We start from the raw sequence: 57,671 nt of genomic DNA, 5'->3' as shown, positions 1-57,671 counted from the left end.
CAGAAATTACAACGACTTTAAGGAGAGCTACAGCTGCACAGACAACAATGGAAGTTCCCATCGAAGTTGATGTTGAACTCTATGATCCTTCAACTGGCGAACCGGTAGACATTGCAACTGATGTTACACTAAGCAGTGTTTATATCGTTGTAACAGCAACACCCGTTGAGTTTGATGGTGGAATAAACATAATATATGCGAAAGCAAACGGCGTGCCAGGAGCTAGTTTCTTTGCAGCCCCAAGGCTTTACATATCAGCTTCAAACGTGTTAGAAGGTAGTTTATCACTTGCTGAATTTGAAGGCGAAATACCTATAGTTGTTGATGTTTACGACCATAACGATAACAAAGTAGAAAAACTTATTTGGATAAACGTGGTTCGCACACCTCAAACAGGCATAACACCTTATATTGTTGAGCGAAATACAACAGCATATTCGACACAATACGACCTTTATGCATACACAAGACGACAAGCTATTGAATTCTATTCAGTGCCAAGGATACCAGAGAATATAAAAGGCGTTGATGCATCTGAAAATATAGTTGAACCAGCAGGTGCACCAAACGATGATTCCAACCTTTGGATTGAAGTAAGGTGGAGAAGATGGTACTCTGCATCAGGAACTACTAAACCGAAAGCTTACAAAGTTTACCGGTCATTTGATGGTGAGAACTGGACAGCCATAGCAACGCTTCCAGAAACTTACTATTACTACAGAGATAGTTCTCCACTTCTTGAAGTTGGAAAGAAGACCTGGTATGCTGTATCCTCAGTTTACGATGGATACGAAGCAACACCAACGGTTATTGGCCATGTGACACCACTTCCATTGCTCAATATAGAAGTTGAAACACCGAAGAATGGCTCAACAAACGTATCAAGAGATACAACATTCAAATGGAAATTTACTGGTGTTGAGGCTTACAAACCAACTGATGAGGAAACTCCAACAACGTCGTTGACTTATGTTTACAGCTTGTGGATATATGACTGGATTCAAAATGACTATACATACTACGGTCTTGGATTCGTAGATTCATCTACCGGTAACGCTTACTACTACAGATTATTATCAGACACAGAAGAAGTAGAAATCAAATTTAGTGATTATTTCATAGGTAATGTTGAGGATCCTGTTTACGGTCCATATTGGGTTGACTTTGGATTGGCAGATGCCTATGCTTACGACAAGCTCCAGGCGAACAAGACATTTAGCTGGACTTTGAGACATGCATGGGCACAGAAAATATACAATGGTTTGAGTTTGGACGATCCAGACAAAAAGTTTAAATCAATTGCTTACTCGCTCCATGCTGATGATACTAATGTTTTCGGTCTTACGCTCAGACCTTCTGTCTACTACACATTCACAACTGGGATTAATTGAGAAGGGGGGGATAGATGATGAGAAAATTCAGCAGTGCATTATTAATCGTTTCGATTGTTGTCGTATTGCTCTTTGTCTTTGCATGTACACCACAGATCAACAATGGGACAAAACCAAACAATAAAGTGGCAAATATTAACCAGCCTACGCTCTTTGGCGAATTGATTCCAGGCGAATATGTTGAAGGTAAGATTCTTGTTGGATACGAATCAAAAGAAAGCGCAATTGAAGTTGCAAGATTGCTCAAAGGTGAGATTGTTGTAGACCTTCCACAGATAAAGATGGTGTCTATAAAATTCAATGGAACGGTTGCTGATGCTTATACAAAGATTAAGGAAGCAAAAGTAAAGGGTATCAGATATGTCGAACCAAGCTACAAGAGAAACTTGATAGAACCACTACCAATAAAAAGTGATGTTGAAAAAGCTTCAAAATTCGAACCAAGGTTGACAAGCACGAGTCCAAGAGGAGACGAAGAATTTAGCTCATTGCTATGGGGTGTTGAAGCAGTCGGCGCAACAGAAGTGTGGCCCGAAGCTTCTGGAACAGGAGTAATCGTTGCAGTGGTTGACTCTGGTGTTGACGGCACCCATCCAGATTTGGAAGGGCAAGTTATTGAAGGATACAGACCATATACAGAAGAAGTCCTTCCAGCAGGAACAGATTCATCCTACGGTGGTTCACACGGAACACACGTTGCTGGAACGATTGCTGCAAAGAAAGATGGAAAAGGTATCGTTGGTGTCGCACCCGGTGCAAAGATAATGCCAATAGTTATATTCGACGATCCAGCACTTGTTGGTGGAAACGGATACGTGGGTGATGACTTTGTGGCTGCAGGTATAATTTGGGCAACAGACCACGGTGCAAAGGTGATGAACCACTCTTGGGGTGGTGCCGGATACAGCCATACGATGAAAGCAGCATTTGATTATGCAATGGACCACGGAGTTGTTATGGTTGTTTCTTCAGGTAACGACTACTATAAATCAGCGTTTAAATATCCGTGCGGTTATCCAGGAGTTATCAGAGTCGCGGCGGTTGAATACAACGGCGGAACGTTCAAGACGACAGGATTTTCTACAAAAGCCGATTCTGTAGTTATTGGAGCACCTGGTGTGAATATATTATCTACAGTTCCACTTCCTGAAAGCCTTGGTTACGAAGGCGAGTCCGTAACCTCTGAACAAAATGGTGGAACATATGATTACTACGATGGTACTTCAATGGCAGCTCCTCATGTGACAGGTGTTGTAGCTTTGTTACTCCAAAAATATCCAAATGCAAAGCCATGGCAGATTAGAAAGCTCATCGAAAATACGGCGATTGATATTGATGCAGTTGGTTGGGACGACCACTCTGGATATGGTTTAATAAATGTTAAGAATGCATTTGAAGGAACACTTCCTGAATCTGGTGGAGCGACACTTGATATAGTTGTTACGGATGCTTACGAAAGTTGGGGAGTCCCATCAGTCTTTGTAACACTTAAGAAAAAAATAGATGATCGATACCATGCTTACTACGCAAAAACAGATGCATTTGGTATTGCCCACTTCCCGGCGATTGACACAGGAGAATACGAAGTAATCGTTGGTGGACCAGACAGCTATGAAAGATGCGAATCACCATACGGATTCATGGCATATTACACAGCATTCAGAATGGCAGAGGAAAGACAAATTAACGATACAATCAACCTCACGGCAGATGCAACAAAGACCTACAAGTTCACATCAACATTTACGATTCAATTTGGCACACCACTTTCAGATGCTTCGATCAAAGTTCAGAATCTACTAACAGGAGATATGTATGAATTACCATACAACACAAATAAGAAAGTTCTTTCGACAGAATCAGGATTACTTATTCTATCTGTAGCATTGAGCACACCAGCTGATACTGATATTACCCTTGAAGGAACTGCTACAATTAATGGTCACGCTCTTCCAATCACAGTAAACATCCCAATGGGAGAAACGGAAGGATTTGTACTCGATGCTATTGGAACTTATTTTGCTAATATGTACTTTGAGTTGCCTTTTGCTTGGTGGACAGTATTTGGACAGAATTAAGTTCGGCAAATAACAAAACAACAAACCGATGGGGTTACATGCCCCATCGGTTTTTATATTTTTCATTCATGCACACCATGGGTTATAGACAGGCAGTGAAAGAGTCGAAAAATCTTGGATTTTTTAAGTGCAAATAACAGGCACAGAATTGGGATGGTTTTTTGTGAATTTTCGAATTAAGTGTGCAGGTGTTAAAATTAGGAAAGGTTACGAAAAGATACGACGGATTAAATGACTAAGAACGGGAGAGAATTTCTATCAATATTTGAATTTTTTTACTTCCTCAATCGTTGGAAATGCCATCGTTGTGCCCTTTCTTGTGCATGTTAGTGCTCCACATCTGTTGGCAAAAGAGAGGATGTTTTCGACCGGAAAATTGTTAAGAATGCCGTAAATACACCCAGCGCTAAAAGCGTCACCCGCACCTGTTGTGTCAACTGCATCTACCATATACGGTTGCCCATATGTGATTTTCTCTTCGCAAGCATGTATACTACCTTTCGCACCAAGCTTAATAAAAATATTCTTTATCCCAAAATCCAACAAAATACTTATCGCTTCAAACGCGTTCTTCGTTTCGGTTATCCTCAGCGCCTCTTCTTCGTTTAGTGAAGCAAAATCTACCCCGTCAAGTATTTTCGGTGCTACATACTCACACAACTCGAGAAAGATGGGTTTGCCTAAGGTCTTTAAGTATGAGAGTATTTCATCAGATTCTCCTGCACCTGTTTGGTAAAAGATTATGTCAGAATTTTTTAGCGTTTTTTCGTGCAACGCAATGTCTTCAACACAAAGCATAGCATTCGCTCCAGGATAATTGAACATAGTGTTTTTTCCATCACTTTCAACAACGATAAATGTGAAGCCCGTGCGTGTGCCGGGCTTCACGTTAATTAGGGGAATTACACCGAATGACTGTATTTGAGAAATTGCTCTTGTGCCAAGCTCATCGTCTCCGATGTTTGCAATGAGTTGTGTCTGGACGCCGAGCTTTCTCAGTGCAACAGCGACATTTGTTGCCTTACCACCAAGAGAAATCTCTACGTTGTTAGATATGTGATTCTTCCCAATTTCAATTTTAGTTGTTGAGTAGTTAAAATCGATGTTTAGCTTCCCTATACAAGTAACAATCATTTGAGCTTTTTCAATTCCTCCTGCGCACTTTTTACAGCATCCTCGTGTGTTTTGATAAGCCATGGGTAAGCTTTGCCTGAGACAACTTTTTCAAACATCTCTTTCGCCTTAGCTTTATCTCCAGTCTTAAGGTAGAGGTATCCAAGCTCCAGATATATGTTCGGATAGTTTGGTGTAAGTTTTAAAGCTGCATTGAGAAGCTCTTCGGATTTTTTGTAGTTGTATAGTGGCCATGGGACATCTCTGTATCTCATGCCGGATGCAATAAGTGCGAAGGTTTTATAAAGTCTTTGTTCTTCGTCGTTTTCGTTCAGCAATTTAATTGCGCTATCGATGTATCTGTCGAAATCACCAAGCATGAATAGACTTTGAATAATCCCTTTGTATTTTGCCAACCTACCAATTGCGGAACCGGCGACATACGAAGCTCTTCCGTTCTTTGGGTCGAGTTTCAATGCCATTTCAGCATATTGGCGTGCTTTTTCGTATGTTTTTTCCTTTTCTTTATCGCTTGTCCCCCATACCCCGTATTCCATATACGCGTCTGCAAGTATAGTTAAGAGTCTTGCGTCTTTGTCGTAACCGGAAATCTCCTCGATAGTCTTAATCACTTTGAGAATCTTTTCTACATCGTAATCTCTTCGTGCTTCGTAGAACATCCTGTTTAGTTCTTCGCTGGTAACGTTACCGAAGGCTGATATAAAAAGAAATACGATGAATAAACTTGTAACAAAAAACAACCGTGAGCTTTTCATACTCCTACCTCCCCTTGAGTTAGTGTGGTATTTTACAAAGATATTATACAATTCAAAGCGTAAATCTTTGCATTGGCTTAGCGACTTCTATTCGAAATTTTTCTTTTTTAAACGCTAAAAGAAATTTATAGCTTCTTTTTTCTCAAAAAATCTTTTGAAAGATAAAACAAAAGCCCCGCCATAATTAGGCGAGGCGTTCTTTCTGTGCTTATATAATGCTTATTTTAGTTTCTTCAGTTCTTCTTGTGCTGTTTTGACAGCTTCTTCGTGAGTTTTTACAAGCCACGGATGTGGACCCATTGAAATAACTTTTTCAAACATCTCCTTCGCTTTAGTTTTATCTCCGGTTTTTAGATACAAATAACCAAGCTCAAGGTATATGTTCGAGTAGTTAGGAGTTAGTTTTGCTGCCGTATTAAGCTGTTCTTCGGATTTTTTATAGTTGTAAAGTGGCCACGGGACATCTCTGTTCCTCATTCCTACTGCGATGTAGGCAAATGTCTTATACAACCTTTGCTCTTCGTCGTTTTCGTCCAGTAGTTTAATTGCAGTTTCTATGTATCTATCAAAATCCCCGAGCATGAATAGACTCTGAATAATGCCTTTGTATTGTGCAAGCCTACCAATTGCAGCACCTGCGATGTAAGACGCTCTTCCGTTCTTTGGGTCAAGTTTCAACGCCATTTCGGCATACTGGCGTGCTTTTTCGTATGTTTTTTCCTTTTCTTTGTCGCTGACTCCCCACAAACCGTATTCCAAATAGGCATCTGCAAGGATTGTTAAGAGTGTTGTATCTTTGTCAAAATTTGCCGTTGACTCTATCGTTTTTATCACGCTCTGTATCTTGTTCACATCTCGGTCTCTTCTTGCTTCGTAAAACATTCTGTTCAAATCTTGAACTTTAGCTTCAGCAAAAGTAAATGTGCTCAGTAAGAGTGCAACTAAAGACATCACAAAAATCCACCTGAACCTTCTCATCCTTATCCCTCCCTGTTTTGGCTTTAGTGTGACGCCACTTTTCAAAGTTTTACATTTCTAACATTGTAAATTATATCAAAACTTTTAGAGATTTTTGCAACAGATTTCGAAATTGGCTTTTGTGGTATAATTAAAATGCGATGGATATTAGGCTGAAAGCAAATTTGATGTGTAAAAGGAAGCGGAGGTTGTATAGATGAACAGTGAAAATACGAGAAATGATTTGAGGATTCTTTTTCTTGGCACTCCAGAGTTTGCAGCAAGCTATTTGGGGTTTTTATTGGAGAAAGGATACAACGTCGTGGCTGTTATATCACAGGCGGACAAACCACGTGGCAGAGGTCAGAAGTTATTACCCACCCCTGTGAAGGAAGTGGCTTTGAAGCACGATATCCCCGTTTTCCAACCCAAAAATTTGGTGAGGGAAGGAATGGAGATTATCGAGACATACAAACCTGATATCGGAATAGTTGTCGCCTACGGAAGGCTTTTGAAGAAACCTTTCTTGGATGCTATACCATTCTATAACGTTCATGCTTCGCTTTTGCCAAAATACCGTGGTGCAGCCCCTATGCAAAGATGTCTGGAAGCAGGAGAAAAAATTACAGGGGTTACGATATTTAAAATTTCTGAAGGGATGGACGATGGTGATATAGCTTTGCAAAAAGCGTTTGAAATCAATGAATGTGAAACACTTGGCGAATTGTATGAAAAGATGATTATTCATGGAACAGAATTGCTTGATGAATTTTTGAAAAGATATCCTGTGCCACTGATTCCACAAGACCATTCACAAGCGAGCTATGCTCCTAAGATAGAGAAGAACGATTTGAACGTTGATTTCTCAATACCGGCTGAGATGGTAAGGAACAAAATACGGGCGTATGACCCGGTTCCAGGTGCGAAGGCAAGGTTAAACAATACGGAAGTCAAACTTTTTGGTGCTTGTGACATAGTGCAAAGTGACGACAATAGGGGATATAAACCAGGGACGATAATTTCTATAGACAAATCAAAGGGAGGACTAATTGTTTGTGGAAAAGATGCCCTGTGGATAAAGTATATCCAGTTCCCAGGGAAAAGCAAGATATGGTTTAGTGATGCGAAAAACGGAGGACTTGTGAGAGAAGGGATGTACCTGGAGAAAATTGAGTAACCCCCGTGTTTTAAAGTTTAAAAAGAAGGTGAAAAAACAATCAGGGGGTGAGGTACATGGAAGTTATTAAGGTAAAAGAGTTGATGGAGGTTTTCGATGAGCTTGAGAAACGATACGGACCTAAATGGTATGAGCATGTTCACGTTGACGTTAATACAGATATGGATGGGACTATCCGTGCAGTTGTGACACCGATAATCTTCAAAGTTCCTAAAGTAAAAGGATTAAGTAGCGAATAGCATTCTTCCAAACTTGCATTAGAAAGGAGAGTTGAACATTTACAAAAGACACTACCTACAGTTGAAAATCTTGAGGAGAAGCTTAAAGAATATTAAAATCTAAGGATTCATGTAACGATAAGTGAGGATGAAATGAAAGCATACGTAACCATCATTCCGGGTTTTGAAAGAGAAGTTCCGACAGTTGAAGAACTGATGAAAATCCTGATTGATTCCGGTGTGGTTTATGGAATTAAAAAGGACGTGCTGGAGAAGACTGTTGAAGAGAAGCTGACATACCAGCAAATTGTAGTTGCGGAAGGAGTTGAGCCAACTCCTCCGATAGACGCGATGATAGATTACAAATTCAATACATCAAGAGATTCTACAAGTTTCGACGTATTTCCAAGGTGTGACGAAGGGCAAGTGCTTGCTGAGAAGATACCTCCCAAAGATGGAGAACCAGGCAAGACCGTGACAGGGAAAGAGTTACCCAGCCAGAAAGGCAAGGATTTCGATTTAAGGAAATATGCTGGAGAGAACACAAAGGTGGTTGATGATAAAATAATAGCTACCATCAAAGGTCAGCCATACGTTGATGACGATGGAGTGGTGCATGTAAGGAACGTTCTTGTAATTGGTGAAAGAGATTTGGAAAAAAGCCAGAAAATTGATTTTCCAGGCACGATAATCGTTACATGCAACGTTGATGGGGCATTTAAGATAACTGCGGGTAAGGATTTAAGTGTGAATGGCTTGGTTTCCGGTAGTGTCAGAATAAAAGCAGGTGGGGATGTGTACATAAAAGGTGGTTTTTTTGGCAGAGGTAAAGGTGCCATAGTTGCTGATGGGAGCGTTACTGTGCAGTTCGTTACAGAAGGTTTAGTGATTGCGCAAAAGGATGTGAATGTGCAAGATTACATAATGAACTCTGATGTGATAGCGGGAAGGACTGTTAAGGTCACTGGGGAAGGTTTGATTGTTGGAGGCAATGTGAAAGCAGTTGAGTTGATAGAAGCAAAGAAGATTGGTAACGAATATGGTTTGGCAACAAATGTTGAAGTTGGTATAGATTTTGAATATGAAACTACCAAGGCCGAAATTACTCACAGGCTGAAATTACTCTTAGATGAGTTGAGTGATGTGAGCGGATACATCATTAAACTGCGGGCAGCGTATGAAAAAATATCTGGAGAAACGATTAAGAAGGAACAACTTAAAAGCCTTATTGTTCAATTAGAAACGATTATAAGGGAAATCAACGAGTTAAAGAGAAAGTTAAAAGTTTTGAAACACGTCTCGGTTCAGGAAGCTTTGAAAATGAACCCAAAGATTATAATCAAGGAGACTTGCTTTGCTGGTGTTACGATAAATATCCTTGGCGAGGTTTATAAAACTACGTTTGAGTTAGGTCCTAGGGCGTTGAATTTCCAAGCATTAAAAGAGTTGAAATATCAAAACAGAGGATACTGAGAAAAAATCCCCGTGTGTTGGAGTCCAACACACGGGGCAATGCCTTTTATTGGGGGATGGGGAGAGGGAGAAATTCATTTTTTTGCATTGTTGCTCATTCTAAAATAGTCAAGATTTTCATCGTGTTCAATCTTTTTATACCTATGATTTGCCGCCTCATACATTCTGTTTATAATCGCCCTCAAATCACTTCCTTCTGACAGTTCGTCGACAACCTTTTTAAGCTCATCGACGAATTCGAATTGGAATTCTTTTTCATCAAAGCGAATTTGTTCTTGGAGAGAAGCAGGGATATCTGGGTTAATTTTTCTGAGAAATTTTATGATAAACTCTGCAAAGACATCCCTAACGTCGCTCTTTCTCTTGGCTTCGGCAAGCTTTTCGCGGTATTCTGTCTCAAGTTCGTGTTCATACTTTACATAACTTAACATCTTTTCTTTATTTTCCATACAATCCCCCCTTAACTAAGTTACCACAGTATGAAGAACCCGCCTTTAAATCTACACCTAATGTGAAGAAACTCTTCAAATATTTTTTCCATAAATTTAGACCTTTCATTCCCGAAAAACGTTCAAGAAAATTTTAAAATTGTAAAAAACTTGTGTAGAATAGTTCATTTTTGAGTCTGCGCTTTATTTTGAATATCGTTCTTATTTTTTCCCATTAGGTATGCATACCACGAGGCGCCAAAGGTTATAAGAATTATACTCACTATCTGCGCCGCCCTAAGATGACCTGCCATTAAGCTATCAAGTCTTAAGCCCTCAATCCAAAATCTACCGATAGAGTATAGAACTAAGTAAAGTGCCGTTGTCTCTCCAAACTGCCTTTTTCTTTTTTCCACGATGAAGTATAGTATTACAAAGACAGCCAAATTCCAAAGGCTTTCGTAAAGGAATGTAGGATGAAAATGTGTATTCAAATCAAATCCTGGAACTCTCTTTTCCGGAGGAACGAACATTCCCCACGGTAAGTTAGTAGGTCTTCCATAGGCTTCGTAATTGAAGAAGTTTCCCCATCTTCCAATTGCTTGGGCAACTGGTAGAACGGACGTAAAAAGGTCAGCAGCGTGGACAAAGGTGAATCTCTTTTTCAACTTTGAATAAACGTAAATCGTCAGCAATGCAGCAAAAAAAGCACCATGTATCGCAAGGCCTCCATGCCAAATCTTCCATATCTCAGAAGGATACCTTGAATAATACGACCAGTTGAAAGCAACATAGTATAACCTTGCTCCGAGGATTCCAAATATAACTCCCCAAAATAAACCTTCATCGAGGTCTTCTGGGGTTATAGGGTAGTTCTTTAGTCTTCTTCTAGCAAGGAAATAGGCAGTGAATATGCCGGTAGCTATGCACACACTATACCATCTAAGTTGAAATTTTCCAATTTGGAAGATATAGTCTCTGACAATTAGTCTTCCTGAGAAAACCTCTCTAAGAAAGAAAAACAAAGCAAAAACAACAGCCAGTAAAATAATAAAAATAAGCACAAACTTAAAAAGTTTGCTTTTTTCCACAACTGCTCCCCCTTTTTTAAGTATTCGATTTTTCGAATGATTTCATACCTTTGCCAACTTCATTTATTCTTTTGCCTCTTTCTCAAATCCTTTTCCCAGAGTTGTTGGTAAACATAGCTTACTTTTGATAGCTTTTCTTTTATGGAGTCATCAAAAGGAAGGTAACGCCAAAATATTTCACGGACAGTTTTATCGAGTTTTTGTATACCGTTTGATTCTTTTGAAATCCACAGTATATAATCTTTGATGAAGTATTCAGCTGGTTGCCCTTTTAGTTTGTTTTCTTGAAGGTATTGGTAATATTCTCCTGTCAATCCTTCCTCCATCCATCTGCCGAACGAGAGTTCTTTTTCTAATTTCCATCTGTATTCTCCAAATGCTTGGAAAAAAGGGTCGGTGCCTTTTCTGGAGAAGATAGGAACAACAATTCGACCTCGTCCATAGATATTTAGTCCTTCTATAGGTTCCCAACAAAATCCATTTTCTCCATAGCCTGGGACTAAAATAACGTAAGGTGGCATGAAAACTTCTGTTCCTTTTATCGTTCTTTTCAATGTTGTTGGGTCAAGTAATTTAAATTCCTCGAAAAGTTTTAATGAATGCTTCTTTGAGAATATCAGGTTAACTTCTTTTAGATAGTTTGTAGCAAGTGCTGGATATTGGATGCCCAATTTCCCAACAGCCTTTTTAACCATCTGCCTAATCACTTGTAGTTCGTTGAGAAGAGGAGTGCTTGTATCTTTCGATGTTTGCGGTATTTGTTGAATTGATAAGGCTTGTTCTTTTGCTTTGTCGAGAGTTTCTTTCAAAGTTCTTATATCGTTATCCAGCTTTTTGAGTTTTCCGATGCTTTTAGTTATTTCATCGAATATAGCATACACACCCTTTGTGTATGGTCCTTTGCCTTGAACACCTTTCACAAGGTCTCTTAGTTTTTCTTCCTCTATGCTCCTTTCAAAAAGTTTTCTTTCGTATTCTTTCTCAATCCATGTGTAATCGAATGTGCGCTTTTCTTGTTGCTGTTCCTGAATGACTTCTTCGAAAGTTGATGGTGGTGTTTTTCCGCTTTTCACCGAAATTAGCCATTCATCGACATAGTAAAAGGTATCATCTGGAATTGAAGAGATGCATTCTTTAATTTTTTCTAAGTCTTCTCTGGTTAAATACCTTGGGTCAACTAATCCAAGGCGTATGAAAAGTTTTTGTTCAAGAGGGGAGGTTTCTTCTAATTTTTGAGCAATGGCTTCGTAAACTTTCCAAAATACTTCAGTGAATTGCTCTTTGTATTCCGAGAAATTTTCTTCGTGCAGTCGCTTTATCGATAAAAATTCTTCTTTTATGTCGTCTTGAATACCTGTAAAAAGTTTGTCAAAGTATTCTTTTTCCGCCATCTTGGGTTATCCTTTCCACACAAGTTTTAACTTGTCTTTGGAAAATTCAATTGTATAAACGTTTCTATAACCGTGCTCAAGTAGCTTTTGTGCCATTATTTCACCATTTTTGAACGAAGCAACAAGGTATGCGTCGGCTGAAATCCTTGTTTCAAGAGGGTAAACAGTTATCCCCTCAATCTTGGTGCCAATCTTGTTTTCATCCTCATCCAGGAAGGCAACGATGTTGTGAGATTGCCTTGTTGAAATTAAGTGCACCAACATTTTGCCCACAACACCTGCTCCATAGATGCATAGGTCCCGTTTGCCAGCGATTTTCAGGAAAATGTCTGCAAACTTGAGTTCGATATTCTTATACATCTGTGCAATTTCTGATAGATAGCCCAGCCTCAGATAGTTTAGTCTAATCAGTCCTTTGTTAGTTAATTTGTAGGTTCTATTTACCTTCTCGACTAACCCTTCTTTCTCGAAGTCTTTCAAATATTTATTCACAAGTGAGGGAACAATGCCTGATTTCAAAGCTAACTCGGAATGTTTTGTTATCCCTTCTGCCAAGGCTTGGAGAATGGCCATATGTCTGAAAAGCGGTGAATATTCGAAGAACACATATTCTCCGTGATGCTCAATGCTTTTTTCTTGTTCGTACATTCAATAGCCCCCTAAAATAGATTTTAATTAAATAATAAACCTTTCAAGCTCTGCTTTGAATCTCTCAATTTCATCTTTTATATTGGAGATTGCTTCTTCCAATTGTTCTATTCCAGAATATAACTGTTCAACTGCTTCGTGTGCTGTTCTTGATGCATTAACGATTTTTTCAACGTTTGTTGTGGATGCCTGTGATACCTGCAAAATGGTGTTAAGTGACTCTCTTACAGAAGTTAGTCTCTTAGTAATTTTTTCTGTTATAAGTGTTGTTGATGTGACGATGTTTTCTACGTTTTCAAGTGATTGTTTGCTCTCTTTTGCTAGATTGCGAGCAGAATTGGATAGTTCCATAATCATCTCAGCAATCCTTGAGAGTCCCTCTCTATCGATGTTCTGCTTACTTGTTTCTATCGATACGTTTATCGCTAAAACGGTAATACTATCTGAAATGTCTGTTATCTTATCCGTTAGTTTGCCAAGAGATTCTGTAAGCATAGCGAGTTTTGAGGTGTATTCGGTAATCTGCTCGATGGTGTTGGTGAATTCGTTGAGACCGTTGATTGTCGTCTCGGTTTCCGCACGGCTTTCTTCTAAGTATGCAGCGAATTCTTCAAGAGAACGATCAACTTGTGTAGTTGCTCCTTCTGTGTTTTCAGCCATTGCTTTGATTTCGGAAGCAGATGAGAACGTTTGAATAACATTTTCTGAGATATTTCTCACAAGGTTGTTTGAAACTTGAAGTTGATACCTTGGCCTTTTGAGAAGTAATTCTGCAACAAAAAAGCCAGCTACAAAGGTAAGTACGATTAGTATTGGAACAATGAATTTGAAAAAGCTTGAAAGGAAACTTTCGAGTTCACCATATAGTTCATCATGACGAGCAGCGTGAGCTAAATAGTATTTTCCATCGAAAGCGAACGCAACGTATCGTTTAACACCTTCGTATGGGTATGTATAAACTCCGTTTTTCTTAGCTTGCATGTATTCAAATAAACCCGGAACAACTTTTTTGACGTCTAATCCTATTTTTTCTTTCTCTGTGTGCTCAATAGTTATACCGTTTTCATCGATGAGATAGTAATAACCAAAAGTTGGTTGCTTCTCGAAAACTTTTTGTGACATGCCTGCATTTGTGATTGAGATAACTTCCTGCAAGAAGGATTTTGTGCTCACTTGTTCGACTATTTTGTTGATACGCGGAATAATTATCGTAAGCAATACGCTACTCCATGCTATAACAAACAGTGAAACGGTCAGTGCGTAACTCCAAGAAAGTCGCCATACTTTTTTCATTACCCGTCTCCTCCTGTAGTTTAATTAACTTGGTGATTTTTCAGCCTTCTACACCTTCTCAAGAATTTCGCCGACACTTTCGCCATTCCAAGCAAATTGGTTCGTTTCCATTTCAATTTCTTTTAAGTTTCTGTGTTCCTCAGATTCGTTAAAGATGGTTTGGAATGACTCTAACTGTTTTTGAACCTGTACTACGGTTTTTCCAAATATTACAACTAAGAACTTGCCTAATTCTATTCTCGCGACAGTATCGGAAAGTTGTTCTTCAATGAATTTGACGAAGGTTTTCAGCAGTTGGTTTGTGTATTCTGTGCCTTTCGAAGTGTAGAGTTTTCTTAAGTTTAGCAACTTAATACTGACAAATGAAAGCGGCAGTTGGTTCCGTTTTGAGAAATCAATTAAATTTACCATCTTTGCAGTTATTGCGTGCCTGTTGTAAGCCCCGGTTATCTCTTCTAATTCTTTCTGAGTTCCGAGTAGCATATGATAGTTTAGCAGGTCAAAAATCAGCGAGATACTGTAGTTTGCAAGGGCAAGAATTCTTTCAGCAACCTCTGGAATTTTTGGATTTTCAATGATTATGAAACCGATAGGTTCTTCTTTTCTTGTTATCACTTCTCCTATAGCTGTTTCTATCTTTCGCTCCGTTCCTTCATAGTAAGCATCAATGTATTTAAAGTAACTAAAGAATCTAATTTCTTCCGCTTTCTCAAAAACCGAATCGGGATTTGCGAGCTCTTTGTTTCCAAATGCGTAAACTCGTGCATGGGAGTATGTCGAAACGCAAGCGTAAAAGTTATCGAACTCGAAAAGTTCCGTTAGTAGGTTGTATATCTTTTTCATTACCAGTTTTTCGTCGTAAATGTACTCGGAAAGTTGAAGGATTTCTTTTGTTATAGTTGAATCACGAAGGCTCTCTTCAAGTATATCAACGAGTTCTCCAAATGGTTCAATGTGGAGTGTGTAAAGGTCTCTCGACCATTCCATAGAGAATGGTTGAGATACGAATTCTAAAACCGTTTTTTCTATTTCGTTTTGTGCTGCTGTCTTCTTCAAAAAAGCGTTAGCACCACTTTTCTTTGCCCAGAATGGGTTTATAGTTTCTTCAGCGCCTGTGAGAATCATTATTCCAACATTCTTAAATGTACTAAAGCTTCTGATAAATCGTGTGAAATGGACACCATTTAATTTTGGCATCACGTAATCTACAATAACAATATCAGGGAGGAAAGAAAAAAATCTGTTCAGTCCTTCAAGTCCGTCTTTCGCAATCTCAACGGTGTATCCGTGAATTTCCAGAAGGTTTTGTAAATAAGTTCTCCAAACTGCAGAATCATCAACAACGAGAACCTTTTTCACTATCGTCACCCCTTTATTTTTTAACTGTTCATGTATTGTCGTTTTTTGTTTGTTGTTTTGCCTCAGCGTTAAACATTTTAAGCATTTCCCGCATTCTTTCGATTTCTAACCTTTCGTATCGTTCTCCAAGTTGTTTAGCAATATTCCCAGGAAGGTATGGAAATTTTGGTGCTCTTTCAATCATGAAATAGACTCCTTTCTTTTTTAGTTCACTAACGTGTTCTGCACCATCGCTTCCTAACCCACCAAGGACTATTACTGCGAAATCTTTGTTGGCGAATTTTTTCATTGACCTGAACAGAACAGATATGGAAGGATGAACCGTTTCTTTTGAAGTGGTTTCATCAACAACACTGATGACATTTTCGCTTAGAAAAATCAGGTCTTTTCCGCCTTCTGGGATGTATACTCCAGGTTCTAAGAAAACAGGTTCTCTTACTACTGTGACCTTCTGATTTGTTTCAGAACGTATATGCTGTGCAAAGGTTTCTATTGCACTACTTGTGAAATGAATATTAACTATAACGGGAAAATTCAATTCCTCATCGAGTTTTAGTATCTCAACAGCTTGCGATGGACTTCCCGCTGAACCCACGATAATTACTTTTTTTCCGTTAGCCATATAACATTCTCCCGATTGAATTAATTATTAAGATATTGCAAATATATTTTAATTATTTTAGTCGTTTGCTGAGGAGCTACGATGTTCACGAATTTGCACACGGAAATTTTCCACACTTTCCTTTATTTTGAGTATTGCTTCCTCTAATTGTTCGATACCGGAGTAGAGTTCTTCAACCGATTCATGCGCGAGCCTGGAAGCGTTTACAAGTTTCTCAACGTTCGTCACGGATGCTTCTGAGACCTGTCTGATGTTATCAATAGATTCTCTAACTGATGATATTCTTTTTACGACCTTTTCTGTTATGAGAGTTGTGGATGTGATTATATTTTCTACGTTTTCTAGTGAATGTTTGCTTTCTTTTGCAAGGTTTCGTGCACTGTTAGAAAGTTCCATAATCATTTCTGCTATCCTTGCCAAGCCTTCTTTATCAATATTTTCTTTACTAGTTTCTATAGACACGTTTATCGCTAAAACTGTGATATTATCTGAGATATCGGTTATTTTCTCAGAAAGACTGCTAAGTGTTTCTGTTAGTGTAGCGAGCTTGGAAGTATATTCTGTTATCTGTTCAATTGTGCTTGTGAATTCGGCTAATCCCTTAAGTGTTGCTTCAGTTTCGGCTCGGCTTTCTTCAATGTAGTTAGAGAATTCTTGCAACGCTTTATCTACATCTGTAACTGCAGATTCCGTATTTTCAGCCATGGCTTTTATTTCGGATGCGGATGAAGATGTCTGAATTATGTTTTCGGAAAAGTCCTGTATTAATTTTGCACTGGCATCAGAAAAAGTTATCTGTTCTTTCGTATTTCTGTACAAAATTATAGACATGAAAGCAAGAATTACAGTTACTGCTGAAATACCCACCAGAATAAGTCTTTTGGCATTTACTTGCTGTGCGTAGATATCTTGCAATGGGATTTTGAATAATAGAACAGCAGCAGTTTCACCATCTATGTTTTTGAAATGAGTTGAGAGGTATAAGTAACCATCTCTAAATACGAAATATCTCTCGTCGGACAAAAACTTTTCAAAATCGATTTCGTTCATAATTTCGATAGTGTCATCCGTTTTGATGATAGTAGGTTTTTCGAGCTTACCTAAGTGGTCGTACAAGATAATGAGCTCGCCATAACCACCAAGGGCCTTTTCCAAATCTTCAAGAAGGCTTTTGTCGTATATTATTCCTGCTTCTACTATACCTATAAATTCTCCGTCAACTATCACTGGTGATATTGCGCGTAAAACCAAGCCTATTATACCCGGTTCCGCACCATTTAATTCTTTTTTTGTCTCCTTTACTTTCACAAGCATTTTTCTGAAAGAGAGGTCGTCTCCATACAGTTCTGGTTTGTGAAACCTCAGGAAAGAAGTTAAATCTGCATTTATAAAGTGAAGCTGGCCAATTCCTTTAGATTTAAGATTTTCGTAGAGTGGTAACAGATAGTTATACAATCCCTGTCTGTCTCTTTTCTTGAATAGTTCTATCGCACGTTTATCACTCAGTATGATATCAACAGTTGCTTTTACGAAATGTGTTGATTTCACAAGAGTTTCGATTTGAGCATAAATTAGCTCTCTTGTCTTTTCAAACCATTCATCGTTAACTTTTTCGGTCACATAAAGGACCTCAAAGTAAATCGAAAATAAGCCCAGAACTACTAAAACCAAGAAAACTACAGGTAATAAAACTACAGGTAATAAAGCAGCTCTTCTTGATTTGTTTTTCATGATGGTCCCCCCGAGATTTAAATTTTCCAACAATTTTTCATGGTTTTAAACATTACTGGATAAACTTTTCAATCAAACGTACCAATCTTTCAGGTGGTTCATCTTTTGAAAGGTACGCGTTCGCTCCAACTTCTAATCCTTTAGAGAGTTGTTCGCTTGTAAGAGTGCTAAAGATTATTATCGGCACGTCCTTGTTTAGTTCCCTTATTCTCCTTGTTGTTTCAAAGCCGTCGATACCAGGCATTTCAACATCGCATACAATAACATCTGGATTTTCCTTTTTAACTATTTCAATGCCTTCAATTCCATTTTCCGCTTCGAAAACGGTGTAACCAAAGTTTACTAAGAATTTTCCGAGTATAGTTCTTGTTACCACGGAATCGTCTATAACCAAGACTTTGCGGACTTTTTCCGAAGGTTTCTGGAGTTTAAGGAATTGCTCCGGTGATATTATTGGCAAAGGATAGACAAAGATATTTTTTACAAAACCCTTTATCATCCCATAACTTTCACTAGAAACCTGCCCATCGAAGATGCCTATTAAGTTGCTCACTAAAAGAGCTTTGTTATTCTTCGTAATGACTGCGAACCGTGGTAGTGTACAACTGAAGGTTATATCGTACAATTTGTCTTTGTGCTTGAGCTGTCCATCTTTGATTTCCGCTTTGCTAACGATTTCCAATATATCTTGTAAATCGATGCAGAACCGCAATTCATCAGCTTCTACAACGAGAACTCTCACCAAGAAGGTCTTGATTGGGAAATGGACGATAAATTTTGTTCCTTTGCCTGCTGCTGAAACAACTTCGACATCTCCGCCTCGTGCTGTTGCAAAGTTTTTCACAACATCGAGTCCTATACCTCTGCCTGCTGTTTCATCTGTTTTGTCTTTCGTAGAAAAACCTGGGACAAAAATAACTTCTTCCGGTTTTAGATTACCCAACCCTTTTTCTATAGCTTTTTGCCTGATTTTTTCAAATTCCAATCCTCTTCCGTCATCTTCAATTTCTAAGAACAATTCGTTACCCTGGACATAGCTTCTGATTATTATTCTTCCTACTTCGGGTTTTCCTTTTTTAGTGCGTTCCTCTGGCAATTCTATACCATGCGCAATAGCGTTTCTCACCAAGTGGGTTAGCATGTTCAAAAGCATTTCGGAATCTTTCTTTTCGATTCTTTCTTCGCCTATCTGGAGTTCGAGCTTTACTTTTTTCTTATTCGAAAAGGCTTCTTGCATAACTAAGACTTCGAAGTTCGCAAGGATTTGTCTTAGCTTGACGTAGAAAGTATTTTCAAGTATAGATACGAGCTTTTGTTTTACGAGTCGAATTTCGCGGAGTGCGTTTTGAATATCCTCACGCATGAGACTGTTTTCTGCGCTCAGTGTGTTTGAGAGTAACTCCTGAAGTAGTTCAGCAGGGATGGTTTCGCTTGAAGTTACGTAAGCTTTTGCTTCTGATGGTATTTTTCTACCTTCTATGATATCCAAATAATGCTGTAATTCATCATCTGTGAGGTCAGAATTTTTTTTGAGAACTTCTGGAACCACCATGAGTAACTTCAGCATGAAGTCTTCTGTTATCACATCTTCACCGTTCATTTGTCGCTTGAAGTAATCTTCGATTTTGTGAAATAGTTGTTTAAATTTGTCGAAACCGACAAGGCTTGCAGAACCTTTTATCGTATGAAAAAGGCGATAAATCTCGTGTATCGAATGTGGGTCCTTGTTTTCGATGAATGATTTAATCAAATTTATCGCTTCTTGCCCTTTTTCGTTCAATTCTTGAAGGAATACTTCCAAGAAGTCCATGCCATCATCCCTTTGTAAATTTTTTAATTTTTTATTTTTACTTGCCGACTAAAGGTAGTTAGGACTGCTCAAGGATTTTGTATATACCTTCCGGAGTTTCAAGATACGTTTCATTGGAAGTTTCTTTGGTTAAAATATTACCATCGGAAATGGCTACTTTTGAAGTTCTATATGCAACGTTTTGCGTTATTACAACGAACTTCCCGGCGTCGATATTTTTGACAGGGATAATTTTATTGTAGTCTATAAATCCATCCCATTCTTCCGTTTTAAAAGGTGTAACTACATCGGCAGGTAGGATATTTAATACTTTTGGTAAAGGTATCGCAAACGTGTTACCAACTATTATATATTTGCTTTTCAGTTCTCTAATGTGTTCTTTTTCCTCACTTTTCTTGTCTTGTTTTACCACGCGTGCCGTTTTGGGAAGGGTAACGTAATATGTGTTGTAAACGTAATAGTGTTGTTGTGTGTTGTCTTCAACGGCAACAATAACCCCGCTGTATTCACTCAGCTTTCTGAACTGGTCGTCTTTATTTAACGGAGTATCTGGCGAAAATGGGATAGGAACTGCTTGGGCTTTTTCGATGATTCTTGTGACACCGAATGCGTATTCTTTTAATATCAAATAATATTTGAACACAGGTTCTTCTAAGCCACTGTGTGTTACAACAGGGTAAAGGAAACCATCGTGTAATGCGAAACCGAAGACTTCTATCTCCCTTGGTGCTGGAAATGCAACATCGCTGACGCCAATTACTAAGCTCGAATCTATTGCTAACCGGACAACTCCGTTTTTGTGTTCCACTTCACAAAAATAAAACTCTTGTGACATCGAACCACCTCTTTTGATTGCTTACTTTTTCAACTTTGTTCGAAAGTCTAAAGCATGTTTGAGTTGCCATATCTCATCATCTGCACTGTTTAAAAAAAGAGCACGTTGCAACGATTGTTTCGCACTCTCGATATCGTTCAGTTCAAGTTCAATCAACGTTTTGTATTTCCAGAGCAGATAATTGGTTTGGTATTTCTTACAGGATTCTTTTATTATGTCGTATGCCTTTTGAAATGCCTTTTTTGAAAGATATTCTTCGACTAACTTGATACGCTCCTCTAATTCTATCCCCTCAAATGTTTTTTTGAGTAGTTTGGCAATCTCGATTTCTTGCTGTTTTTCACTTTCAAGTTTTTCGATTTCTGTTAACTTTTTGTGCCTTCCAAAGAATGTGGATTTAGTTGTCTTGATTTCTGGATGTTCAGTTTGTTTTGATACTTTTTTGTAAAATGTTCCTACGTCGTTAAAAGCGGGGGAGAAGTGTTCTAAAACTTCTGGGAAGTATTCACCCGCACCAAGTATTAAAAATCCACTATCTTTGAGCAACGTAGAAATTTTCTGTATTACTATATCGATTCGGTCTATGTAAAGTAAGACACGTCTTATAAAAATTATATCAAATTTTTCACGCTTTCCAAAAAAGCTATGTTCAGCATCTAAAATATTGCCGTGAAAAAATTCGATGTTATGTCTGTATTGTTCTTTAACGCAGTATTTACCATCTACAACATTGAAATATTTTTCTATCTGTTCTTTTGAAAGAAAGCGAACGCTCCAGAAGCTGTAGCAACCTACCTTGGCTTGTGATATTCTTTGGAAATTGACATCAATACCTTTTATGGAACACTCTACCCCAGCTTCGTTACAAACTATCGCAGTTGAGTAAACTTCCTCACCCCGAGAACAACCTATGGATAGTAGATTCCACGAAGGTTTTTCTTTTAGTATCTTTCTCAGTTTTTCGAAAGTTTGGATATCTCTGAAGAAATACGACTCTCCTATTGTTAAGTTCTCCAAAACAATGGATTCAAGAAGCACGGGTGTAAGTATTTCAGAAATTGGTTTGATGTTTTTTATGAGTCTTTCAATATGAATTTTTTGAGCCTTTATACCGTGCTTTTTTAGTATTTCTTCAATCTGGTTTTTAAGCATTGCGTTTTTTGAGCCTTCAAATGTGCTCAGGATATTGAGCATACTACCATTTCCCTTCGTAAAACTTTGTCAGAAATAATTATACCACTTTTCAGATAATTCCAAGTTATTATCGGATTAAATCATCTGTAATTATTTACGTATTTATGATATACTTTCAAAATAGAGCGGAATTAACTCTCAAGTAAAACTTAGGCGATGGAGGGAAACTAATGGATGCACGGAAAGTAAAGAACGTAGGCGTGATAGGATACTCAGGGAATCCAAACGAGACTCCAGTTAAAGAAATTGCCGAGCTCTGCCTAAAACTGGGAGAAGAACTTGGCAGAAGATATCACGTATTCACCGGTGGAAGAGATGGTGTGATGGAATTAGTTTCAAAGGGTGTGAAATCGGTTGGGGGATTTTGTGTGGGCGTACTCCCATGGGAGGGAGAAGATTCGAATGAGTACAACGATTTGGTTATAAAAACAGGATTAGATTTTCAGATGAGGTCATTTATACTTGTTAAGAGTGTTGATGCTGTGGTATCTATGGGTGGAGAGATAGGAACGGCTATAGAAATTTTAGCGGCATACGCGAATAGAAAACCTGTAATTCTACTTCGGGGAACGGGTGGTTGGACAGATAGAATTGCAGATGTTTTGATTGATGGGAAATACCTTGACAACCGAAAATTAGTGGAAGTATACCAGGCTTGGAGTGTAGAAGAAATTGTAGGAATTCTTGAAAAATTATCAAAATAAAACCACCAAGGGAGAGGGAAACGAGTATGTTAGGTTCCATCGAATATAGACTGAAGGAGACTTTAAAATATCTTCCAGTTGTTCTTGTGACTATTTTTTGGGGTGCATCGTTTGTTGCTACGAAATTTGTTGTTAATGTTTTCGAACCATTTCCCGCGGCACTTTATAGATTCGTGATAGCGCTGTTGGTACTTTTACCATTCACTAAAAAGAGAAAGATAGCAGATATTAATGCTTTTTGGTCGGGATTCTGGGGTATCACTATGTATTTCGTTTTTGAGAACACAGCGCTAAGGTATACCTCACCAACAAATGCGGCGGTTATCGTCTCGAGTGTCCCACTTTTGTATGTGTTGTTCACTCACATATTTCACAAAGTTAAAACCAATAAGTATCATTATCTGGGTTCTGTTTTAGCATTTGTCGGAGTTGCTCTTGTTATTTTGAACGGACGGCTGATGAAGCTTAATCCAGTAGGTGATATTCTTGCATTTGGTGCAGCGGTTTCTTGGGTATTCTATACTCATTATGTGGTTAGGATAAAGGATGTGGCGGGGATTGACCAGACATTTTCAATTACATTTTGGGGCGTTGTGACGCTGGTTCCGTTTTCTCTTTTACAAAATATGCAAGCTAAATTCGAAATAAAGAGCGTAGTTAGTTTGATTTACCTTGGTATTATTTGTTCTGCACTCGGATATTTGTTGTGGAACAAATCAATTGAGATGATAGGTGACAGAAAGACTACAAATTTCATATATTTCATCCCACTAGTAACGGTTATATCAGAGTTCGTGTTGATGAAGTCAAAACCAACAATTTACAACATCCTGGGAGTGACAATGTTGATATTAGGATTATACATCTTTGAAAGGGGAGAAAAGTATGGCAAAGAACGATTTGGGAATTGACCTCGGAACGGCGAACTTCATAGTCTACCAACAAGGTAAGGGTATCGTATTGAACGAACCTTCCGTGGTAGCTATCGAAAGGAAAACTGGCAAGATTTTGGCGATTGGCTCTGAGGCGAAAGAGATGTTTGGAAAGACTCCGGAAGACAAAATTTTGGCGGTCAAACCAATGAGGGATGGAGTTATCGCAGACTATACCATCATTGCAGAAGTACTTAAATACTTTATGAAAAAGCTCAACAAAGGATTGTTTTTCAAATGTAACATGGTCATAGGTATCCCAACAAAGACAACGAGTGTTGAACAAAGAGCAGTCTACGATGCGGCATTAAAAGCGGGAGCAAAACGAGTGCATATCGTTCTTGAACCAACCGCTGCTGCTATTGGAATCGGACTCGATGTAATGAAACCGATGGGGAACATGATTGTAGACATCGGTGGTGGTACTACAGATATCGCCGTGATAAGTATGGGAGGAATCGTTGTTGGAGATTCTATAAAACTTGCCGGTAATGCTCTCGATGATGCTATTGTTAAAGGCGTTAGAAGAAATTTCGGATTGCTGATTGGTGATACAACAGCGGAGGAGATAAAAATAAGAATAGGAAAGGTTCATCCGGACGTAGAAGATTTAGAATTGGAAGTAAAAGGAAGAGACGCGGTAACAGGACTTCCAAGAACAGAGGTAATTAACTCAACGGATGTTTATAAGATGATTCGACCTGTGGTTGATAACATCATTTCGAGGATAAAACTTGTGCTTGAAAAGACCCCGCCTGAACTTTCGGCTGATATTGTGGAACATGGGATTGTATTAACTGGTGGCGGTGCGCTTTTGAGAGGAATTGACAAAGCTATAGAAGAAGACATTGGCGTGCCTTGCAGAGTTGCCGACGAACCATTACTGTGTGTTGCGAAAGGGACTGGTAGGTTACTGGAAGACGAAGAATTGTTGAAACATGTTGCAGTAACTTATGAAAAATAAGCTTTGATTGAATTGGAGGGATTTCTTTGTACCGTGGTGTGTACACAGCGGCGATGGGGATGCTTGCCGACGTAACAAAGATGGATGTTTTGTCAAACAATTTAGCAAATGTTGAAACAAACGGCTACAAAGCCGACACACCTACTTTCAGAGCTTACCTGACACGTGAGATATATCGTATTAAGCCTGAGCCTGAAAATAAAAGGGTCGAATTTTCAAAAATAGGCGATGTCGAGCAAGCTATCATCGTCGATGAGATTCGTACACACTACGCACAAGGTATTATAGAACAAACTAATATTCCAACGCATTTGGCTATAAGTGGTGAAGGCTTTTTTGCAGTCAGAAAAGGTAACGAAGTGTTTTACACAAGGAATGGAGAGTTCATTGTAAATAGCAACAGGCAACTGGTAAATACACAGGGTTACTATTTGCTCGATACAAACGGTCAAACAGTTACACTTCCTGAGAATGGATACATTGACGAAGCAGGAAATGTTTACGATGCCAACAGGAATATTGTTTCAAGAATAGCTATCTACACACTTCAAAATCCAAGAAAAATGGGGGAAACCCTCTTCACCGGTCAAGCACAAATAGTAAATATAGATGACCCGAATTCGAATCTTAGGATATTACAAGGATATGTAGAAAAATCAAATGTGAATGTCGTTCGTGAAATGGTGAAATTAATAGAGGCTCAAAGGCACTACGATGCAACATCGAAAGCGATAGTGATTCATGATGAGTTACTGAACAAGGTCATAAACAGTGTAGGGGCTCTAAGGTAATCAAAAGGTGAGGAGGGGTATAGATGATTAACAGTTTATACACTGCAGCAACGGGTATGTGGGCTCAGCAGTTCAAGATGGACACAGTTTCAAACAACATCGCAAACGTTGATACTGCAGGATACAAGAAAGTCAAAGCCGAATTTCAAGATTTAATTTATAGTTATTCGAAGAACGCAGGTGCCGCAACTGCTCAAAATTCAACGACACCAACAGGTATCTACGTTGGTCATGGAGTCAGACTTGCAGCGACAACAAGACTCTTTACGCAGGGAAATATAGAAAATACAGGTAATGCGCTAGATTTAGCTATCAGTGGTGATGGGTTCTTCCAGATACAACTACAAGATGGAAGAATTGCCTACACAAGGGATGGTCAGTTCAAGATAGATAGCCAAGGCAGAATTGTAACAGCAAATGGTTTGCTCTTGTCACCTGCCATCGTGGTACCACAAAATGCGGTTTCACTTACGGTTTCACCGGATGGAATCGTCTCCGTTGAGTTACCTGATGGAACGATTGAGCAACTTGGGACGATAACTTTAACGCGGTTTGTCAACCCAGCTGGTTTAAAATCGATAGGAGACAACCTATACGTAGCAACTGCGGCAAGTGGAGAACCAATTGAAGGAACCGCTGGTCAGGACGGATTTGGAACCATTATGCAAGGATACGTTGAAAAATCAAACGTAGATGTGGTTAAAGAAATGGTTGACATGATTACCGCAATGAGGGCTTACGAGTTTAACTCGAGGTCAATCATGACAGCAGACCAAATGCTCCAAACGGCAAGTAACTTGAGAAGATAATAGCTTAGCTTTATAAGGCAAAGATAATCTAACCCCCGAGGTGTGTGCCTTGGGGGTTATTTTTAACTATGGTTTGGTAGTTTATACATCGAAATATTGTGATATAATATTGTGGAATATTTCGAGAGTAAAAAGTTGTAAAGCAAAAGGAGGAGCAAAGAATCGTGAGTGGTGATGAAAAGCTTTTCGATGATTTTGACAAAGATAACGGAGGATACGACCAAGAAAGAAATGAGGCACAAGAAAGAGAAAGAGAGGAGCTGATACGGAGGATAGTTGAAGAGAAAGGAGAAGATGCTTACGATGAAATGATAAGTTTGCTAGAGAAGGAAGATGATGACCCCGAAGTAAGAGAAATTGTTACTGAGGTCTTGTACAGGTTAGGTGATAGGATAGCATCAAAGTTAGAAAAGACAATTAAAGAAAAGATAAAAAGCGGAATAAAGAACGACGTACCTTTGCTTTACTTAATAGATTTGGCTGGGGATTTGGGGTTAAGAAGGCTGGTAACCGATATTACAAAGGCGTTGGAATTATACGATTTGGAAGAGGCACAGTTGGTTATATACGAAGCCTTAGCAAAACTTGGAGCAGGAGAACAATTTTACCCACTCCTTAGATACATGCTTTTGGAAGGTGAAGAACGATTTATGTTCGGTGCACAAGTTGCGATGGTGCTTTCATACCTTGATATTCCAGAGATTGTAAGTGATTTGGTTCAGGCAATCGATAGTGGGGATTTCAAAGGTGAGGAATTAGAAACCATCAAGCAAGCTTTGAGTAATATGATAAATCTACATCCGAGTTACAAAGAGATTCTTATTACGCTCGTTGGTGAGGATAATTTTGAGAAGTATGTGCGGTAACTTGATGGTGTGATTAGTTTAAAATTGTAGCTTCCAGCGTGGAGGGATGTGGTGTGTCGTTAGTTTGGGCAGCCGTTTTGGGATATTTCATAGGTGCGATACCTTTCAGTTATATAATTCCGAAGTTAAAAGGTGTTGACATAACAAAGGTTGGTAGCGGGAACGTCGGTGGTACCAATGTGCTGAGAAATATGGGAACAAAATACGGTGCACTGGCGATGTTTCTTGATATTATGAAAGCAGTTATCGCTGTTTTGATATTCAAACCATTTGGGGCGCATCCAATGGTAATGGCTGGTGCAATGTCTGTTATTGGGCACTGCTACTCCCCGTTTGTTAAATTCAAAGGTGGAAAAGGTGTGGCGACAACACTTGGGACGTTCTTTGCGGTATATCCTCAAGCTGGTTTGTTCGCACTTGGTGTATGGATCGCAATTGTTGCAGTAACACAATACGTCTCTTTGGGTTCGATTGTTGGGTTACTTGCTGGTGCGTTTTTTGCACTTGTTTTCAAAAAAGATTACTGGGTGATTTTCTTAGCTCTCGCATTGTTTTCTGTTTACAGACACAAAGAGAATATTAAAAGGCTATTGACTGGTAACGAGAGAAAAACGAATGTTGTTGATTATTTCTTAGGCTGGATGGACAAGTTTGAGCGTAAGGGGAAATGAAACCTTGATCCAACACAGGTATGGGATGTGTGTAAAGGTGTTTAATAGGTATTTTCTACTAATCGGTTATCTTTTGCTATTGATAATACCAGTTTTAAGTTTGGCTGTTATAGACGAAGAAACAGCTAGGATGTATTTTACTCAAGCTCTGGAGAAAACCTACGCTGGTGATTTTAAAAGTGCGTATGAATTTGCACTCAAGTCGATGTCTGGTAGGGTGTATGTGGAAGAATTGCCTCATTTTTGGTATTTAAGAGGTAGGTTGGCCATTATCAATGGCTTAGTGGACAAAGCACTGGAAGATTTTAAAAACTTTACGGTGCTAGTCAGAAATGACGACATCAATAACTTGATGGAAAAAGTTGGATATTTTAGAAGGCTTAATTTAGCACCTTCTCAATCATTTGCACTGGGTTATATAGATTCGATAAAAGGAAACGTTCGAGGCATAGAATACTTTCAGACGCCGACAAGTTTAAGCGTTTACGGCGACAATTTGGTGCTTCTGGACCAAAAGAATAAGAGGTTGGTATTTTTTAAAAATAACAAAATGACAAAAATCAAGAAGGTTTCAAAGAATGTGAAACAGGTTTTCTACAACAAAGATGGCAATCTATACCTGCTTGGTGAAAAGTCGTTATACGATGAAAATGAACAAGAAGTGTTAGGCGGTCTTCAAGTTCCTTATATTGCGGGTTCAGACCGTTCTGGAAGCATTTACATCGTTGATTTTGACAGGGTTATAAAATTCAACCCAAACAAAAAGGAGAGTGTTGAGTTTAAGCTACCCCAAAGAACATTCTGTTTAGACGCAGAACTAACTGTGAACAGACTTTACATCTTAGATGCTTTAAGGCAGAAAATAGAAATATTTAGAATAGATACTACGGAAAAGGTTGATGAAATGAACCTTCCGGAAAAGGTATGGTCATTTGAGGTAACTCCATACGGTGATATCATATATCTGGGTAAGGACAAAATCGTTGCAAATGGAAATGAATATCCGATAAAAGATGTAGACTTCATAGAATACTCGTATCCTACACTCTTCGCTATTAAATGGAAAGGGAATGCAGTTGAGCAGTACTTCTTCAAAGATGACAAACCTATATTTGTGAACATCCAGTTAGTTTCATTTGATGAGAATAACGCATATGCTTACATCAGTGTTGAAGACCTTTTTGGTGACGAACTGCATTACATAAGATACGCTTTGGCAATGTATGAACATGATGTGTACGTTCCAACGGATATTTACGCAGAACGAAGAGATATTAGAAGTATGAGAGTTGAAAAATGCACAGGTGAACTCATATCATATAGACTTCAAGGAGTCAAAATTGTTGGAGATTGTCCAATACTTACAAGGTTCACAGGCAGTGTGGCACGCGCTGAAGAACTTCTGGATAAGAAAATACTGTGGGTTGCTAGGTGGACTTACTTGAAACCTGTCCCACCTGGAATTATCAAACTTAGTGCGAAGGTGTCGTTTAAGGAACAGTTTTACTATGACACTATGTTCTACACTCAAAAATTGATACTAAATTCCATAGCGAAATCGAACAACAAATAATCTTTTTACGATTTATTGGTGGTGGGTATGGCACAGATACAACAAGGGAATGAAAGAAACGAAAATGCAGAACTTTTACTCCAAGAGGCGATAAAATTAACCGAGGAAGGCAATTATGACAGAGCTATAGAAATCTATGACAAGCTCATACCTTACGAGATACCGGAAGTTTTTAACAACCTTGGTAATATATTTAGAAGACAAGGGATGTTGGGTAGAGCTATTGAAATGTATAGAAAAGCAATACACATATGTCCGAACTTTTCCATTGCTTACTTCAACCTTGCATGTGCGCTTATGGAAGTTGATAGATACAACGAGGCGGTGATGTTTTTCGAAAAAGCGGAAAAGTTAGGTTTGAAAAGTTTTGATTTAGATGTCCAGCTTGCACTGTGTTATATAGCCCTGGGAAATAAGAAAAAGGCAAAAGAAAGGCTTTCTGATGAGAGGGTAAAAAGCGAGGTAGAAAAGTATGTAGAAGGAGGATTGGAATTGTGAGCGGTTTTAATATGGATGCGATACTTTTTAACATACAAAATCTGAAAGTGTTGAGCGAGTTTTTCGCGTCAAGTTGGCATATTTTTATTCCGTTTTCTGTGTTTGTTCTGCTTTTTCCACATTTGTTCGAAGTAATTACGCTTATTGCCGTTGGGTTAATCGTGGGCTATGGATATATCAGCCCTTTTGTTCTCAGCTTTTTGGAAAGATATCTCCCACAGTTCTCAAACTCTTTGGAAAGTAATTTCTTAATTTACTCGCTTATAGTTTCGGTAGTGTTTGCTGTGATTTTCTATTCGCTGTATAAGTCAATAATTTTTGTGGGAAGTTTCATAATCTCGTTCTTGGCTGGGAATTTTTTACTGAAATCATTTCTGACATCCTACTTGACGCTTCAGTGGTATGTTTACTTAGTCTTTGGCTTACTTGTAGGGCTGATTGGAGGTTTCTACGCAGTTAAAAACAGCTCTAAATTCATAGGACTGATAGCAACTGCGGTGGCTTCATTCATATTGATTTCCATAGGCATGTTCTTTTTTGATAAGTATGTGTTTAATTTAAACAACACATTATTTGCGTGGGCTACGTTTGTTCTTTCGCTATCCCTTTTCTTCTTTAGAATAGCCAAACTGTGGGGTGTGAAGAGCAATGGAAAAGATTAACAGCAGTTATAGAAAGTCGGAAAATATATTTGTAAAACTTTTCAACATCCTTAGAAGTTTGTGGTTACTTGTAGGTGCATTTCTTTACATATTCGTTTACGGCTCTATTGTTTTGCTAATCGGATGGATATTGGGGAAAGAAAAAGGGCGAAAGTTTGTTTTGAAACAGATAGAGATATTTGGAAGGCTTGCATTCAAGCTACTTGGTGTTAAGGTATTTCTGTGTGGTAGAAAGCCCGATGTGAACACAAACTATATTGTTGTTAGCAATCATCAGAGCATATTGGATATCCCGCTTATAATAGGATACGTTGGTCCAACACCGTTTATAGCAAAAAAAGAGCTTGAAAAGTTCCCAATGGTGAACGTTTATCTCAAATACCTTGGCAGTGAATTGATTGATAGGGGAAACGTGAGGCAAACTGCAACGGCGATTCGGGAAGTTATGCGAAAGCTCAATGAAGGTTATCATTTTGTGATTTTTCCAGAAGGGACAAGGTCACCCAACGGGGAAGTTTTACCGTTCAAGCCTCGTAGTTTGGAGATTGCCTTTAAAGCGAAAGTTCCCATATTGCCAGTATCTATTTGGGGAAACCATCTGGTAATTCCAAAACATAAATTGATAGTTAGTGGTAATAAAACAGGTATAATGTTTGGAGAAGTTGTTTATCCAGAAAATTTCAGAAGTGAGGAAGAACTAAGAGCATACGTTGAGAACGTTATAAGACAGGGTGTGGAAAAGTTGAAAGAGGTGATTGAAAATGAAAAGAGCGTTTGTTAAGGCGCTTGTGTTAGATAAGGTTTCGAATACACCTGTTGTCTTACTCGGGATAGAAAATACTAAGAAAATTCTCCCAATATGGATAGGCGCATGCGAAGCGAGTATAATGGCTATAGCTATCGAAAAGGTACCATTTGATAGGCCTTTGACGCATGATTTGATTGTCAATTTGGTCAATGAGCTCAGTTTGAAAATCGAGCGATTTGTAATCCACTCTATTAGAGATAATGTCTTCTACGCTAAAATCGTTCTCAGGGACCTTGTTGTTTCTGAACAAGAAGCTGCGGAAGGTATGAATCCATTTATAGAGATTGATGCTAGACCGTCTGATTGTATAATACTTTCGTTGAAGACCGGAGCTCCGCTATATGTGACAAACGAAATCATCGCAACGGAAGCGATTACTTTTGAAGATTTAAGCGAATCGGAAAATGAAGAAGAATTTAAAAAGTTCATTGAAAATTTGGACATCAGCGAATTCAAGAAACTTTTGAATGACAATCCAGAAGATTTCACAAATTTTGAAGGTGGAGAAAGTGAACAGGATAAGGATAATCAGGATGACGATAACTTTGAAGATTACGATGGCTAAATCGATTAATATGATTAATTTAAAAACTTATGCGGGGGGTTTTGATGCCAAAAATTCCGAAGTTTGATTTTTCAAAGCTCAAAGGTATTTTAAAGTTTGGAAAGGAAAGTAAAAAGGAATCAACAACATCTGCACAAGCCCCTTCAAAAGAAAAGCCCTTAGGAGAAAAGGGTATGAAAGGGTTAGTTGGAAAATTAAAATACTTTCTAAGCACACTTTGGCATAGGAAAGTGCTTTTCTTCACACTTTTAGGTGTGATTGTTCTCATCGTTGTTTTGGGGATATTGTTCTCACGTCCAAAGGTCTCTGAAGCGTTTTTGTCAGAAGGAACGCAGACGGTAGAGAATTTGATTATTTCGATACCACCTGGTGCGTTTCCGTACGAAAAATCGTTCAAGGTTAGGGTTGTTCCTGGGAATTCGGTTCAAGGAATGGTTAGTTCCGGAAACTTTGTTAGCCCTATTTACGAGCTAATACCAAACGATGGAAGATACGATATGGCTACGTTGCCCATAAAGGTCAGATACTATTTCCCATCTAATCTCATTGGAAGTAACGATTCAAATGCTCTCGCTTTTGCCGGACTGAGTAGTGATGGTAAGGTATACAATATAATCCCTGGAAGCTTCATAGATAGGGACAGTAGAGGTTATTTCGTTGAGGCGAGCTTTTTCGTGGTTCCAAGATGGCTGGGAGTTGTATCTGTTCCCGGAAAAGTTTTGCAAACTGGTATCCAGGAAGTTTACCGCGTGGTTTCTGCTTATCCCCCACTTCTTATTATCCCTGGCAGTGATGCAAATTTTGCTGGTTATTACCAATCGGCAAAGGTGACGCCTCTTTCAACATGGCAAGGTGTATTTCCTGACAGGTCGATTTACGTATATAAATACCCGTTGAACGACACGAAATCTTATAATTATACACGTGCATTTAGAGCGTTCCAGCAATCTGAATACATGAAAAGTCCTGTTGTATTTGAGGCGGAACGGTTAGCCCAGGAACTTAAAAGATATCCTAATGTCCAGTTCGATGTGTTAGCTCACGAGGTAGGCGGACTTATACTTTATTATTGCTTAGCGATGCATCCTGAGATAAAAAATATAAGAAAAGTGGCTTATGTCTCCACACCATTTTATGGTACAAACGTTGTGGACCCACGTTTGGCAACAACCATATATGCATCAAAGCCATCTGCAGCTGCTTTGCTTTATAATCTACCGGAATCTATTGTGGCAACGATTCAAGGTTATTTAAAATCTTACATAGAAGCCGTTAATATCTATTACTCGGACATCTTACCTAATTCGGAATTCTTAAAACGTCTGCAGTATCTTCCTTATCGGAGTGATATACCAACAATAGCATACATGGGTAATACCCCTCCTTTGTCGATTGATGTTGGTGGAAGCTTACTTGAGAAGTTTTATCCTGAGCTAACTTTGAATTTGGGAGATGGTGTGGTCACAAGAAACTCAGCACGGCTACCGTACATGACTTTAAAGATATTTAACGGAAGTTGGAACGACTTTTATTCATCTGAACCGTTCATAGAAGAGATAAAGAAGTTCTTTGCCTTTGAAATCCCAGAGATTCCCGCTTACAAAGACGATACGTTTGCAGAGCGTGTTAAAAGTGAAAAAGAGAAAATTTTAGAACGGTTCATTACCTCCGGCCCTGCCGAGGGGTTCTACGTGGATGAATGGAAGATAGGCGATAATCCATACATTAAATTCTTAAGAACCTACAGCTATCCGGGCACTCAGGTTGCCGTTTACGGCGGGATAGTTTATACCGCAGATGAAAAAGGACTTTATGTTGCTGGCACACGAGTATGGGAAGAGTCTGTGATAGGTTTGAAGGAAACAATTGATGGAGTAAGCTATGGGACACAACGAAAGGTCTACTATCGAAAACTCGCGGCTACGGTCACATTTGAGCAAACTCCAGCGGATGATTTCATTGCTACCAAAGATTACGCTATCTTTGCCAAACCAAGGAGCAATAATAAGGTAGATTTTGTTGATAACACCGGCAATGTTCTGGCGACATTGCAAGGGGTTTATGGAAGGGTTATATACGATGGGAATGAACTGCTATTTGTAACAAACCGAGAGGTTTACCGGTATTTCTATGGTATCAAATACACTGCACCTTTGGGGTTAAGGAATAGTTATGATATAACCTATGCTATGGTAGTAGATGATTACATCATAGCAACAACACGTGCGTACGGATTGCTCGTTTTTGATAAGATGGGAAGGTATGCTTACGTTGGTGAAGGATGGATAGGTAACTTGGGCTTGTATAGGTCTGGTAATTTCGTTGTTGCCGTTGGCGACAGTTTTATAACGCTTATAGACTTTTCTGCAAGGCGCATTCACAGAATTGTTGAAGACGTTGCTGGGATAGTTTATGATGCAACCGTTTGGGAAGATAAGCTCTATTTAATGACGAGTGAAGGACTGTTAATTTACAAAATAGGTTAAGATTAAAGACTTCTAAGAACTAGACACTGTGTGAAGGAGGTTACTTAAATGATACACCTGTTCTTAGCTCACTTCGTAGCAGATCACGGTTTTACTGATAACGCTAAGATAAGACACTACAAAGGGTACAAACTTTTCGAACATATCATCTGGTCGATTTTTGCCCTTCTTGCTTTCACTTTTGACACGCTGTTAAAAAGTCCAAAGGGTGTCGCTGTTTTACTTATCATGATGGTAATCCATGTTGCTGGAGATTTTACTAGAACAAAGATTCATGACAACAAGACGAAATTACACATCCTTGAACTCTCAGAACTGATAATCGCACTCATTTTGAATTTTCTTGTGGCAGACTTGTTTATCTATTCATTTATCTCAAAAGAGTTTGCTCTCTATTTACTTGGTATGGCTGTTGTGACAATGGCTGTGACGTATGTGTTCAAAAACTTCTATCCAGGTGACGAGAATTACAACGACCTAGATGGTATCTCGGAAAGATTAGCTTTTTACGTGTTTTTCCTTGGAAAAAGTTATTGGTTGGCATTTCTCTCACTGGTTTTGGGGTTTCTTTACAAACTGTGGAAACGTGAACGAATTAACCTTCACACTTGGTGGATTAGTCCTTTATCGGCGGTTATGATTACAATAATTTGGAAGTTTTTGATATTCTAAAGAAAATATGGAAATACGGCTAATCAGGAGGTGCTCTTTGTGAGAATTTCTTTGGAATGGCTTAATCAATATATCGATGTTAGCAAAGAGGAAGTTTCAGAGTATCTACCAAAACTTGGTTTTGACATAGGAGAAGAAGGTCCTGTTTTCCCGCTCCGTGGTCCGATAGTTGTTGGGCGCATTGAGAGTGTTGAGAAGCACCCTCAAGCTGATAAATTGGTGGTCTGCAAAGTGAATATAGGTAACGAGTATAAAACAATATTAACCGCAGACCTTTCAGTTCAAGAAGGCAAGTACGTTTTTGTAGCACTCCAAGGAGCAAGGCTTACAAACGGTGTAGAAATTCAAGAAAAAGTAATGCGTGGGGTTCCATCTCAGGGCATGATGTGTTCTTTGGAAGAGCTCGGACTTGAACAAAAAAGTGAACATGTTTATATGACGGATGAAGAACTTCCACTTGGAGCAGACGTTATCAAGCTGCTCGATTTAAATGACTGGTATTTTGAGATGGAGATAACCCCGAATCGCCCCGATGTGCTATCGTATTTTGGTGTTACAAGAGAATTATCTGCCGGGTTAAAACGAAAACCTCACTTCCCTATTCCAAGCGTAAAACACGCAGAAGGAAACGATAAAGTTGAGGTACACATAGAAACCAATGGATGCTGGAGATATACAGCGCGGGTAATCAGGAACGTTAAGGTAGGTCCGAGCCCTCTGTGGATGCAAAAACGGTTAATTGCATCTGGAATCAGACCTATAAACAACATTGTTGATATAACGAACTATGTGATGCTTGAAACTGGGCATCCAGTCCATGCTTTTGACCTTGCAAAATTGAATGGAAAGATAGTGGTTCGCGATGCAAGACCTGGTGAAAAGATGTTATTACTCGATGGCAAGACTTACGAATTTACTGGCGGTGAGGTACTTATCACTGACGGTGAAAAGCTTCTCGCACTTGGTGGCATCATGGGAGGAGAAGAATCTGGAATATCAAGTAACACAACCGATGTTTTGTTAGAGGTTGCGATGTTTGACCCTGTCCGGATAAGAAAAGCATCGAGAAGGTTAGGGGTTTCCTCAGATTCTTCTTACCGCTTCGAAAGAGGTGTTGATTTTGACGACGCTTTGTTCGTTATTGAAAGGCTTTCACAATTGATTGAGGAACTCGCGGGTGGTAAACCTTCAAAAGAAATAGTGGATAACTATCCTCATAAAATAGAGCAAAGGAAAATATTTGTTCCAAAGAATTACGCGAAAAGAGTTTTAGGTATAGATGTGAAACATATTGGCGACTACATTGAGCCACTCGGTTTTGAGGTAGAAGAAACGAAGGATGGTTACGACGTTTACGTGCCGTCTTTCAGATATTTCGATGTTTCTCTTCCAGAGGATGTTATGGAAGAGGTAGGACGCATCCATGGATACGAACATCTCCATGCGGAACCTCCGAGAATGGTCGCTATTGAGAAAGGAAGAAGTGAAAAGCAGAAAAGAAGATTTGAAATCAAAAACCTCATGACAGCAATGGGGTTCAATGAAGCGAATACACTTTCTTTCGCTGCAAGTAAGGTTATAGATATTTTTGAAATCAACGGCAAAGGTGTCCCAATAAGCAATCCTATTATTTCAGATTTCGATACGATGAGACCTTCTCTTCTTTACGGGTTGCTCGATTCTCTTTCCTACAACTACAAAAGACAAATGAAAGATGTGAGACTCTTTGAAGTTGGGAAGGTATTTTCTATCGTTGATGGTAAACCTCACGAGCAAGAGGCTCTTGGCTTCGTTGCAACAGGTAGAGAATCTGTTAAGGACTACACTGACAAAAGAACTGTGTCGCTTTATACAATGAAAGGTGTATTGGAAGAACTCTTCGAACAATTTGGATTGGAAGTTACTTTTAAAAAGATTGAAAAGAAGGGTTTTGTTCCGACTGTAACCGCAGGAATTTACTACAAAGGGCAATTGATAGGTTTTGTAGGGCTTTTAGACCCTGAACTTGCAGACAAGCTTTACGATGTCAAAGACGAAATTTACGCTTGTGAGATTTATCTTGAAACTATCTATTCAGCAGACGCAAGGAAAACATACCAACCGTTACCTCAGTTCCCGTATGTGCGCAGAGACGTGTCTTATCTCATTCCAATTGGATATGAGATTGAGAATTTACTAAAGATTTACAAGGATAACCCACTTGTTGAAGAGGTGGGTATAGACGACATTTACAGAAAAGTTGGCGATGAGTTCTACAGTGTAACGATTTACGCAAAGTTTAGACATCCGGAAAGGACATTGAGTGATGAAGAAGTGGACCTTGCACTTGAAGATATAAAGGAAAGAATTAAGAAAGAATGCGGTATCAACCCAAGATTTTAACAGAAGTGGTGAATCGAAAGAATTGAAAAAGGGAAAGGGGGGAAGTTGATGAGTTTCAGTCCGAAAGACCAAAATGAGTTTGATAAAATCATTTCCCTAGGACGAGAATTTCTGAAATCAAATTGGGAAGTTTTGGAAAATTACACAAGCGACCAAAGAAAAGGGGTAGAGATGCCCCCTTTTGAAAAACCGTACCCACAAGATGTGTTTTTGATAAAGCTTCCAGATTTTAATATCGACGAATTTAAAATAAAGTCCCTGTTCGAAGCTATTGCAAACAGGAAAAGTCATAGGAAGTACGAAAACAAACCACTTAAGTTAGTGGAGCTCTCTTTTCTGCTATGGGCTACGCAAGGAATCAGGCACGTAACACCTAAAGCTACGTTCAGAACAGTACCTTCTGCTGGAGCAAGACATCCGTTCGAAACATACGTATATGTTGAAAATGTCGAAGGCTTAGAAGAAGCAATCTACAGATATCTGCCTCTTGAACACAGTTTAATCTTGCACAGGAAAGACAGGTATCTCAGAGAAGAAATTATCCACGCGACATTGGGACAAGAATTCGTTGGTCAAGCTGCAGTCGTATTTATATGGACCGCGATACCCTACAGGACAGAATGGCGATACGGTCCTGCTTCTCACAAGGTGATACTTTTGGATGCTGGGCACGTTTGCCAGAACTTGTACCTTGCTTGTGAAGCAATAGAAGCTGGAACGTGTGCAATAGCAGCCTATTCTCAGAAACTCATGGATAGATTCCTTGGTGTCGACGGACAAGACGAGATGGTTGTTTATCTCGCGCCCGTTGGAAAGGTTGCCAAAAGTTAGTAATCTGGACATCTGGAGGCGGGTATGAAGGGCGAATTTGGAACAGAATATAACTTGAAAGACAAATTCATAGCTATTTTTTGGCTCTTAGTGCTCACATTTTTATGGGGTTTGACTTTTCCAATACAAAAACTTGTGTTAAATGAAGAAATCTCGCCATTTTTGTACAACGCGATCCGATTTTGGATCGCAACTTTTTTATCGGCACTCGTTTTTGGGAAATCCGATTGGATACGTGGCACGGTGCTTGGCATAGTGATGGCTGTCGCTTATGCTACTCAGACATGGGGGTTAACGATAACAACGTCCACGAAAAGTGGGTTTATCACTTCATTATACATAGTTATCGTCCCGTTCTTTTCTTACATCATAGAGCATGAAAAGGTGAGAAAACTTCAAGTTTTAGGCTTTCTTGGAGCACTTATTGGTATGTATTTACTGAGCGGAGGAATTAGTGGTTACAATTTCGGAGATTTTCTTACAACAATATGCGGAGTTATGTACGCACTTCATGTTGTGTTGATAACCAAATTTTCCAAGCAAGTTAATGAATATTCGTTGCTAACTCCCCAATTCTTCACAGTAGCACTACTGAACACACTCTTCAATGTGTTCTACCGAGGCAACGGTGACAAATGGAGTTTTTCCATGAGTGCTATCTTTGTTGCTACTTTTACAGCGGTAACTGCTACAATTTTTGCGATAATAATTCAGGCGAAGTATCAAAAGGTTGTTGGTAGTAACGTGTCCGCTCTCATTTTTGTTGGAGAACCGTTATTTGCAATGATTTTGTCTGTTCTCATTCTAAAAGAACATCTAACTACTTCGCAACTCATGGGTGGTTTACTAATGCTAGCTTCAATAATCCTTGGTGTTTTGAATATAAGTGAGAGACAAGATGGCTTGATTTTTGCAAAGAAGAAACAGGAGTGAAGCAAGGTTATGAAAAGGGTCGAAAATTCGAATGCTAATAAAAATCGTGAATTATGGGTTGATTACGCTCGAGGTTTGGCATTAATAATGGTTGTCCTGGCACATTCTCAGATTCCATGGAAGTTGTTTGGATTTGTTTCGTATGTCATAGTTGTCTTCCCGTTTTTGACAGGTTATCTAATGAAAGATATGGGTTTTAAAGATTTTTTCGCTAAACGTATAACATTGGTCATTTCGTATTACTACATTGGGGCGATTAGTTATATTCTTTGGATTTTCCTTGTTCCAGAAGCTTTTAGAAAAACTGATAATGTGACTTATCTGAAAAATTTCTTGCTCGTTCGGACAGATCTGCTTGAGAAGATACCTCTTCCAATTGTGCCGTTGTGGTATTTAATTTTCCTTATTGTAGCGGAATTCATGCTCATAGCTTTTCGCAAATTTCATGTCCTTCCGTATGCAATAGTTGTAGGTATATTACTGCGATTTTTTTATCCAGGCGCACTTCCTTTCAAAGTGGATGTAGCTTTTTCTGGACTTTACATGTTTTGGTTGGGAAAATTTGTGAAAGAGAAAAGAACAACGTTCGAAAAGTTCGTAGGAATAATTGGTTTGGTAGGGTTGATAACGTGGACTTTAGTTGCTTTGTTTGTCGATGGGACATCGTGGAATATGGATTATTACGGTATAAACCCGCTATTAACATTCTTTGGTGAAATTGGAACAGCAATGTGCTTTTTCTCAATTGGAATACTTATTGAGCGCTTCGTGAACATTTCAAAAAACACCAACAGCCTACTACGAAGATTCTTTGTCAAGTATATACTCGGCATCCCAAGACTCTTCTCGGATAATGCGATATTCGCTTTCGGTTACCATATCTTGGTCGGAGGTTTGACTATACTGATTACAATCGCTTTGGGCTTTACCGTTACTGAAGAAACTTTGCGAGCGTACTGGTATATTGCTTTTGTTTTAACATTTGGAGTAATGGTGTTATTAATGGTTCTTTTGCCAAAGCCCGTCAAACTACTTTTAACGCAACCAGACTCGTTTTTAAAACGGTCAGGAAAAGAAAGGAGTTCCTGGAAATGATAACGATAAAGAATCTTACCATAGCCTTCCCTGAGAAGACGCTCTTTTCAAATTTCAACGCAACCGTTCTAACAAGGGATAGGATAGGATTGATGGGGAAAAATGGTAGTGGGAAGAGTACGCTGTTGAAAGCTATAGCTGGGATTTTCAAAGATTACCACGGGGAAATAACAATCCAAGGGAAAGTGCTTTACATGGATCAATACAGAACATTTGAAGCAAGAACCCCTTATGAATACTACATGATGGTGGCGGATACTCCAGAAAAACAAAAGCAGGTGAGGAGCATATTGAAAGGATTGGGTTTTCCGGAAGAGGACTGGGAAAGGGATATTTCAACATTTAGCGGAGGAGAGAGAACGAAACTGCAGTTGGGAAGACTCTTTGTAGAAGACCCCGATTTCCTTCTTTTAGATGAGCCAACCAATTTCTTGGACATAGAAAGTATAGAGTTTTTGAAAGAATTACTGAGAGGTTTTCGCGGAGGATATATAATTATTTCGCACGACAGGGATTTCCTGAGAAACACCTGTGAAAAGTTCTGGGAGATAAACAACGAGCGGATCTGGGTTTTTGATATGGATTTCGACAGCTACCATTTGGAAAGACAAAGGATTATCGAAACCCAAAGAAGACAGCTTGAAAATATACAACGTGAAATAGAAAGATTGAGAGCGATAATAGATAGGTACAAAAAATGGGGTAGGGAAAAATTCACAAGGCAAGCGAAAAGTAAAGAAAAGATGCTCGAGAAAATGCTCGAAGAATTAGAAAATATGCCCAACTTGTATTTGGAGGAAGAGGAGAAGAGGATAGATATACCTGAACCAGACAACACAGGTTACGTTGTTTTGGAAGTTAAGAATGTGTCTTGGAACGGTTTGTTGAAAAATGTCTCGTTCACAGTATATCAAGGAGATAAGATAGCAATTGTTGGACCTAACGGTTCTGGAAAAACGACACTATTAAAGATTATCAATGGGCAAACCGATTACACCGGTCAAGTAACGTTCGGATACAACGTAAAAGCAGTTTATCTTGAACAGTTTGTTGACCAGCTTGATTTAGAAAACACTGTTTTCGATGAGCTCTTCGAAGAGATGCCAGATAAACCAGACTACGTTATCAGAGCTTACGCAGGTAGATTCGGATTTCGCGGTGAAGATGTTTTTAAAACAATTGCTGATTTGAGTGGTGGAGAAAGACAGATACTCGCTCTTGCAAAGGTCTTGCTAAGAAGACCGAATGTGCTTATTCTGGACGAGCCAACGAACCATATGGATTTGGAAACGGTCGAAGCGCTTGAATCGGCACTTAAAGAATATAAGGGAGCAGTTTTGTTGGTGTCTCATGACCTAGAGTTGATTAGAAACGTATGCAACAGGTTTTTTACCATCAAAAATGGGGAACTGTTGGAATCTACCGAGCCGATATTCTTTTCTAAAGAAAAGAAAAAGGTTGAAAAAGAAAAGAACGTAGATTTTGAAGAGAAAAAGAGACTGAGAAATCAGTTAAAGAGTTGGAAAAAACAATTGGAAGAACTAAAGGAAAGAGAGAACGAGATAACATACATGATAAGTGATTTAGAAAGTCGTATGCACAAAGAACAAGATTACGTTAAGTTGATGGAATTAATGGGCGAGAAAGAAAAATTGGAGGAGGAATTGCTAAGAGTAATGGAAACTTTCGAAGAAATCGAAAGAAAGATAAAGGAATTCGAGAATATAGAAGATTAGGTGGTTAGGAGGAGTTTCTATCATGAACAACCCAAATGGCGAAAAATTAAAGTTTCATATTGGCAGTGGTTTTGTGGCTGAATTAAGTGACGAAGATATAAAGTACTTCTCTGAAAGGAGAATAACGAAGGCAGAACCTGTTACATTAGTATTTTTCTCTGAAAAAAACGATGGTAATTACGAGAAAATTGGATTTGTTGAATTTGATTTGAGAGTCATAAACAAAAATGCGTATATCACATTTTATGTAACTCCACAATACCGTGGCAAAGGGATAGGAAAGCTTATGCTAAGGAAAGCCTTAGAGTTTGCTTTCAAAGAGTTAAATCTTCATAGAATAACGGCCGAAGTTTACGAGTATAATGAACGTTCGCTGAGGTTACTTGAAAGTTTGGGGTTCAAAAAAGAAGGTATTCTCAGGGAAGCAAAATACCACGATGGAAGATATTGGGATATAATTGTAATGGGATTAATGAAAGAAGATTGGAAAGACAGTGAAGAGTTTAGAAGGTGAGAATATGAGTGGTAAAAGAGAACTGATAATCGGTGCTCACATGCCAATAGGTGGAGGTTTTGCAAGAGTTCCAAAGGAGACCGTGGAAATAGGAGGAAATGCCTTCCAGATTTTCCCGCATAATCCTCGTCAATGGAATGCGAAGTTACCATCTGATGATGATGTGGTCCATTTTTTAAGAGACGTTAAAAAATACAACTTGAACCCAGAGAATTTCATGTGTCATGCTGGTTATCTTGTTAACGTTGCAAGCCCTAAGGAAGATATTTGGGAAAAGTCTGTTGCGTTACTTATCACCGAAGCGAAGATATGTGCAAGACTCGGAATTAAATATTTAAGCATCCATCCTGGGAGTCATCTGGGACTTGGTGAGAAGGAAGGTATAGAAAGAGTTGCAAGGGCTTTGAATATGGTTATGGAAAAAGAAAAGAACGTTTATATATTGTTGGAAAACGTTGTTAAGAAAGGTGGAAACATAGGATACAACTACGCCCAAATGAGGGAGATAATAAGTCTATGCAAATACGAAGACAGGATAGGTTTGACGTTTGATACATGTCACGGCTATGACGCGGGATACGATGTCACAACAAATGAGGGCATAAAGCAACTCATTGAGGAGATTGACCGGGAAGTGGGAATAAAAAGACTGAAGTTTGTCCATCTTAACGATACCAAAAACGAACTTGGTTCTCAGAAAGACAGACACGAGAATATAGGAAATGGAAAGATTGGAGAAAAGCTCATAGTATTTTTGTCGAATCCAGTGTTTAACTCGCTACCATTGATTTTGGAAACTCCAGGTGACAATCCAGAACACGCAGAAGATATAGCAAAGGTTAAGGCGATATGGGAAAAAGTTGATTGCTGAGAATTTAATCAAAAGAAAGTCGAGGTGTTGTTTTGGATGCCTCTTTCGAATGACGAGATGGAGTTTCATGAAAGGTTCAAAGCTCCCGTTGACGTTGTATGGAAGATATTTTATAACTCCAACGGTTGGGACCCATGGTTTACAGATGGAATGAAGATATACGAGGATAGTGGCGAGATATACTTTCGTTGGTTCAGGCTCACCGATGGCCAGGTTGTTACGGACACAGGTAGGATTGTTAGTGTGATTCACAAGCGTCTCTTCTCTTTCTGGTGGTATGAATACGAGGATGGCTATCGTTCATTTGTGGAGATGACGTTTCAGCCAACAGATGAAGAAGAAACGATTGTGACAGTGAGAGATAGAACGTTTGTAAAAGATGAAGGAGAATTACACATAAGGTACGGATGTGCATATGGTTGGGGGCAAATGTTGTTGCTTGCAAAAGTTTACGTTGAAAAGGGACTTATACTTATATGAGCATTGCAACGTGTTGAGTATACGAGATAGGGGGTATGTGGATGAAAGCTTCCATAATTCTTAACGGAAATTCGAATGGCACAATGTACATAACTGGTGAACTCGTTGTTGCAGTTGACGGAGGTGCTGACGAATTAAGAAGAAGAAAAATAATTCCACACGTAATTATTGGAGATATGGATTCTGTTTCGGGTGATACGCTCGAGTATTTCGAAACAAAAGGGGTTAAGATTTGCACGTATCCTACAGAGAAAGACGAAACGGACCTCGAGCTTGCGTTGAATTATGTTTTCAAGCATGGTGCAACGGAAGTTGAAATACTTAACTGGCAAGGTGAAAGGCTCGATATGATACTCGCAATGGTAGGTTTGATGAGCAAATACGACAATGTGATAGCGATATCTGATAAGTGTGAGGTTGGGGTTATCAAAGCAGGTGAGAAAGGAACCCAAACTTTGAAAGCTGTCCCCGGGGAGATTTGGTCACTTATACCCCTGTGCCATGCTGAGTTTTCGATAGAAGGGTTTAAATATCAATTCAATGGCAGTATGGATATAACAGCACCGATAGGTGTCAGTAACGTCGCTTTGAGTGACTTTGTGAAGATAGAAGTGAAAAACGGTAAGGTGGTGTTTGTGCGTTGGAAGAAAAAACCACTATAAAAAAAGTAGTAATACTAGGTGCTACAGGTTCGATAGGAACGCAAACGGTCGATGTTATAAAACAACTTGAAGGCTTCAAAGTTGTTGGTATTTCCTTTGGTTCGAATGTGGAACAAGCACGAAGGATAATGGAAGATTTAAAAGTAGATTACTACGTTTCAAATAAAGAAGTAGGGTTTGGAAAGCGCTTTGAGAATACACAGCAATTATTAGAAGAAGTAGCTCCTGATATAGTGGTTTGTGCAATTCCTGGATTCGAGGGTGTTAAAGCAACAATTGTTGCCTTGCAATACGCAAAAAGAATAGCACTTGCAACAAAAGAAGCTTTGGTTTGTGCAGGTCCATTTGTTAAGAAGATAGCCAAAGAGAAAAATGTTGAGATTATCCCTGTTGATAGTGAGCATTCGGCGATCTTCCAGCTCTACGAACCTCACGTTGAAAAAATACTCATAACCGCTTCGGGAGGTGCTGTTAGGGACGTCCCTCTCAAATATATAGCGGACCTGAAGCCATCAGACATTTTGAAACATCCGACATGGAGCATGGGAGGTAGGATAACTGTCGATTCATCAACGATGGTGAACAAACTTTTTGAGGTTATTGAAGCGCACGAACTCTTCGATTTGGAATACGACAGAATAGAGGTAAAAATTAACCGCTCAAGTTTTATTCACGGAATAGTCTTTCTTGAGGATGGGGTTATAAAAATCCATGCAGGTAAGCCTGATATGAGGATACCCATTGCTTACGCGCTTACTTATCCAGAAAGGAAGTATCACTCACCTGCGGCTGATGTTTCAGAATTTGACCTTCAATTGTCTGATGTGGAGCGCGAACGTTATCCACTTTTCTTCTACGGATTGGATATGTTAAAAAGAAAAGACGATTTGTCCTGGAGGATTGCATTGAACGCAGCTGATGAGGTAGCAGTTAACGCGTTTCTTAGTAGAAAGATATCATTCAAAGATATTGAAAAGGTAGTTAGAAAGACGATAGAGTGCATAGATTCGCAAAACATAATCATCACGTCGATAGAAGATGTCTACAAAACTGACGAATTAGCAAGAAGTTACGCTAAAGAATTCATCGAAAGGGAGGTTCAGAAATGAGTGTGCTTGTTAATATCGTCGCCTTCATTTTGGTTTTCATCTTTATTGTAGTTGTTCACGAATTTGGTCACTATCTTTTTGCAGTAGCGTTTGGTGTTAAAGTGCATGAGTTTGCAATCGGTTTCGGACCAGCGATTTACAGAAAGAAAGGAAAGAAGACGGATTTTAGAATAAACGTTTTTCCACTCGGTGGATACGTCAGACTAAAGGGCGAGGATCCTCAAGAGCAAGAGGACCCAGATTCACTTTACGGAGTTGCCCCTTGGAAGCGATTTTTGATTGTACTCGCGGGACCTGTCTTTTCGATTTTGGCAGGTTATCTGTTATTTGTATTGATAATTTCCATATGGGGATACACTCCTATAATAATCGATAAAGTCATTCCGGGTTCGCCAGCTGAACAGGCGGAACTTCAAGCAAACGATATAGTTTTAAAGCTCAACGGGAAGTATGTTTTCGATACGATGGATATGACCAGCATTATACGAAAGGGTAAACCTCTAACACTTGAGGTGCTTAGAGAAGATGCTCGTAAAACTGTAAAAGTGACACCGGAGCTTACTCAAAAAGAATACTTTTTGTACTTGAAGGATGTTAAGGGGGATGTAGGAGGTAAAGTAGAAAGTATCAACAACATCTCTTTTGAAAGATACATGGAAAAGTATACAAAGGAGTATGTGACAATAAAATCGGAATTAGGAGAACTAAAAGGCTTGTTGGATAACGTATCTAACATTCCAGAGAGATATGCGATTGGGATTTACTATGGACAGTTTTCTAATGTATTTGCCAAGGATAGTGAGATATTTTTAAAGGGTGATACGTTAGTTGAGATTGAAGGTATGAAAGTCGAGTCAACAACGGATTTGATGGATATAGTAACAGCGCTGAGTCTAAAATCTGATGAGGTTTATCTCCGCATAAAAGGAAATGAAGTTGAACAGGTTATAAGGCCTTTACCAGATAATGTTAGAGTTAGTTATATTTCAAAAAACGGCACTCAAGAAGAAATCACAGTTTCGAAAGAAAAGCTTTTAAGTGTTCTTTCTACCCCTGGGGTATTTGAAATGAAAGCACCAAAAATGAAACCTCGAGGGGTTGAAGCTATTTTCGTGGCAATAGCCCGAAGCAACAGGCTTGCATTGTACATTTGGAAAACGTTACCCGGGGTCTTTGTAGGCAGAAATATCCAGGATGTTTCAGGACCTGTTGGCGTTGTTCAAGTTATCGGACAAGCTGTGCAATTTGGTTTGGAGACGGTGTTAATAGTTGTTGCTGTGATAACAATAAACTTGGGTATATTCAATCTCTTCCCGCTCCCAGCTTTAGACGGTGGCAGGATTATATTTGCACTCGTTGAGATGATATCCAGAAAGAAGATAAACAGAAACGTTGAGAACCTTATACACACAATAGGCTTCTTCTTGCTCTTGGGCTTCTTGTTCTTTATGACCTTTGTCGACATAAGTAGATTCTTTGGTAAATAATTGGAAAGCTTGAAAGTTAGAAAGGTTGTGAAGCCATTGGCAACTAAGAGAACATCAAGAGCGGTAAGAGTTGGAAATCTCATTATTGGTGGAGATGCTCCGATAACTATACAATCAATGACAAATACCGATACAAAAGATGTTGAGACTACAGTAAAGCAAATCAAGGCTTTAGTTGATGCTGGATGTGAGATTGTTAGGATATCTCTCCCTGACTTGGAAAGTGCTCGTAAAGTTAGTTTAATTAAGAAAAGACTGAAAGAACTAAATGTGGAAGTTCCGTTAGTTGGTGATATACATTTTGACTATAGAATCGCACTGGAGGCTATAAGACAAGGTATCGATAAGATAAGAATCAACCCAGGTAACATAGGGGACGAATTGAAAGTTGTGGAAGTGGTAAAGGCGGCGAAAGAACGAGGGATACCTATAAGGGTTGGAGCCAACAGTGGTTCTCTACCTAAAGATTTAGAACACTTACCGCGTGCACAAGCCCTGGCAGAAGCGGCACTAAGGGAAGTTAGAATATTAGAGAAACACGGATTTGAAGATATCGTTATATCCGTGAAGAGCTCTGATGTGATTGAAACAATAGAGTCTAATAGATATGTTGCCAACGTTGTAGATTATCCACTTCATGTTGGTGTAACTGAAGCGGGAACGCTTTACAACTCGCTCATAAAATCGTCCATCGCTCTTGGAGTATTGATACTTGAAGGTATCGTGGATACATTAAGAATCTCGATTGCTGGAGACCCGTTAAACGAAGTGATTGCGGCGAAGAAATTATTGACAGCACTTCACTTAAGAAAAGGTCCGAACGTGGTTGCTTGTCCTACCTGTGCAAGGACCGTTTTTGATGTTGAGTCTGTTGCTTTAGAAGTGGAAAAGCTTGTATCAGGTGTGCAGGAAGATATAACAATTTCTGTTTTGGGTTGCGTGGTAAATGGCATAGGCGAGGGGAAGGATGCCGATGTGGGAATTGCTGGTGTTAGAGATGGGGTTGCGGTTTTCTATAAAGGGGAGATAATAGGGACTTACAAATTCGATGAAGGTTTGATAAAATTAAAGGAATTGATAAATCAGATTTTGGAAGACAGAAAGAAAAAGACGTGGAAGTAGTTTTTTTAAGGGGGAATGCGAATGAATATATTACTTGTAAACGATGATGGTGTTACTGCTCCAGGTATACTGTGTGCTGCACGCTACTTAAGTAAAGAACACTATGTAATCGTGAGTGCTCCCGAATCTGAGCAAAGCGCAGTTGGACATGGCATAACGCTTAGATTTCCATTATGGGCAAGGAAATTGGATATAAACGAGCCATTTGAGATGTATGCAGTTTCAGGAACACCAGCTGATTGTGTGAAAATAGGTTTAGATGTGATTTTTAAGGAAAAGGGGATTGTCCCGGATGTTGTCATAAGCGGAATTAACCGTGGAGAGAACTTAGGAACGGATGTTGTTTATTCCGGAACAGTGAGTGGAGCTCTTGAAGGAGCGATTGCAGGTATACCCTCTATAGCTATTTCTGTGGCTGATTTTAAAGACCCCCTTTACGACACTGCAGCAAAGTTTCTTGTGAAATTTTTGAGAGAATTTGACCTCAAGCTTATCCCAAGATTTACAGCTCTAAACATTAACGTTCCTTCGATACCCTATGAAGAAATCAAAGGTTGGAAGCTCACAAGACAGAGCAAACGCAGATACGAAGATTATTTCGAAAAGCGTATAGACCCTTCTGGACGTGAATATTATTGGATGCTTGGTGATATAATAGAGGATGACCCGGACCCGAAGGCGGATTATAAGGCGTTGCAGGAAGGCTATATATCCGTAACACCAATAACGATATTCATGACGAACGAAAAATTGCTTGAAGAATTGGAGGGAATTTACGGTGAAGGTCAGAATTTTAGGTGATCCTGTTCTGAGAAAAAAAGCACAACCTGTGACAGATTTTGCTCAAGTTCGTGCTATCTTAGAAGAATTTAAGATGACCATGTATGCAGAAGATGGTGTAGGACTTGCTGCACCACAGGTAGGTATATCTCTGAGATTTTTCGGGATGGATGACGGAAGTGGGTTTAAGATGATTGTTAACCCCGAGATTATAGAACATTCTGATGATAAAGAACTCGGTGAAGAAGGTTGTTTGAGCATCCCTGGGGTATTTGCCGATGTGTGGAGGTATAAATGGGTGCGTGTGCGATACCAAGATGAGCATGGAGTGTATCATGAAGAACTTTTGGAAGGTTACTCTGCTCGTATATTCCAACATGAATATGACCATCTTGATGGCGTATTGTTTATCGACCATCTCGATACAAAAACGCGGACAGCACTCGCACAACAGTTAAAAAAGATAATGGAAGAAAGAAAAAAGGAAATGACGAAATAAAAAGAAATAATAAGAAAAATTAACATTTTGACCTTTATTTGCACATTTTAAACTTGTGTGATATAATATCCCGAGAACCTTAGCTGGTTAGCTTGGGGGTGATACAAATGGAGAAGAAAGTAGTTAAGAATTTTACGCTGACTTACGAACTTGATATCCTCAACAAAAAGATTAAGTTGAACGGTAATCCTGAGGAAGATTTGAAAGACTTCTTAGCGAAACTCAAAACTTCTGACGACATCATCGCTCAGATGCTTTACAAAGACATCGTTGATAGTGCAATCACAGAAATGCGAGTTATGGCATGGTCTGGAATGGATATCAAGGAATGGTTAAAAGAAGTAGGAGTAGAAGGACAAGAATGAGCCAAAACTTTTTAACAAAAACAGATTAAAAGTTACATAACGTGCGGGCTGAAAGCCCGCATTTTTTTACATATTTGTTGGTTGTGATATAATAGTCTGAGACTGGAGGTGGTTTTCATGCCAAGAAATGAAGACAACATCGAAAATAGGCAATCAATTCTAACAGCTTCAGTGATTTTAGGAGTAGCCTTCGTTATTGGTATGGCGATTTTCGGATATTTCTTTTACCTCTCAAGGTTACCACAGAAATCATTGTCTGTAACAGGAAGTGCAAGGGAATTGGTTATTTCAGATGTTGCAAAGTGGTCGTCAAATTATTCAGTTAAAATATCGGAGTCTAAGTTAAACCAGGGTTTTAGGTTGATGAAGGAATATGAAAAGAAGGTTCTTGAAACTTTTAGAAGGAATGGTATAGATGATGAAGAAACTTCGCTATCGGCGATAAGTGTGACAGAGCTGTATGTGGAACCAGGGCAGGATACGGAAAGACAATACGTTCTAACACAGTATATCGATGTTCAAACAAACGATGTTGAAGGTATAGCTGAAAAGGTTAAGAATATCACTCAAGAAATATTAGACCTTGGTGTAGCGTTTCAAGCAAACTTTGTGGAATACTATTATTCAAAGCTTGCTGAGAAACGAGTTCAGTTGCTTTCAAGTGCCATGAAAGATGCAAGAAGGAGAGCAGAAGAAATTGCAAAGAGTGGTGGCTTGAAGGTAGGTAAAGTGTTAAGTGCGAAAAGCGGAGTCGTTCAGGTTCTTGCACCAAATAGTGTTGAGGTAAGCGATTACGGAACATACGATACGTCAACGAAGGAAAAAGAGATAATGGTTACAGTTAATGTCACATTTGAGGCGAAATGATATTTTGACAGTAGGAGAGTTGTAATAAAAGAGCGAGAAGGAGGTATGAAGACATGAGGGATTATATGGCTGAATACAAAAAGTGGCTTGAAAGTCCTTATGTTGATGAAAGGACAAAGGAAGAACTTAGAGCGATAGAGGGTAACGAAGAGGAGATAAAGGAGAGATTCCTGCTTGACTTGGAGTTTGGAACTGCTGGGTTGAGAGGAAAGATAGGTGCTGGGACAAACCGTATGAACATATACACAGTTTCTCAGGCAACTCAAGGTCTTGCCGATTATATAAACAGCCGAGGAGAGGAATACGCGAAACGTGGAGTGGTAATTGCTTACGATGTGAGAAGGATGTCGAAAGAATTTGCAAGGATAACAGCACAAGTGTTAGCCGCGAATGGGATACAAGTTTATTTATTTGACGATATTAGACCAACACCTGTGCTTTCTTTTGCAGTTCGATATCTTGGAACTGCTTCAGGTATTGTTATTACTGCAAGTCACAACCCTCCTGAGTACAACGGATACAAGGTTTATTGGGAAAAAGGCTCACAGATTACCGATGACATAGCCAAACCTATTGAGGAGAATATAAAAAAGATAACGGATTTTGGTATGATAAAGAAGATAGATTTTGATGAGGCGTTGTCAAAAGGATTAATAAAGATAGTGGGTTCTGAAGTCGATAATGCTTATTTTGAAAAGGTACTTTCCTTGGCTCTTTGTGATGATATAGACAAAAATATATCCATAGTTTATACCCCACTTCATGGAACAGGTGGACGGTTTGTAAGGCATGTCCTTGATAAACGCGGGTTTACGAATTACTTTATCGTTCCTGAGCAAGAGAATCCAGATGGAGAGTTTCCGACTGTCGAGTATCCTAATCCAGAGGATTTGAAAGCATTTAATCTCGCTCTTGAATATGCGAAAAGGAGAGATGCGGACATAGTTCTTGCAACGGACCCAGATTCAGACAGAAATGCGGTTATGGTGAAACATAACGGAGAGTATATTGCGTTGAATGGTAATCAGACAGGAGCGTTGTTGATAGAATATCTGCTTTCTCAAAGAAAGAAGAAGGGGATACTTCCAAAAAACGGAATAATCATAAAATCCATAGTAACTGGCGACCTTGGTAAGCTCATCGCCAAAACATATGGTGTTGAAACATTTGAAACATTAACTGGATTCAAAAACATATGTGGGCTTGAAAACGAACTCGAAGGTAAGTATTCTTTCCAGTTCGGATACGAAGAAAGCATAGGGTATGTTACTGGAGATTTTGTTAGGGACAAAGATGGTGTGATGATGTCGATGATAATTTCAGAGATGGCTGCGTATTACAAAAAGCAGGGCAAAACCCTTGTAGATGTTCTTGAATCGCTATACAAGACCTACGGTTACTATCTTGAAGACAACTTTTCTTTGGTTTACGAGGGACTTAAAGGTATGGAAAAAATCAGACGCATCATGGAAGTCTTTAGAAAGAGGTATCCAAAAGAAATTGGAACGTTGGATTTAGTTGAATATATCGATTATTTGGAACGCAAGATTTACGATGCAAATGGAAACCCCATTGGGGAAGTTGAAAAGCATATCCCCACTTCCAATGTACTTAGGTTCTTCCTCAGTGATGGTTCATGGTACGCGATAAGACCATCTGGAACTGAGCCAAAATTGAAGGTGTATGTCTATACAGTTGATAAAGTAAAAGGGGAAGCAAAAAAGAAACTTTCTGTAATAAAGGATGCGATATTGAAAATCATAGCTGAGGCTTAACAATTACTCTTGACAGAACTCAAAATATAGTGGTATAATATCCAACGGAGCCGGGGTGGCGGAATTGGCAGACGCAGCGGACTTAAAATCCGCTGGGAGTTAGACTCCCGTGTCGGTTCGACTCCGATCCCCGGCACCAGGTGGGTGTAATCGAATGAAGGCTAACATAGATAGACGTCGCGGGGTAGAGCAGTCTGGCAGCTCGTTGGGCTCATAACCCAAAGGTCGTGGGTTCAAATCCCACCCCCGCTACCAGAAAAACCGGGCACAAAAAGTGCCCGGTTTTTGTTTGTTTTTGTTCTTCAAACCCCCCTATGCACTATTTATTGCCCGGGATATACAACGAGAATTTAGCAGCAAAGTTTTCGTAAGAGGTTTCCGTTAACTGAACAACCTTAGTTGGATGAAATCTTAATCCGACACCAAAGAAAAGCAGATAAACCTTCCCAGCTTTTCCAACAATTATATTTGCATTTGGAGGAACGATTATGTCGTAATTCGTTTTTATCCGTGGTTCTTTAAAATAAAAGAACCTGTAGTTAGAAAGTCCGGGTTTTAACTCTCCGCTAAAATATGTCTTTTCCTTGTCTTTTACTGTGAACCAACTACTTTCATTACCAGCAACAAAGACCATAAAATAACCAGTTGTCGGGTCATCGTTTAGTGCAACAAGTATCCTTTCGAAATCGTATCCGAAGTCTCGCAAGTAATTTGCTGCTGCAATGTATTTGTCAACCAGTGAGTTTGGAGCGAGGAGGTCTTTGAGCTTTTCGTTTTCTGCCTTCATTTCTGAGACTTTATTATCCACATACTCTTTCAGTTCGTTATATTGTTTTAGGAGTTGGGAATAGCGAACAAAGTTCCCAAGCGAGAGAATTACAGATACGATTACAATTGTGAAGAACAACATGCCGAAGAAAGAAGAAAAATCTCTGGTTTTTTTCTTCTTAGCAATAGGCATTTTTACCACTCCTTAGAATCCAAAGTTAAATTATTAATTGTTTCCAGCCTTGTTCGTTTCACATAACCTCGCGTGCCTTTTTAGACACAGCTCGAGCTTTAATCAAAAGCCCTACAAGTGCGGAAAACACCAACGTTGAAGTTCCTCCGTAACTTATAAAAGGCAAGGGAATACCGGTCACTGGGAGTATTCCGAGGTTCATCCCTATATTTTCAAACACATGGAAAGCAAAGACAGAACACACGCCAATTGCGACAAATTCCCAGAAGTCATCTTTATAACGTCCCACTCGCATTAAACCTGCCAGTAATATTGTAGCATATAAACCCAGCAAGATGAAACTGCCAACTATACCAAATTGCTCTGCAAATGCAGAAAAGATGAAATCAGTGTGTTGCATGGGAACAATGCGCATGTTTGTCCCTGTTCCCAGCTCGTAACCAGTTCCGAAAATTCCACCGTTGGCAATCACGGACCTCGACATTATCACATTGTATGCACCTTCCTGAAAGTGCTCTTCAGGATTAAATAGTGAAAGTATTCGAACGCGTTGATAGTCTTTAAGCAAAAAGAAAAAAGCAAAGGGAATAAACGCTATCATGGTCCCAACAATTGTGAAAATATACTTCTTTTCCACATCACTTGCAAGCAACATAGAGAACCAGATAAAACCAATTAGCAAAGTCATACCCAAATCTGGCTCTAAGAATATGAGCCATGCTGGAAGAACTGATATTATAGATAATATCAGTGCTTTGGTCTTGTGATACTTTGAAAATATAGAAGCCAGCATCAAGACTACCGCAAATTTAAATATTTCAGAAGGTTGCAAATCGAAAGCCCCTATATCGATCCATCTTCGTGCACCGTATACGGTTTTTCCAAAAACAAGGACAAAGACAAGCAAAACTACCGAAATAGCGTAAATATACTTTGTGTATGATTTTATCCTTACTTCTTTTTCAAAGACTACGTAAAACATTGTTACAATACCCACAATGTTCCATATAATTTGTTTAGTGAAACGCGACTGCTGAGGAGTGTCTTTAACAACACTTCGGAGTGTAAGGGTACCAACAATCATTATTGCTATTACGACGAAGATGAGTAAGTAATCAAACAACGAGAATTCATTTTCCTTTATCTTAAAAAGCTTGGACTCGTATTTCAGAACTTTCACCATCCCAAAATGGTTTTTTTAATGTTCCATGTTACCCTCCTGTGCCGAATTGTGCTGTGCTGATACAAGATAAGAAGCAACCCGTTCCTCCAGTTTACAGTATTGGCATTTTTCCTCAGTTGTTGGGTATCCACATTTTGAACAAGCTTTAAGCTCTACTTCGTGGATTTTACTTAGCTGGTCTTTGAACTTCTCGAAATAACCGAACAGGAATCTATGCTTCACACCTGGTTGTTCGAATTCCAGTAAATTCAGATGCTTTTTGTACATAGAACTTGTAGCACCTTTTGCAAATGGGCATTTTTGTTCCATAAATGGTATGTTGTTTAAAAACACATAAGCATAAGTTTCTCTCTCTGAGACGTAAATCAATGGCTTAGCCTTTCTTACGAACTTTTCGTGTGTTTTTTCAAGAACAGGCCATTGCCTTGCCATATAATCGGTTTGCCAATTCATAATATTTCCAAAAAGGAATGTTGCTTCATCATCCATATTGTGCCCTGTTACCAAGATTGTGAATCCGTGCTCTACTGCATACCTATTCATCCAGTGGCGTCTTACAATGCCACATATACTGCACACAGGTCTTTTAACAATTTTGGCAATTTCACCTGTGCCAAGTCCACCGAAGTACTTAGTAACATCGTGAATGTTCACTTTCACACCTGTTGCCTCTTCCAGTTGTTTTACAACGCGTTCTGCTGCATTTGTATGCCTGCCCATTTTTAAGAACAGCCCCTCAACATCGTATCCCAGTCTTTTCAAAGCATAAAGAACTGCGGAACTATCTTTTCCACTTGAAACTGCTACAAGGATTCTGCCCTTTTTTGTGAACATCTTGAAGTGTGAAATACCTTTTTGAACACGATTTTCAAAAAACTCCACGAAATGTTCTTTACAAAGAGCTATATTATGTGCTCTTAGATGGATGACAGCCTGACTGGAGCACTTCTTACACTTCACTTACAAAATCCCTCCTTTTGAGTAATGATATCTTAGTTGTTCACTTAATTATACCCAAAACCCCCGCTTTTGAATAGCGGGGGTTGTGAAAATAACATGGTTTCTACATAGATTTTTGTAGAAATTTTTCAGTTATATCGGAATGAAAAGACAGAATTGACACCATTGTAGAAATAGAAGATTCCGATATAGTCACCCTTCTTTATGTTATCTACAACTTTGTTCCAATCGTTGACATTTTTGATATCGAACGAATATCCATTCACAGAAATTCGATAGATAACAGCTCCAACTTTAATGAAGGAGTTTTTAGATTCTTTTACGATAACTCCTTCCAAGCCTGCAGGTATTTTGTACGTTGACCTATCGTCTGCGGTTAGATTTGAAACTTTCAACCCGTAAAATTCTTTTGAAGTGGTGGTTGATGAGCCAGTCTGACTTGGTAATGTTCCCAGTGTAACATCTAATGTTATTTCCTTACCTGCCCTATTGACGGTTACTTTTACTTTCGTTCCGGGTGTGTAATTTCGCACAAGAGATGTTAATTCTTCAGCGCTTTCTACAATGGTACCATTAAGTTTTACTATGACATCGCCTTCTTTGATACCAGCTTTAGCAGCTGGCGAATCTTTTTCAACCTGAGATACATAGACGCCTTTTGTTACCTTGAGTCCTAAACTCTTTGCAAGCGCTTCTGTGACTGTCTGGATATATACTCCGAGATATGCCTTTTCAACTCTTCCAGTCGCGATAATTTGATTAATGAATCGCTTGGCTGTGTTGATTGGAATCGCAAAACCTATATTCATTGCTTGTGTTGGATTTATAATTGCCGTGTTGATTCCAATCACCTGACCGTAAATGTTGAGCAATGGACCGCCACTGTTACCCGGGTTAATTGCCGCATCGGTCTGAATAAGGTTTGTGTAGTATCCAGAACCGTCAGGTTTTGGTATCTTTCTACCTGTCGCAGATATAACGCCAACCGTTACTGTGTGTTGGAATCCAAGAGGGTTACCAATTGCGATTGCCCATTCACCGATTTGGAGTTTGTCAGAATCTCCCATTTCAAGAACTGGCAAATCCTTTGCTGGTTTGATTTTTATAACGGCTAAATCGAGTTCTTCATCTCCACCGATGTATTGGGCATCGTATACGTCACCGTTCAACATCGTAACTGTAATCTTCTTTGCACCTTTAACAACGTGGTAATTTGTTACAATATAACCCTCCTTGCTGATGATGAATCCAGAGCCTACACTGTTTGATTCCTCAAACTGCCTTGGTATATCTCCAAAGAACTGCCTGTAGAACTCTCTAATGAATGGGTCAATATACACTTCTGTTTGAACAACAACGTCTATCTTCACAACAGCGGGAGCAGCAACTTTAACAACGTTCACTATCGGGTTTTGATAATCAGCGTTCACAATCGCCAGTGATAGGACAGAAAGAATTAAGAAAAATCCAAAGGTTAGTTTTTTAATGTTGGAACTGTTCTTCATACCAAGCACCTCCTCTTTCAGCTCTTTATTCTCAAGCAAAAAAATTATACCACACGCTTGCTTAATTTTTCCTTAAAAATCAGGCTTTAGCCGAAATATGTGAGTGAAATCATCCGACGTTGTAGATTTTCAACGTAAATCAACTTGAAAAGGTTTTAAATAAGCTTTTCTTGTTTGACTTTCTTATTTTGCGTATTTTGGAGAGAAACCGCAGTATTTACTTTTGTGAAGAAATATGATAAAATGTAAATGCAAAGTTACAAACTAGGAGGTGTTGTTAATGGTTATCAGATTGATCTTGGGCTCAGAAAACTCATTAGTTGTTGACGTCAAAGATGAAACGCCTATGCTAATTATTTTACGTGATCTTTTCTATTCTGGAGACTGGCGTAACATGAGAAAAGATTTTGAAGAACATAAAGAACTTTACGAAGATATCAACAAGTTAGAACAGTTGGAAGAAAAAATAGCCTCGCTTAACGAAATTGTTTACGAACCGATAGTTTGGAGTGAAGTCGTAGAGTTTTTGGATAAGTATGGAATAACCCCGGAAAAGATTATGCACGGAACAGCAGATGGATTGTATGAACTTGCAATCGAATACGCTGATAAGAACCAAACAGAGGTTGCTAAGGATATTCTCAAATTTGCAATGAAACTCGATAAGAATTACGCCCCTGCATACGAGTTCTACGGCTCATTGTTACTTGAAGAGAACGATGTTGAAGGGGCTATTAAATACCTTGCCAGGTCCATTGAACTTGATCCATGGCTTGTCCAGTCTTACTCTATGATTGGGGAGGCTTACTATAATATTGGTGATTATGAGAAGGCTATCGAATACTGGGAAAAAGAAATAAAGCTTTCACCGACAAATACGTTCACCTACTTTATGCTTGCTGATGCGTATTCGAAAATGGGCAAGATAGATAAAGCTATAGAGGTTTTAGAAAGATTCAGGGAAACTT

At 39.0% G+C, this 57,671-nt stretch carries 55 protein-coding genes and 2 tRNA genes (2 of these 57 running past the window's edge); 39 read left to right on the top strand and 18 right to left on the bottom strand.

Annotated elements, in window-relative coordinates:
• Both AC3M61_RS09385 and AC3M61_RS09380 read left to right on the top strand, forming a co-directional pair.
• Positions 1 to 1,391, top strand: partial view of an Ig-like domain-containing protein gene (locus AC3M61_RS09385; protein ID WP_500780586.1) — the 3' portion only. It extends 589 nt beyond the left edge of the window; the window shows 1,391 of its 1,980 coding nt (coding positions 590-1,980); its start codon lies off the left edge, out of view; the stop codon is at positions 1,389 to 1,391.
• A gap of 17 nt (positions 1,392 to 1,408) precedes the next feature.
• Positions 1,409 to 3,469, top strand: coding sequence for a S8 family serine peptidase (locus tag AC3M61_RS09380; protein ID WP_500780585.1), 2,061 nt, complete (start codon positions 1,409 to 1,411; stop codon positions 3,467 to 3,469).
• A 258-nt stretch (positions 3,470 to 3,727) separates the two neighbouring features.
• Here the strand turns inward: AC3M61_RS09380 and AC3M61_RS09375 are convergent, their stop codons facing one another.
• The 3 genes from AC3M61_RS09375 to AC3M61_RS09365 all read right to left on the bottom strand — a co-directional run bounded on the left by AC3M61_RS09375 (position 3,728) and on the right by AC3M61_RS09365 (position 6,336).
• Entirely contained in the window at positions 3,728 to 4,603 is an 876-nt protein-coding gene (locus AC3M61_RS09375) for a carbohydrate kinase family protein (RefSeq protein ID WP_500780584.1), read from the bottom strand.
• Complete coding sequence (locus tag AC3M61_RS09370) at positions 4,600 to 5,358, bottom strand: tetratricopeptide repeat protein (protein ID WP_500780583.1); 759 nt, start codon at positions 5,356 to 5,358, stop codon at positions 4,600 to 4,602. Before AC3M61_RS09370 ends, AC3M61_RS09375 begins: the two co-directional genes overlap by 4 nt.
• Before the next feature lie 219 nt (positions 5,359 to 5,577).
• Positions 5,578 to 6,336, bottom strand: a complete 759-nt coding sequence (locus tag AC3M61_RS09365) for a tetratricopeptide repeat protein (protein WP_500780582.1) — start codon at positions 6,334 to 6,336, stop codon at positions 5,578 to 5,580.
• Between the two features lie 223 nt (positions 6,337 to 6,559).
• Between AC3M61_RS09365 and fmt the strand changes: the two genes are divergently transcribed.
• From fmt to AC3M61_RS09350, 3 genes are all read left to right on the top strand, one after another.
• Positions 6,560 to 7,492 carry a methionyl-tRNA formyltransferase gene (fmt, locus tag AC3M61_RS09360; RefSeq protein ID WP_500780692.1) on the top strand — a complete coding sequence of 311 codons (933 nt, stop codon included), beginning with the start codon at positions 6,560 to 6,562 and terminating at the stop codon, positions 7,490 to 7,492.
• Between the two features lie 56 nt (positions 7,493 to 7,548).
• On the top strand, positions 7,549 to 7,731 hold the full coding sequence (locus AC3M61_RS09355; RefSeq protein WP_500780581.1) for a hypothetical protein: 183 nt from the start codon (positions 7,549 to 7,551) through the stop codon (positions 7,729 to 7,731).
• Positions 7,732 to 7,836: 105 nt separating this feature from the next.
• Positions 7,837 to 9,183, top strand: a complete 1,347-nt coding sequence (locus AC3M61_RS09350; RefSeq protein WP_500780691.1) for a flagellar assembly protein A — start codon at positions 7,837 to 7,839, stop codon at positions 9,181 to 9,183.
• Between the two features lie 74 nt (positions 9,184 to 9,257).
• Here the strand turns inward: AC3M61_RS09350 and AC3M61_RS09345 are convergent, their stop codons facing one another.
• The 11 genes from AC3M61_RS09345 to AC3M61_RS09295 all read right to left on the bottom strand — a co-directional run bounded on the left by AC3M61_RS09345 (position 9,258) and on the right by AC3M61_RS09295 (position 21,585).
• On the bottom strand, positions 9,258 to 9,632 hold the full coding sequence (locus AC3M61_RS09345; RefSeq protein WP_500780580.1) for a hypothetical protein: 375 nt from the start codon (positions 9,630 to 9,632) through the stop codon (positions 9,258 to 9,260).
• Positions 9,633 to 9,796: 164 nt separating this feature from the next.
• Positions 9,797 to 10,702 carry a prolipoprotein diacylglyceryl transferase gene (gene lgt, locus AC3M61_RS09340; protein ID WP_500780579.1) on the bottom strand — a complete coding sequence of 302 codons (906 nt, stop codon included), beginning with the start codon at positions 10,700 to 10,702 and terminating at the stop codon, positions 9,797 to 9,799.
• A 59-nt stretch (positions 10,703 to 10,761) separates the two neighbouring features.
• Positions 10,762 to 12,093 carry a DUF8509 domain-containing protein gene (locus AC3M61_RS09335; protein WP_500780578.1) on the bottom strand — a complete coding sequence of 444 codons (1,332 nt, stop codon included), beginning with the start codon at positions 12,091 to 12,093 and terminating at the stop codon, positions 10,762 to 10,764.
• A 6-nt stretch (positions 12,094 to 12,099) separates the two neighbouring features.
• The gene (locus AC3M61_RS09330) at positions 12,100 to 12,741 is read right to left on the bottom strand and encodes a nucleoside-diphosphate sugar epimerase/dehydratase (RefSeq protein WP_500780577.1); all 642 of its coding nucleotides are present in this window, start codon (positions 12,739 to 12,741) and stop codon (positions 12,100 to 12,102) included.
• A gap of 27 nt (positions 12,742 to 12,768) precedes the next feature.
• Positions 12,769 to 14,034, bottom strand: a complete 1,266-nt coding sequence (locus AC3M61_RS09325) for a methyl-accepting chemotaxis protein (protein WP_500780576.1) — start codon at positions 14,032 to 14,034, stop codon at positions 12,769 to 12,771.
• 48 nt (positions 14,035 to 14,082) lie between these two features.
• A complete protein-coding gene (locus AC3M61_RS09320) occupies positions 14,083 to 15,393 on the bottom strand; it encodes a GGDEF domain-containing response regulator (RefSeq protein ID WP_500780575.1) in 1,311 nt (436 codons plus the stop codon).
• 28 nt (positions 15,394 to 15,421) lie between these two features.
• Positions 15,422 to 16,015, bottom strand: a complete 594-nt coding sequence (locus AC3M61_RS09315) for a chemotaxis protein CheB (protein WP_500780574.1) — start codon at positions 16,013 to 16,015, stop codon at positions 15,422 to 15,424.
• 57 nt (positions 16,016 to 16,072) lie between these two features.
• Complete coding sequence (locus AC3M61_RS09310) at positions 16,073 to 17,746, bottom strand: cache domain-containing protein (protein ID WP_500780573.1); 1,674 nt, start codon at positions 17,744 to 17,746, stop codon at positions 16,073 to 16,075.
• 52 nt (positions 17,747 to 17,798) lie between these two features.
• Positions 17,799 to 19,556: an ATP-binding response regulator gene (locus tag AC3M61_RS09305; protein ID WP_500780572.1), complete on the bottom strand. Its 1,758-nt coding sequence runs from the start codon at positions 19,554 to 19,556 to the stop codon at positions 17,799 to 17,801.
• A 58-nt stretch (positions 19,557 to 19,614) separates the two neighbouring features.
• Positions 19,615 to 20,391: a hypothetical protein gene (locus AC3M61_RS09300; protein ID WP_500780571.1), complete on the bottom strand. Its 777-nt coding sequence runs from the start codon at positions 20,389 to 20,391 to the stop codon at positions 19,615 to 19,617.
• A 21-nt stretch (positions 20,392 to 20,412) separates the two neighbouring features.
• Positions 20,413 to 21,585 carry a CheR family methyltransferase gene (locus tag AC3M61_RS09295; RefSeq protein ID WP_500780570.1) on the bottom strand — a complete coding sequence of 391 codons (1,173 nt, stop codon included), beginning with the start codon at positions 21,583 to 21,585 and terminating at the stop codon, positions 20,413 to 20,415.
• A 170-nt stretch (positions 21,586 to 21,755) separates the two neighbouring features.
• Here AC3M61_RS09295 and AC3M61_RS09290 point away from each other — a divergent pair, with 170 nt between their 5' ends.
• The 33 genes from AC3M61_RS09290 (at position 21,756) to AC3M61_RS09130 (ending at position 52,349) form a co-directional block, all read left to right on the top strand.
• Complete coding sequence (locus tag AC3M61_RS09290; protein ID WP_500780569.1) at positions 21,756 to 22,289, top strand: TIGR00725 family protein; 534 nt, start codon at positions 21,756 to 21,758, stop codon at positions 22,287 to 22,289.
• Positions 22,290 to 22,315: 26 nt separating this feature from the next.
• Positions 22,316 to 23,200 carry a DMT family transporter gene (locus AC3M61_RS09285; RefSeq protein WP_500780568.1) on the top strand — a complete coding sequence of 295 codons (885 nt, stop codon included), beginning with the start codon at positions 22,316 to 22,318 and terminating at the stop codon, positions 23,198 to 23,200.
• Complete coding sequence (locus tag AC3M61_RS09280; protein ID WP_500780567.1) at positions 23,175 to 24,185, top strand: rod shape-determining protein; 1,011 nt, start codon at positions 23,175 to 23,177, stop codon at positions 24,183 to 24,185. Before AC3M61_RS09285 ends, AC3M61_RS09280 begins: the two co-directional genes overlap by 26 nt.
• A 26-nt stretch (positions 24,186 to 24,211) precedes the next feature.
• Positions 24,212 to 24,976 (top strand): flagellar hook-basal body protein, encoded by a 765-nt coding sequence (locus AC3M61_RS09275; protein ID WP_500780566.1) that lies wholly within the window; start codon positions 24,212 to 24,214, stop codon positions 24,974 to 24,976.
• 23 nt (positions 24,977 to 24,999) lie between these two features.
• Positions 25,000 to 25,785, top strand: coding sequence for a flagellar basal-body rod protein FlgG (flgG, locus tag AC3M61_RS09270; RefSeq protein ID WP_500780565.1), 786 nt, complete (start codon positions 25,000 to 25,002; stop codon positions 25,783 to 25,785).
• A 164-nt stretch (positions 25,786 to 25,949) separates the two neighbouring features.
• Positions 25,950 to 26,651, top strand: coding sequence for a hypothetical protein (locus tag AC3M61_RS09265; protein WP_500780564.1), 702 nt, complete (start codon positions 25,950 to 25,952; stop codon positions 26,649 to 26,651).
• Positions 26,652 to 26,704: 53 nt separating this feature from the next.
• Positions 26,705 to 27,322 carry a glycerol-3-phosphate 1-O-acyltransferase PlsY gene (plsY, locus tag AC3M61_RS09260; RefSeq protein WP_500780563.1) on the top strand — a complete coding sequence of 206 codons (618 nt, stop codon included), beginning with the start codon at positions 26,705 to 26,707 and terminating at the stop codon, positions 27,320 to 27,322.
• Positions 27,323 to 27,359: 37 nt separating this feature from the next.
• Positions 27,360 to 28,895: an NHL repeat-containing protein gene (locus AC3M61_RS09255; RefSeq protein ID WP_500780562.1), complete on the top strand. Its 1,536-nt coding sequence runs from the start codon at positions 27,360 to 27,362 to the stop codon at positions 28,893 to 28,895.
• Positions 28,896 to 28,922: 27 nt separating this feature from the next.
• Positions 28,923 to 29,393: a tetratricopeptide repeat protein gene (locus tag AC3M61_RS09250; RefSeq protein WP_500780561.1), complete on the top strand. Its 471-nt coding sequence runs from the start codon at positions 28,923 to 28,925 to the stop codon at positions 29,391 to 29,393.
• Positions 29,390 to 30,055, top strand: a complete 666-nt coding sequence (locus AC3M61_RS09245) for a hypothetical protein (protein ID WP_500780560.1) — start codon at positions 29,390 to 29,392, stop codon at positions 30,053 to 30,055. The genes AC3M61_RS09250 and AC3M61_RS09245 overlap by 4 nt, the downstream gene beginning before the upstream one ends.
• Positions 30,042 to 30,836 (top strand): lysophospholipid acyltransferase family protein, encoded by a 795-nt coding sequence (locus AC3M61_RS09240; RefSeq protein ID WP_500780559.1) that lies wholly within the window; start codon positions 30,042 to 30,044, stop codon positions 30,834 to 30,836. Before AC3M61_RS09245 ends, AC3M61_RS09240 begins: the two co-directional genes overlap by 14 nt.
• A complete protein-coding gene (locus AC3M61_RS09235) occupies positions 30,817 to 31,428 on the top strand; it encodes a bifunctional nuclease family protein (RefSeq protein ID WP_500780558.1) in 612 nt (203 codons plus the stop codon). Before AC3M61_RS09240 ends, AC3M61_RS09235 begins: the two co-directional genes overlap by 20 nt.
• Before the next feature lie 44 nt (positions 31,429 to 31,472).
• Positions 31,473 to 33,914 (top strand): hypothetical protein, encoded by a 2,442-nt coding sequence (locus AC3M61_RS09230; RefSeq protein ID WP_500780557.1) that lies wholly within the window; start codon positions 31,473 to 31,475, stop codon positions 33,912 to 33,914.
• 48 nt (positions 33,915 to 33,962) lie between these two features.
• A complete protein-coding gene (locus AC3M61_RS09225) occupies positions 33,963 to 34,586 on the top strand; it encodes a hypothetical protein (protein ID WP_500780556.1) in 624 nt (207 codons plus the stop codon).
• A gap of 39 nt (positions 34,587 to 34,625) precedes the next feature.
• On the top strand, positions 34,626 to 36,968 hold the full coding sequence (gene pheT, locus AC3M61_RS09220; RefSeq protein WP_500780555.1) for a phenylalanine--tRNA ligase subunit beta: 2,343 nt from the start codon (positions 34,626 to 34,628) through the stop codon (positions 36,966 to 36,968).
• A 48-nt stretch (positions 36,969 to 37,016) separates the two neighbouring features.
• Positions 37,017 to 37,799 carry a SagB/ThcOx family dehydrogenase gene (locus tag AC3M61_RS09215; protein ID WP_500780554.1) on the top strand — a complete coding sequence of 261 codons (783 nt, stop codon included), beginning with the start codon at positions 37,017 to 37,019 and terminating at the stop codon, positions 37,797 to 37,799.
• Between the two features lie 24 nt (positions 37,800 to 37,823).
• On the top strand, positions 37,824 to 38,732 hold the full coding sequence (locus AC3M61_RS09210; protein WP_500780553.1) for a DMT family transporter: 909 nt from the start codon (positions 37,824 to 37,826) through the stop codon (positions 38,730 to 38,732).
• Positions 38,733 to 38,741: 9 nt separating this feature from the next.
• Positions 38,742 to 39,827: an acyltransferase family protein gene (locus AC3M61_RS09205; protein WP_500780552.1), complete on the top strand. Its 1,086-nt coding sequence runs from the start codon at positions 38,742 to 38,744 to the stop codon at positions 39,825 to 39,827.
• On the top strand, positions 39,824 to 41,563 hold the full coding sequence (locus tag AC3M61_RS09200) for an ABC-F family ATP-binding cassette domain-containing protein (protein ID WP_500780551.1): 1,740 nt from the start codon (positions 39,824 to 39,826) through the stop codon (positions 41,561 to 41,563). The genes AC3M61_RS09205 and AC3M61_RS09200 overlap by 4 nt, the downstream gene beginning before the upstream one ends.
• A gap of 22 nt (positions 41,564 to 41,585) precedes the next feature.
• Positions 41,586 to 42,077, top strand: a complete 492-nt coding sequence (locus AC3M61_RS09195; protein ID WP_029683888.1) for a GNAT family N-acetyltransferase — start codon at positions 41,586 to 41,588, stop codon at positions 42,075 to 42,077.
• Between the two features lie 4 nt (positions 42,078 to 42,081).
• Positions 42,082 to 42,948, top strand: a complete 867-nt coding sequence (locus AC3M61_RS09190; protein ID WP_500780550.1) for a deoxyribonuclease IV — start codon at positions 42,082 to 42,084, stop codon at positions 42,946 to 42,948.
• 36 nt (positions 42,949 to 42,984) lie between these two features.
• A complete protein-coding gene (locus tag AC3M61_RS09185) occupies positions 42,985 to 43,428 on the top strand; it encodes an SRPBCC domain-containing protein (protein WP_029683886.1) in 444 nt (147 codons plus the stop codon).
• A 41-nt stretch (positions 43,429 to 43,469) separates the two neighbouring features.
• Positions 43,470 to 44,090, top strand: coding sequence for a thiamine diphosphokinase (locus AC3M61_RS09180; protein ID WP_500780549.1), 621 nt, complete (start codon positions 43,470 to 43,472; stop codon positions 44,088 to 44,090).
• The gene (locus AC3M61_RS09175; protein WP_500780548.1) at positions 44,069 to 45,199 is read left to right on the top strand and encodes a 1-deoxy-D-xylulose-5-phosphate reductoisomerase; all 1,131 of its coding nucleotides are present in this window, start codon (positions 44,069 to 44,071) and stop codon (positions 45,197 to 45,199) included. Before AC3M61_RS09180 ends, AC3M61_RS09175 begins: the two co-directional genes overlap by 22 nt.
• Positions 45,196 to 46,686: a M50 family metallopeptidase gene (locus AC3M61_RS09170; protein WP_500780547.1), complete on the top strand. Its 1,491-nt coding sequence runs from the start codon at positions 45,196 to 45,198 to the stop codon at positions 46,684 to 46,686. The genes AC3M61_RS09175 and AC3M61_RS09170 overlap by 4 nt, the downstream gene beginning before the upstream one ends.
• A gap of 27 nt (positions 46,687 to 46,713) precedes the next feature.
• Positions 46,714 to 47,808, top strand: coding sequence for a flavodoxin-dependent (E)-4-hydroxy-3-methylbut-2-enyl-diphosphate synthase (ispG, locus tag AC3M61_RS09165; protein ID WP_500780690.1), 1,095 nt, complete (start codon positions 46,714 to 46,716; stop codon positions 47,806 to 47,808).
• A 21-nt stretch (positions 47,809 to 47,829) separates the two neighbouring features.
• Positions 47,830 to 48,609 (top strand): 5'/3'-nucleotidase SurE, encoded by a 780-nt coding sequence (gene surE / locus AC3M61_RS09160; RefSeq protein WP_029683882.1) that lies wholly within the window; start codon positions 47,830 to 47,832, stop codon positions 48,607 to 48,609.
• Positions 48,587 to 49,087 (top strand): peptide deformylase, encoded by a 501-nt coding sequence (gene def, locus AC3M61_RS09155; protein WP_500780546.1) that lies wholly within the window; start codon positions 48,587 to 48,589, stop codon positions 49,085 to 49,087. Before surE ends, def begins: the two co-directional genes overlap by 23 nt.
• Before the next feature lie 107 nt (positions 49,088 to 49,194).
• Positions 49,195 to 49,452: a hypothetical protein gene (locus AC3M61_RS09150; RefSeq protein WP_029683884.1), complete on the top strand. Its 258-nt coding sequence runs from the start codon at positions 49,195 to 49,197 to the stop codon at positions 49,450 to 49,452.
• A 117-nt stretch (positions 49,453 to 49,569) separates the two neighbouring features.
• Entirely contained in the window at positions 49,570 to 50,319 is a 750-nt protein-coding gene (locus AC3M61_RS09145) for an SIMPL domain-containing protein (RefSeq protein ID WP_500780545.1), read from the top strand.
• A gap of 53 nt (positions 50,320 to 50,372) precedes the next feature.
• Entirely contained in the window at positions 50,373 to 52,094 is a 1,722-nt protein-coding gene (locus AC3M61_RS09140) for a phospho-sugar mutase (RefSeq protein WP_500780544.1), read from the top strand.
• 49 nt (positions 52,095 to 52,143) lie between these two features.
• Positions 52,144 to 52,233, top strand: a tRNA-Leu gene (locus AC3M61_RS09135).
• Positions 52,234 to 52,272: 39 nt separating this feature from the next.
• A tRNA-Met gene (locus AC3M61_RS09130) sits at positions 52,273 to 52,349 on the top strand.
• Positions 52,350 to 52,413: 64 nt separating this feature from the next.
• Here the strand turns inward: AC3M61_RS09130 and AC3M61_RS09125 are convergent.
• The 4 genes from AC3M61_RS09125 to AC3M61_RS09110 all read right to left on the bottom strand — a co-directional run bounded on the left by AC3M61_RS09125 (position 52,414) and on the right by AC3M61_RS09110 (position 56,703).
• Complete coding sequence (locus AC3M61_RS09125) at positions 52,414 to 53,055, bottom strand: hypothetical protein (protein WP_500780543.1); 642 nt, start codon at positions 53,053 to 53,055, stop codon at positions 52,414 to 52,416.
• A 58-nt stretch (positions 53,056 to 53,113) separates the two neighbouring features.
• Positions 53,114 to 54,235: a rod shape-determining protein RodA gene (rodA, locus tag AC3M61_RS09120; protein WP_500780542.1), complete on the bottom strand. Its 1,122-nt coding sequence runs from the start codon at positions 54,233 to 54,235 to the stop codon at positions 53,114 to 53,116.
• An 18-nt stretch (positions 54,236 to 54,253) separates the two neighbouring features.
• Complete coding sequence (locus tag AC3M61_RS09115) at positions 54,254 to 55,198, bottom strand: TIGR00269 family protein (RefSeq protein WP_500780541.1); 945 nt, start codon at positions 55,196 to 55,198, stop codon at positions 54,254 to 54,256.
• Positions 55,199 to 55,326: 128 nt separating this feature from the next.
• Positions 55,327 to 56,703 (bottom strand): Do family serine endopeptidase, encoded by a 1,377-nt coding sequence (locus tag AC3M61_RS09110; RefSeq protein WP_500780540.1) that lies wholly within the window; start codon positions 56,701 to 56,703, stop codon positions 55,327 to 55,329.
• Positions 56,704 to 56,983: 280 nt separating this feature from the next.
• Between AC3M61_RS09110 and AC3M61_RS09105 the strand changes: the two genes are divergently transcribed.
• A protein-coding gene (locus tag AC3M61_RS09105; protein WP_500780539.1) for a tetratricopeptide repeat protein crosses the window boundary here: on the top strand, positions 56,984 to 57,671 show its 5' portion. It continues 392 nt past the right edge of the window; only the first 688 of its 1,080 coding nucleotides appear in the window; its start codon is at positions 56,984 to 56,986; its stop codon lies beyond the right edge, outside the window.

This window comes from Fervidobacterium sp., assembly GCF_059913585.1.
This window is presented reverse-complemented; position numbering and strand designations above follow the sequence as displayed.

Coding starts and splice junctions, on each gene's coding strand:
- AC3M61_RS09305 (WP_500780572.1), bottom strand. CDS start 19,556: ATGGACTTCTTGGAAGTATTCCTTCAAGAATTGAACGAAAAAGGGCAA.
- AC3M61_RS09185 (WP_029683886.1), top strand. CDS start 42,985: ATGCCTCTTTCGAATGACGAGATGGAGTTTCATGAAAGGTTCAAAGCT.
- AC3M61_RS09285 (WP_500780568.1), top strand. CDS start 22,316: ATGTTAGGTTCCATCGAATATAGACTGAAGGAGACTTTAAAATATCTT.
- AC3M61_RS09190 (WP_500780550.1), top strand. CDS start 42,082: ATGAGTGGTAAAAGAGAACTGATAATCGGTGCTCACATGCCAATAGGT.
- AC3M61_RS09335 (WP_500780578.1), bottom strand. CDS start 12,093: ATGGCGGAAAAAGAATACTTTGACAAACTTTTTACAGGTATTCAAGAC.
- AC3M61_RS09180 (WP_500780549.1), top strand. CDS start 43,470: ATGAAAGCTTCCATAATTCTTAACGGAAATTCGAATGGCACAATGTAC.
- AC3M61_RS09345 (WP_500780580.1), bottom strand. CDS start 9,632: ATGGAAAATAAAGAAAAGATGTTAAGTTATGTAAAGTATGAACACGAA.
- AC3M61_RS09125 (WP_500780543.1), bottom strand. CDS start 53,055: ATGCCTATTGCTAAGAAGAAAAAAACCAGAGATTTTTCTTCTTTCTTC.
- AC3M61_RS09370 (WP_500780583.1), bottom strand. CDS start 5,358: ATGAAAAGCTCACGGTTGTTTTTTGTTACAAGTTTATTCATCGTATTT.
- AC3M61_RS09280 (WP_500780567.1), top strand. CDS start 23,175: ATGGCAAAGAACGATTTGGGAATTGACCTCGGAACGGCGAACTTCATA.
- AC3M61_RS09170 (WP_500780547.1), top strand. CDS start 45,196: ATGAGTGTGCTTGTTAATATCGTCGCCTTCATTTTGGTTTTCATCTTT.
- AC3M61_RS09310 (WP_500780573.1), bottom strand. CDS start 17,746: ATGAAAAACAAATCAAGAAGAGCTGCTTTATTACCTGTAGTTTTATTA.
- AC3M61_RS09215 (WP_500780554.1), top strand. CDS start 37,017: ATGAGTTTCAGTCCGAAAGACCAAAATGAGTTTGATAAAATCATTTCC.
- AC3M61_RS09150 (WP_029683884.1), top strand. CDS start 49,195: ATGGAGAAGAAAGTAGTTAAGAATTTTACGCTGACTTACGAACTTGAT.
- AC3M61_RS09375 (WP_500780584.1), bottom strand. CDS start 4,603: ATGATTGTTACTTGTATAGGGAAGCTAAACATCGATTTTAACTACTCA.
- AC3M61_RS09295 (WP_500780570.1), bottom strand. CDS start 21,585: ATGCTCAATATCCTGAGCACATTTGAAGGCTCAAAAAACGCAATGCTT.
- AC3M61_RS09210 (WP_500780553.1), top strand. CDS start 37,824: ATGAAGGGCGAATTTGGAACAGAATATAACTTGAAAGACAAATTCATA.
- AC3M61_RS09230 (WP_500780557.1), top strand. CDS start 31,473: ATGCCAAAAATTCCGAAGTTTGATTTTTCAAAGCTCAAAGGTATTTTA.
- AC3M61_RS09140 (WP_500780544.1), top strand. CDS start 50,373: ATGAGGGATTATATGGCTGAATACAAAAAGTGGCTTGAAAGTCCTTAT.
- AC3M61_RS09240 (WP_500780559.1), top strand. CDS start 30,042: ATGGAAAAGATTAACAGCAGTTATAGAAAGTCGGAAAATATATTTGTA.
- AC3M61_RS09315 (WP_500780574.1), bottom strand. CDS start 16,015: ATGGCTAACGGAAAAAAAGTAATTATCGTGGGTTCAGCGGGAAGTCCA.
- AC3M61_RS09365 (WP_500780582.1), bottom strand. CDS start 6,336: ATGAGAAGGTTCAGGTGGATTTTTGTGATGTCTTTAGTTGCACTCTTA.
- AC3M61_RS09110 (WP_500780540.1), bottom strand. CDS start 56,703: ATGAAGAACAGTTCCAACATTAAAAAACTAACCTTTGGATTTTTCTTA.
- AC3M61_RS09250 (WP_500780561.1), top strand. CDS start 28,923: ATGGCACAGATACAACAAGGGAATGAAAGAAACGAAAATGCAGAACTT.
- AC3M61_RS09355 (WP_500780581.1), top strand. CDS start 7,549: ATGGAAGTTATTAAGGTAAAAGAGTTGATGGAGGTTTTCGATGAGCTT.
- AC3M61_RS09325 (WP_500780576.1), bottom strand. CDS start 14,034: ATGAAAAAAGTATGGCGACTTTCTTGGAGTTACGCACTGACCGTTTCA.
- AC3M61_RS09380 (WP_500780585.1), top strand. CDS start 1,409: ATGAGAAAATTCAGCAGTGCATTATTAATCGTTTCGATTGTTGTCGTA.
- AC3M61_RS09300 (WP_500780571.1), bottom strand. CDS start 20,391: ATGTCACAAGAGTTTTATTTTTGTGAAGTGGAACACAAAAACGGAGTT.
- AC3M61_RS09225 (WP_500780556.1), top strand. CDS start 33,963: ATGATACACCTGTTCTTAGCTCACTTCGTAGCAGATCACGGTTTTACT.
- flgG (WP_500780565.1), top strand. CDS start 25,000: ATGATTAACAGTTTATACACTGCAGCAACGGGTATGTGGGCTCAGCAG.
- AC3M61_RS09330 (WP_500780577.1), bottom strand. CDS start 12,741: ATGTACGAACAAGAAAAAAGCATTGAGCATCACGGAGAATATGTGTTC.
- AC3M61_RS09205 (WP_500780552.1), top strand. CDS start 38,742: ATGAAAAGGGTCGAAAATTCGAATGCTAATAAAAATCGTGAATTATGG.
- AC3M61_RS09195 (WP_029683888.1), top strand. CDS start 41,586: ATGAACAACCCAAATGGCGAAAAATTAAAGTTTCATATTGGCAGTGGT.
- AC3M61_RS09200 (WP_500780551.1), top strand. CDS start 39,824: ATGATAACGATAAAGAATCTTACCATAGCCTTCCCTGAGAAGACGCTC.
- AC3M61_RS09235 (WP_500780558.1), top strand. CDS start 30,817: ATGAAAAGAGCGTTTGTTAAGGCGCTTGTGTTAGATAAGGTTTCGAAT.
- surE (WP_029683882.1), top strand. CDS start 47,830: ATGAATATATTACTTGTAAACGATGATGGTGTTACTGCTCCAGGTATA.
- AC3M61_RS09290 (WP_500780569.1), top strand. CDS start 21,756: ATGGATGCACGGAAAGTAAAGAACGTAGGCGTGATAGGATACTCAGGG.
- AC3M61_RS09145 (WP_500780545.1), top strand. CDS start 49,570: ATGCCAAGAAATGAAGACAACATCGAAAATAGGCAATCAATTCTAACA.